Below are 56,126 nucleotides of genomic sequence, written 5' to 3'. Positions count from 1 at the left end.
CGAGTACACCCCGGGCGACTCCTTGTGCACCGACTCCACCCGCATCCGGTGCCGCCGGTTGAGCCGCACCGGGGCGAGCACCCGGAACCACAGCACCAGCGCGGCCGCGCCCAGGTAGAGCGCGTACCAGGCGGCCGTTGCCGCGGTTCGGCCGTGGAACTCGTTGCCCAGCGTGAGCTGGTGGAAGAAGGCGAGGAAGACGGCGGCGTAGGTGAGCAGGTGCGTGTAGTACCAGAACTCGTGGCTGGTGCGGCGGCGCACCGCGCGTGCCGAGGTGATGCCGACCGCGAACAGGATCACCGTGCCCGCGGTCGCCTTCAGCATGTCCGGGTAGTCCAGGACCACCGTGACCGCCTCGTGGACGACCGAGGCGTGGTCCTGGGCGGCGTACCCCGCCAGGATCAGCACGATGTGAGCCAGGAGCAGGCACACCGTGTACCGGCCGGCCATGGCGTGCCAGCGGGCCACCCGGTCCGAGCCGATCCGCCGTTCCAGCAGCGGCACCCGGGCCATCAGCGCGACGAGCACCGCGCAGGCGTAGCCGCACAGCAGTCCCGCGATCCGCCCGGCGCCGGTCAGCCAGCCCGCCGTCCCGACGACCGTGGCCGTGCCCTGCCACCACAGGCCGACCACCGCGGCGGCCCCCGCCCACAGCAGCGCCAGCACGGCGCCCGCCGGGGAGCGCCGGGGCGCCGGCGCGACGGGCGGTGCCGCCCGCCGCTCGTACACCGTGGTCATCCGTTCCACGTCCTTTCGCCGGTCCAGGACGCCACTGTGCGGGCCGAACCTCTGAGAGCCCTCTGAAACCGGGGTCCGCGAGGAGCACTCACAGGGAACTCAGAGCACCCCCCGGCGCCGCGCCCGCGGGCGAGGGGCGATGCTGGGATGGCCATGAACACATCCCGCCCGGGCCCGCCCGGCCCGCCCGCGCTGACCCGTCCCGACGGCACGCCCGTCCGCGTCCTCGTCGTCGACGACGACCCCGACCTCGCCGAGGTCCTCTCCGGCGCCCTGCGTTACCAGGGCTGGGAGGTCCGCACCGCGGGCGACGGCGCCGCCGCGGTCGCCGAGGCCCGCGCGCTGCGGCCCGACGCCGTGGTGCTCGACGTGATGCTCCCCGACACCGACGGCTTCTCGGTGCTGCGGCGGCTGCACGCCGTGCGGCCGGACGTCTGTGTGCTCTTCCTCACCGCCCGGGACGCGGTGGAGGACCGCATCGCGGGCATCACCGCCGGCGGCGACGACTACGTGACCAAGCCGTTCAGCCTGGAGGAGGTGGTCGCCCGGCTGCGCGGGCTGCTGCGCCGCGCCGGCATGGCCCGGCAGCCGGCGGACGGCCCGCGGCTGACCGTGGGCGACCTGGTCATGGACGAGGACGCCCGTGAGGTCACCCGGGCCGGGAAGCTGGTCGAACTCTCCCCGACCGAGTACGAGCTGCTGCGCTTCCTGATGCACAACCCGCGCCGGGTGCTCAGCAAGGCGCAGATCCTGGACCGCGTGTGGTCCTACGACTTCGGCGGCCAGGCCCACGTCGTGGAGCTGTACATCTCCTACCTGCGCAAGAAGGTCGACGCGGGCCGCGAACCCATGATCCACACGGTGCGCGGGGCGGGCTACGTACTGAAGCCGGCCCCGTGATGAGCGCGCCGGCGCGGACCCGGGCCCGGTGGCGCGGGCGGCTGCCGTGGCCGCGCACGCTGCGGGCCAGGCTGACCGCGGGCCTGGTCGTGCTGCTCGCCGTGAGCTGCGCGGCCGTCGGCGTGGCCGCGGTCGTCGAGCTGAACGGCTTCCTCACCGGCCGGCTCGACCAGCAGCTCCAGCAGGCCGGGACGGGCTTCCCGCAGAGCCTGGAACACGGCACGGCCGAGGACGCCGGGGCCGCCGGGAGCGCCCGGACCCCGAGGAACACGAAGCCGTCCGACCACGACGGCGACGAACACGGCGACACCCGCCGCCAGGCCGCCGCGACCTTCGGCGCCCGGCTGGTGGCCGGCCGGATCACCAACGCGGCGGTGGTGCCGTGCCCCTCCCACCCCGGCTTCGACGTCGCCCTCACCGCCGCCGACCGCGCCGCGCTCGCCGCGCTCCCGGACGACGGCGAGGGACACACCGTCCACCTGTCGGAACTGGGCGGCTACCGGCTGGCCGCGTGGCCGGGCCGGGACGGCGACGTCCTGGTCACCGGCCTGCCGATGGAACCGGTACGCGCCACGGTCCACCGGCTCGAACTGGTCGCCGGATGCGTCTTCGGTCTCGCCCTGGCCGCCGCCGGGGTCGTCGGGGCCCTCTGGGTGCGCTGGTCGCTGCGGCCGCTGAGCCGGGTCGCCGCGACCGCCGCCCGGGTCAGCGAGCTGCCGCTGGCCAGCGGCGAGGTGGTGCTGCCGCCCCGGGCCGGCGAGGCCGATCCGCGCAGCGAGGTGGGCCGGGTCGCCGCCGCCTTCGACCGGATGCTCCACCATGTGCAGGACGCGCTGACCAAACGGCACGCCAGCGAGGAGCGGCTGCGCAGCTTCGCCGCCGACGCCAGCCACGAGCTGCGCACCCCGGTCGCCTCGGTCCGCGGCCACGCGGAACTGGCGCTGCTGCACCCGGGGCCGGTGCCGCCCGAGGTGGCACGCGCCCTGGAACGCATCGCCGCCGAGTCCGCCCGGATGGGCGAGATGGTCGACGAGATGCTGCTCCTGGCCCGCCTGGACGCCGGCCGCCCCCTGGAGCGCCGCCCCGTCGACCTCACCCGCCTGGTCCTGGACGCGGTGACGGACGCGCGGGCCGCCGGGCCCGGGCACCGCTGGACGATGGAGCTGCCGGAGGAACCGGTGACGGTGACCGGCGACGCCCACCGCCTGCAACAGGTGCTGGCCAACCTGCTGGCCAACGCGCGTCTGCACACACCGGAGGGGACCAGGGTGACGGTGTCCCTGGAGACGGTCCCGCCGGCCGACGGCGGCAACCCGGCCGACGGCGGCACGCCTCCTGACGGCCGTACGCCCGCCGACGGCGGCACGGCCGTCCTCCTCCGGGTCGGCGACGACGGACCCGGCGTCCCGGAGGACATCCAGCCGGGCGTCTTCGAGCGCTTCACCCGCGCCGACCGGCGCCGCGCCGGCCCTTCCGGCGGCGCCGGAGCGGGCCTCGGCCTGTCGATCGTGGCCGCGGTGGCACAGGCACACGGCGGGAGCGTGGCCCTCAGGAGCCGCCCGGGCGCGACGGCGTTCACGGTACGGCTCCCGTCCGGCGGGGCGGACGCCGCCGGGGAGTAGCGGCCGGGGCCGCCGGCGGCGGGGCGGGCGCTCAGACCGGGGTCGGCGGCAGCGGCAGCGGGAGCCCGGGCAGTCCGTCCAGGCTGGTGGCCACGTGGTCCTTCTTCGTGAAGTAGGCGCTCAGCGAGGTGTCGTCCTCGCGCGCGAAGCGCTTGCCGTGCAGGTCGCGGTCCTCCTCGTACGCCATGAAGGGCACCGCGTAGCCGCAGGTGTCCCGGATCAGCTCGGCGTGGACGACGATGACCGCGCGCAGGCCGTGCGCGGCCGGGTCGATGTCCGGGAAACGGGTGAGGAGTTCCGTGAAGCGCGGGTCGTCGCGGAAGACCGGCTCGCCCCGGCCGTGGACGCGCACGATGTTGGGCGGGCCCTGGAAGGCGCACCACATGAGGGTGATCCGTCCGTTCTCCCGCAGGTGCGCGATGGTCTCCGCGTTCGACCCGGCGAAGTCCAGGTAGGCCACGGTGAGCTCGTCGAGCACCGCCAGAGAGCCCTTGAGGCCCTTGGGGGACAGGTTGACCGTGCCGTCGCCGGACAGGGGAGCGGTCGCGGTGAAGAAGAGGGGCTGCTCCTCGATGAACGTGCGCAGCCTGCCGTCTATGCGCTCATAGGTCTTTCCCATGTCCAGTGATTATCGGCCGGTTTCGTTCGGCTGTCTAAGGAATTGCGGTTTCCTTCCCCCCGCCCGCCGGTGCCCGCGGGCGTGTCCGCCGGGCGTCCGTGCCCGCGTTCGCCGCGTTCGTCCCGCCCGCGCCGGGCGGTTCGGAGATTGACGAATCATGCAGGCTTCTGCATACTCATGCATGCCAGTGCGCGCTGTCATCGAAGATCGCGGCACCGCGTGATCCGCGGGCGCGGCCCGGCGCGGACCTTCCCCGACCCGGACGGGTCACCCCGCACGCATCAGCCTGACGGCCGCCTCCCCGCCTGCGAGGGTGGGGAGGCGGCCGCACAGGGACAACTCTTCCGAGGAGCAACGCAAGTGAGCAGCAACAGCGGTGACGTCCGGCTCTGGGGCGGCCGTTTCGCCGACGGTCCCGCCGAGGCCCTGGCGAAGCTGTCCGCGTCCGTCCACTTCGACTGGCGGCTCGCGCCCTACGACATCGCCGGTTCGCGCGCCCACGCCCGCGTGCTGCACAAGGCCGGGCTGCTCACCGAGGACGAACTGACCCGGATGATCGCCGGACTCGACCGGCTCGAGGCGGACGTGGCGTCCGGCGACTTCACGGGCACCATCGCCGACGAGGACGTGCACACCGCCCTGGAGCGCGGACTGCTGGAACGCCTCGGCGCCGACCTCGGCGGCAAGCTGCGCGCCGGCCGCTCCCGCAACGACCAGGTCGCCACGCTCTTCCGCATGTACCTGCGCGACCACGCCCGGATCATCGGCGGCCTGATCGCCGACCTCCAGGACGCGCTGACCGGTCTCGCCGAGGCCCACCCGGACGTGGCCATGCCCGGCCGCACCCACCTCCAGCACGCCCAGCCGGTCCTCTTCGCCCACCACGTCCTCGCGCACGTGCAGTCGCTGTCCCGGGACGCCGAGCGGCTGCGCCAGTGGGACGAGCGGACGGCCGTCTCGCCGTACGGCTCGGGCGCGCTGGCCGGCTCCTCCCTCGGCCTCGACCCCGAGGCGGTGGCGCGGGACCTCGGCTTCGAGCGCGGCAGCGTCGGCAACTCCATCGACGGCACCGCCTCGCGGGACTTCGTCGCCGAGTTCGCCTTCATCACCGCGATGATCGGTGTGAACCTCTCCCGGATCGCCGAGGAGGTCATCATCTGGAACACGAAGGAGTTCTCCTTCGTGACCCTGCACGACGCCTTCTCCACCGGTTCGTCGATCATGCCGCAGAAGAAGAACCCGGACATCGCGGAGCTGGCGCGCGGCAAGTCGGGCCGGCTGATCGGCAACCTGACCGGTCTGCTCGCGACCCTGAAGGCCCTGCCCCTCGCCTACAACCGCGACCTTCAGGAGGACAAGGAGCCCGTCTTCGACTCCTGCGACCAGCTGGAGGTCCTGCTCCCCGCCTTCACCGGCATGATCGCGACCCTCACCGTGCACCGCGAGCGGATGGAGGAGCTGGCCCCGGCCGGCTTCTCACTGGCCACCGACATCGCCGAGTGGCTGGTCAAGCAGGGCGTGCCGTTCCGGGTCGCGCACGAGGTCGCCGGCGAGTGCGTGAAGGCCGCCGAGGCCGAGGGCAAGGAACTGGACGAGCTGACCGACGAGCAGTTCGCGAAGATCTCCGCCCACCTCACCCCGGAGGTGCGCACGGTCCTCAACGTCCCCGGCGCCCTCGCCTCCCGCAACGGTCGCGGCGGCACCGCGCCGAGCGCGGTCGCCGTCCAGCTCGCCGAGGTGAAGGCGGACGTCGCGGCGCAGCACGAGTGGGCGAACGCCCGGAAGTAGGCCGGCGGCCCCAGGCGGTACGTCGCAGGTCATCGCGGGTTACGTTGGTCGGCAGCCGCAAGGAACCGACCGGACGGAGCCCGCGATGCCGTTTTCCCTGCCCCAAGCTCTCGGCCTCGCTCGAGCAGGGGGGACCCCCATGGCCGCAGCCACCACTCCCACCTGTCACCTCGGCCTCGGCCTGGCCGCCGTCGGGCGCCCCGGATACATCAACCTCGGCCGGGACCGCGACCTCCCGGCCGACCGCACCGTCGACGCCCTGCGCGCCCGTACCCACGAACTGCTGGACGCGGCGTACGCGCAGGGCGTCCGCTACATCGACGCCGCCCGTTCCTACGGCCGCTCCGAGGAGTTCCTCGCGGACTGGCTGCGGGCGAGGCCCGACGCCGCCGACGTGGTCGTCGGCAGCAAGTGGGGCTACACCTACACCGCGAACTGGACGACCGACGCCGAGCGGCACGAGGTCAAGGACCACGGCCTCGGCACCTACCGGCGGCAGCGCGCGGAGAGCGCCGCGCTGCTCGGCGACCGGCTCGACCTCTACCAGATCCACTCGGTGACCCCGGACAGTCCGGCCCTCACCGACAAGGCCCTGCACGCCGAACTCGCCGAGGCCGCCGCGCAGGGCCTCACCATCGGGTTCTCCACCAGCGGTCCCGCCCAGGCCGACGCCGTCCGGGCCGCGCTGGCCGTGACGGTCGACGGCGAGCCCCTGTTCCGCACCGTCCAGTCGACGTACAACGTCCTGGAGACCTCCGCCGGTCCCGCCCTCGCCGAGGCGCACGACGCGGGGCTCGCCGTGATCGTCAAGGAGGGCATGGCGAACGGGCGGCTGGCCGGTCCGGACGCTCCCGAGGCCCTGCGGGCCGTGGCCCGGGAGACCGGCCTCGGCTGCGACGCGGTCGCCCTGGCCCTGATCCTGCGCCGGCCGTGGGCCGGCGTCGTCCTGTCCGGCGCCGCCACCCTCGGCCAGCTCGCCTCCAATCTGCACGCGGCCGCGGTCGACCTGGGCGAGGAGCAGCTCGCCCGCCTGGACGCGCTGGCCGAGCAGCCGCAGGCCTACTGGGAGCGGCGCGGACAGCTTCCCTGGCACTGATGCACCGGAGCTGAAAAAACGTTCCGGCTCACCCGATCTGAGACGTTCGCGTTCACGATGAGACATCTATGTCTCATATGGTTTATGCTTGTCTCATGGCCGTTGACCGTGAGCACGTACTGCGCAGCGCCGCGGCCCTGCTGAGCCGCAAATCCACCGCCACGATGGACGAGGTCGCCAGGGCGGCCGGGATCAGCCGGGCCACGCTGCACCGCCAGTTCGCCGGGCGCGACGCGCTCGTGCGGGCACTGGAGTCGCTCGGCATCGCCGAGTGCGAGGCGGCGCTGGCCGCGGCCCGCCTGGACGAGGGGCCCGCGAGCGAGGCGGTACGGCGCCTGGTGCGGGAGATCGAGCCCTCCGCCGGACTCCTGTCCTTCCTCTACACCGAGAACCAGCTCTTCGAGGGCGAGGGGCAGAACGAGGGCTGGGCCCGGATCGACGACCGCATCTCCGCCGTGTTCCAGCGCGGCCGGCTCGGCGGCGAGTTCCGGGTCGATCTCACCCCGGCCTGGCTCACGGAGGCGCTGTTCGGGCTGATCGCCTCCGCGGCGTACGTCGTGCTGTGCGGCAAGGCCGCCCCCAGGGACTTCCACCACATGATCACCGAGCTGCTGCTCGGCGGCGCCCTGCGCACGGACCCGCCACCCGCGAACGCCGCACGCGAACCCGGACCACGCTCCACGGCGACGAGCCGACACCGATCACCGAGAGAGGAACCATGACCAGCACCCTGCGGCCGGCCCACGTGGCGGAGACGGTGAAGGGCCCGGGCCGCTGGCTCGCGCTCGGCGTCCTCGTCCTGGCCGTGCTGCTGGTGGCCGTCGACGCGACCGTACTCGGTCTCGCGACCCCCTACATCAGCGAGGACCTCAAGCCCTCCGGCACCCAGCTGCTCTGGATCGGCGACGTCTACTCGTTCGTCATCGCCGGTCTGCTCGTCTCCATGGGCAGCCTCGGCGACCGCGTCGGCCGCAAGCGCGTCCTGCTCGGCGGCGCCACCGCGTTCGGCGCGATCTCCGTCCTCAACGCCTACGCGACCACGCCGGAGACGATGATCCTGGCCCGGGCGCTGCTCGGCGTGGCCGGCGCGACCCTGATGCCGGCCACGCTCGCCCTGATCCGCAACCTCTTCCACGACCCGCGCGAGCGCAGCCTCGCCGTCGGTATCTGGGGCGCGACCGCCTCCGCCGGCACGGCGGTCGGCCCGATCGCCGGCGGGTTCCTGCTGGAGCACTTCTGGTGGGGCTCGGTCTTCCTCATCAACCTGCCCGTGATGGCGGTGCTCGTCCTGGTCGGGAGCCGGCTGCTGCCGGAGTCCCGCAACCCGGACCCGGGCCCGTGGGACCTCGCCGGCGTGCTGCTGTCGCTGGTCGGCATGATCGGGGTCGTGTACGCGGTCAAGGAGGCCGCCGCGCACGGCTTCGGCTGGACCGTGCTCGGCACGGGGCTGCTGGGCGCCGCCGCGCTGTACTGGTTCGTCCGCCGCCAGCTCACCCTGCCCGCGCCGCTGCTGGACGTCCGGCTCTTCAGCAGCCGGGGCTTCAGCGGCGCGGTCCTCGCCGACCTGCTGACCGTGCTCGGCATGTCCGGGCTGGTGTTCTTCCTGTCCCAGTACCTCCAACTGGTGCAGGGCAGGCGGCCGTTCGAGGCGGGCCTGGCGGAACTGCCCGCGGCCGTCGGCGCGGTCGCGGCCGGTCTGGTGGCCGGCCGGGCGGCCCGGCGGTTCTCGGTGCGGGCCGTGGTCTGCGGTGGTCTCGCCGCCGTCGGCCTGGCCCTGGCCGTGCTGACCACGCTCAGCGCCTCGACCGGCTACCCGCTGCTGGGCGCCGCCCTGCTGGTGGTCGGCGTGGGCGCCGGCTTCTCCTTCACGGTGACCGCCGACGTCATCCTCGCCGGTGTGCCCAAGGAGCAGGCGGGCGCCGCCTCCGCGGTCTCCGAGACGGCGTACGAACTCGGCGCGGCCCTCGGCATCGCCCTGCTGGGCTCCATCGTGACGGCGGCCTACCGCGACTTCACCGGCCCGAGCGGCACTCCCGCCCAGGCGCACGAGTCACTGGGCGGCGCGGTGCAGGCGGCGGCCGGCCTGCCCGCCGACACGGCGGACGCCCTGCTGGCCGCGGCCCGCGACTCCTTCGTCCACGGCCTGCACCTGGCCTCGGGCGCGGGCGCGGTGGTCCTGCTGACGGCGGCGGGCGCGGCGTGGTTCCTCCTGAAGGGACAGCGGCTGTGAGCCGCCGTCAGGGGCGCGGGGCCGTGCCGTCCCGCGGCCCCGCGGCGTGGGCGCGGCCGCCCGCACCCGGAAGCGGTCGGACACCTCGCGGCGTCCGACCGCCGGAGGTCGGCGACGGGCCCTACGCCGCCTTCGCCTTCGTGGCGTACATGTCGACGTACTCCTGACCCGACAGGTGCATGACCTCGGTCATCACCGAGTCGGTCACCGCCCGCAGGACGTACCGGTCGCGGTCCATGCCCTCGTACCGGGAGAACTCCATCGGCTCGCCGAAGCGCACGGTCACCTTGCCCGGGCGGGGCAGTCCCTTGCCGCCCGGCTGGAGCTTGTCGGTGCCGATCATGGCGAACGGCACGACGGGGGCGCCGGTCATCAGGGTGAGCCGGGCGATGCCGGTGCGGCCGCGGTAGAGGCGGCCGTCGGGGGAGCGAGTGCCCTCCGGGTAGATCCCGAAGATCCGGTTCTCCTCCAGCACCCGGCGGCCGGTCATCAGCGCCGCGACTCCGCCCCGGCCGCCGTCGCGGTCGACCGGGATCATGCCGACGCCGGTGAAGAACCAGGCCATCAGCCGGCCCTTGAAGCCCTTGCCGGTGACGTACTCGTCCTTGCCGATGAAGACCACCTGACGGTCGCAGACCAGCGGAAGGATCATCGAGTCGATGAAGGTGAGGTGGTTGCCGGCCAGGATGACCGGACCGTCGCCCGGAATACGCTCCGCGCCCTCCACCTGTGGGCGGAACATCAGGCGCATGATCGGACCGAGCACTGCCTTGATGAGCGCGAAGCGGGACAACGGGCCCTCCGGTGTCAAGGGATTGTCAAGCGGAACGGTATGGGTCTGTGCAGGTGAGGACGATACTCGCGGCCCGGGCCCCAATGCACATCGGGCTCACCACCTCTTACGCACCGTTGACCTACGTTTACCTGGGCGGAGGAGCCGGCGCACCCCGGTGACCGGCTCGCCCGGCTGTGACGGAGGTCGCCCGCCGCCGCGGCACGACCGGACGCCGAGCCGGACCCGGGAGCGCGACCGCCCGCCCGGACACCGGCCCCGTGGCGGCCGCCACCGCCCACTCACCCGGCTTCCCCCGACCGCGGCAGGCCATGCCGACGACCCGTCAAAGCGCCCCTCGCGTACGACATCCAGCGTCACCCCGGTGTTCGGCACGACGTCTCCCCGACGTCATCCGAACGCACCTACGATCAGCGCGCACGGACGACACCGAGAGCAGGAGGCGGGCATGGGGACGCAGCAGCCGGACGAGCGGACCGGGACGCGGGAGTCCGACGGACGGGCACGCGGGACCGGGCGCCGGGCGCTGCTCGGAGCCGCGGTGCTCGGGGCGGGCGGAGCGGTCCTCGGGCTGCCCGGCACGGCCGGCGCGGCGCAGAGCGGGGCCGCCGGCCACCGGGGCGGCGGCCTGAGGAGCCTGCCGGTGCCGACGATCATCGGTCACCGGGGCGCCAGCGGCTATCGGCCCGAACACACCTTCGGCTCCTATGAGCTGGCCCTCGACCTCGGCGCGCACGTCGTCGAGGCCGGCGACCTGGTGCCCACCAGGGACGGCCACCTGGTGTGCCGGCACGAGCCGGAGATCGGCGGCACCACGGACGTCGCCGACCACCCCGAGTTCGCCGACCGGAGGACCACCAAGACCCTCGACGGGGTGCCGACCACCGGCTGGTTCACCGAGGACTTCACCCTCGCCGAACTGAAGACGCTGCGCGCGACCGAGCGCATCCCGGCCAACCGCCCGCACAACACCCTCTACGACGGCCGCTGGGAGATCCCCACCTTCGAAGAGGTCCTGAAGTGGCAGGACGAGCAGACCCGCAAGCGCGGAAGGCAGGTCTGGATCTACCCCGAGACCAAGCACCCGACCTACTTCCGCGGGCTCGGCCTCGGCCTGGAGGAGCGGGTCGCCAAGCTGCTGCGCCGGCACGGCAAGGACGGCAAGGACTCGCCGGTCATCCTCCAGTCCTTCGAGCCGACCAGCATCCAGCGCCTGAACAAGCTGGTGGACAACCCGCTGGTGGTGCTGCTGTCGAGTGCCGACTCCCGCCCCTACGACTTCGTCGCCACGGGCGATGCGCGCACCGTCGCCGACCTCGTCACGCCCAGGGGCCTGCGGGAGATCGCCTCCTACGCGCAGGGCATCGGCCCGACCGTCGACCTGGTCATCCCCAAGGACGCGGACGGCAACCTCGCCGCGCCGAGCACCCTGGTCCGCGACGCCCACGCCGCGGGCCTGATCCTGCACCCCTACACCGTCCGCAACGAGAACCCCTTCCTGCCGCCGAAGTTCCGCAAGGGCACGGCCAAGGACGCCTACGGCGACGTCTTCGGGGTGTTCCAGGCGTACTTCGCCACCGGCATCGACGGCGTCTTCACGGACAACGCCGACACGGGTCTGCTCGCCCGCGAGGACTTCCTGGCCAACCGGCCCGTCAACCACTGATCCCGCCCCGCCCTCGTCGGGGTGAACCCGCGGCCGTCCCGGAAACTCCCGCCGGGGCGGCCGCGTCGTGTCGCACATGACGCACGACATGCTCACCGCCCTGCGCCCGCTGCTCCTGGCCGAGGCGTCGGCGGAGGCACTCGCCGCCGGGACCGAGCCGGGCGACCTGGAGCAGGCCGTCTGGCTGCGGCTGCTGGAGCGGCTGGCGGCGGACGGTCCCCCGCACGACCCGCAGGGCTGGCTGCGCAAGGCCGTCCGCTCCGAGGCCCGCCGCACCCGACGCACCATCAGCATCGAACGGCCGTACGGTCTCGAACCGGCCGACGACAGCGAACGCGGACCCGAACAGCTCGCCCTGACCGCCGCCCGGGAGCACGCCCTGCGCTCGGCGGTGCGCCGGCTGCCCGGCCGCTGCCCCCGGCTGCTGGAGGCACTGCTGTCCCCCAGGGACCTCACCTACCGCGAGATCGCGGGGGAGTTGGGTATCTCACAGGGCAGTCTCGGCCCGGAACGCTCCAGATGTCTTGGATGTCTGCGGCGTTTGCTCGCGCCGGAGGTTGCGGCCCGCGAAGCGCGGGGATAGGAGTGGGGGACGACAGACGATCAGGTGAGCGGGAGGCGTGCGCACATGGGCATGAGCGTGACCATCTCTGCGGCGACCGAGCAGGACGCGGAGCAGATCTTCAAGCTGCAGTACCTCTGCTTCCAGAGTGAGGCCGCGCTGTACGGCAACTACCGCATCGGCCCGCTCGTCCAGAGCCTCGACTCGGTCCGCCAGGAGGTCGCCGGGGACTGCGTCTTCGTGGCGCGGCTCGGCGAGGAGGTGGTCGGCTCGGTGCGCGGCCGGGTGGCCGAGGACGGCTCCGCCGCCATCGGCAAGCTCTGTGTGCACCCCCGTCTCCAGGGCCACGGCATCGGCGCCCGGCTGCTGCGCGCGGTCGAGACGGCGCTGGCCGACGAGCTCGGCGTGACCCGGTTCCGCCTGTTCACCGGTCACCGCAGCGAGGGCAACCTGCGTCTGTACCGGCGTGTCGGCTATCAGACGGTGGGCACCTCCCAGGGCGCCGACGGCGTACCGATGATCATTCTGGAGAAGCCGGCCGGGACGTACGTCGCGACCGCCTGACGCCGACGCCCGCGCGGCGACCGCCGCACACCCGCGCCCGCGCGGCGCCGGCCCGGTGCCACCGGGGCGCCGACGGCGGCTCAGCCGGCCGCCGTCGCCCGCTCCGGTGCCCTGCGCAGCCAGTACAGGGCCGACAGCGGCAGCAGCACCGGGATGAAGAGGTACTCCATGCCGTAGTCCGACCACACGGTGGAGTCCGCGAACGCGGACGGCTCGACGAGCGTCCAGGTACCGACCGTCAGCACCCCCACGAGTTCGGCGGCACAGCAGGCCAGGGCCGCCCTGCGGGCGGTCTCCCCGCCGCGCACCAGCGAGTACGTGATGAAGCCGTAGACCACGCCCGCCACCGCGGAGAGCGAGTACGCCAGCGGCGCCCGGCCGAAGTCGGTGGCGATCTGGTAGACGGAGCGGGACACCGCGCCGACGACCATCACGCCGTACAGCCAGACGAGCAGCGTGCCCGGACCGCTGATGAGCCGGTTACGGGCCGGCTTCTCCTCGACGGTGGTCACCTCAGCCTCCCCAGATGTCATAGAGCCGCACCTCCAGCACGGCCAGGACGACACCGCCGGCCGCCACCGTCACCGAGCCCCAGCGCGTCCGCTCCGCCAGCGACATGAAACCGGCCGCCGGGACGCAGGCGAAGGCGCCCAGCAGATACGCCACGAAGATCGTCGTCCCCTGGTCCGGCTTCCCGCCCCGCGCCAGCGCCACGATCCCGATCACCAACTGGACGAGGGCCAGCAGCGAGACCACGGCCATGGCGATGAAGTGCCAGTCCTTCGTCGGCTGGTCACGATGGGCCGCCCAGCCGCACCAGGCGGCGAGCAGCAGCGCGGCGACACCGGTCACCAGCGTCAGGGCAGCAAGCATGCTGAGACCCTATTACGGGCCAAAGTCCCCACCGCGCCCGGCCCGGCCGCAAGGCCGGCCGTACGCGTTCCGGCCGCCGGCCGGCCCGCCCGGCGGCCGTGGCGTTGGCCACAGCACGCCCGGGCCCCGCCGCGCGGTCCCGAGCCGCCAGGCCCCTGCCGGGCCCCGTCCGCCCTGGTCACCGGCGCGGACGCGGCGGCCGGTGCGCGCGGGCAGTGGTGTCCATGAGCGTCCACCATGCGGACGGGGGTGCCGTGTCAGCAGCGTAGGTCTGGTTTACTGATCGCATGACCACGACGAGCTGCCGCATCCCTGCGACCGAGGCGACGATGACGCCCGGTGCTCGTTGTATGTGTCCTACGCGTCGAATGTGCGCCTTCTAGAGGGCCCCCGCACCACCTGAGCCTCGCGCCCCGAAGCGAGAGCCCGCTCATGTCCGCGTCAGCGTCCGGCCCGTCCGGCGAACGCGGCCGAGCCCTTCCCCCGCCGCCCGACCGGCGTGGGGGCGCCCCCAGCGCGCGCACGTTTCCCCTCCGCCCCGGCGTCCTTCCGGGAACCGTGCCGCGTTCCGGCTGCACCCGACCATGAACGCCGTGCCCGGCGCCCACGACGCGCCGCGCACTCGACAGTGACGGAAACCCACGTGATCACCACATCGGGCCTCACCAAGGTCTACCGCTCGCGCGGCCGCGAGGTCACCGCCCTCGACGGCGTCGACCTGCACGTCCGCGAAGGCGAGGTGTACGGCGTCATCGGCCAGTCCGGCGCCGGCAAGTCCTCGCTCATCCGCTGCGTCAACCTGCTGGAGCGGCCGACCTCGGGAACGGTCACCGTCGCCGGGCAGGACCTGACCGCGCTGGCCGGCCGCGGGCCGCGCGCCGGCCGGGAGCTGCGGCAGGCGCGCAGCCGGATCGGCATGGTCTTCCAGCACTTCAACCTGCTGTCCACGCGCACCGTGCGGGACAACGTCGAGCTGCCCCTGGAGATCCTCGGGAAGTCAGGGAAGGAGCGTTCCCGCAAGGCGCTGGAACTCCTCGACCTCGTCGGCCTGGCCGACAAGGCCGGGGCCTACCCCGCCCAGCTCTCCGGCGGCCAGAAGCAGCGGGTCGGCATCGCCCGAGCCCTGGCCGGCGACCCCAAGGTGCTGCTCTCCGACGAGGCCACCAGCGCCCTCGACCCGGAGACCACCCGCTCCATCCTCCAGCTGCTGCGCGACCTCAACCGGCAGCTCGGACTGACCGTCCTGCTCATCACGCACGAGATGGACGTGGTGAAGTCGATCTGCGACTCGGCGGCGCTCATGGAGAAGGGCCGGATCGTCGAGTCCGGCACGGTGAGCGAGCTGCTCGCGACTCCGGGCTCCCAGCTCGCCGCCGCGCTCTTCCCGGTCGGCGGCGGCGCGACCGGCGCGGACCGGACGGTCGTCGACGTCACCTTCCACGGCGACGCCGCCACCCGGCCCGTCATCTCCCAGCTCGCCCGCACCTACAACATCGACATATCGATCCTCGGCGCGGCCATCGACACCGTCGGCGGCCACCAGGTCGGCCGGATGCGCATCGAACTGCCCGGCCGCTACGAGGAGAACGTCGTGCCCGTCGGCTTCCTGCGCGAGCAGGGCCTGCAGATCGACGTCGTGGACGACGCGGCGGACAGCACGGCGCGTCAGACCCCGCTGGTGAAGGAAGGTGCCAAGTGACCTGGTCCGAGATGCAGCCGCTGCTGTCCCAGGCGTGTTGGGACACCCTCTACATGGTCGGCTGGTCCACGCTCATCGCCGTCGTCGGCGGACTTCCGCTCGGCGTCCTGCTGGTCCTCACCGACCGCGGCGGCCTGCTCCAGAACGTCCTCGCCAACAAGGTCCTCGGGCAGCTGGTGAACGTCGCCCGCTCGATGCCGTTCATCATCCTGATGGTCGCCCTGATGAGCTTCACCCGCTGGGTGACGGGCACCACGATCGGCCGGGACGCCGCCATCGTGCCGCTGGCCATCGGCGCCATCCCGTTCTTCGCGCGCCTGGTCGAGACGGCCGTCCGCGAGGTCGACGGCGGCCTCGTCGAGGCCGTGCAGGCGATGGGCGGCAACACCTGGACCGTCGTGCGCAAGGTCCTCGTCCCCGAGTCCCTGCCCTCGCTGATCTCCGGCGCCACCACCACGATCGTCGCCCTCATCGGCTACTCCGCCATGGCCGGCACGGTCGGCGCCGGCGGCCTGGGCGACATCGCCATCCGCTACGGCTACCAGCGTTTCGAGACCCAGCTGATGTGGATCACCGTGGCGATCCTCGCCGTGGTCATCTCCGCCATCCAGTTCGCCGGCGACCTCGCGGCCCGCTCCCTGCACCGGCGCGGCGGCCACTCCGGCCCGGCCCCCAGGCTGCGGCTGCTGAAGGGCGGCAAGCCCGCCTCGGCCACGGCCGACGTGAGCAAGGCCGCCTGAGCCCCCGCCCCCGTCCGCCCGACCGCCACCGGACCACCACCCCCCGACGACGGCGCACCGCGCCGGCACCCCTTGACCCAAGGGCCGCACCACCCCAAGGAAAGGCACTTTTCGTGCGTAACACCGCCAAGATCACCACCGCCGTACTGGCCGCCGGAACCCTCGCGCTCGGGCTCTCCGCCTGCGGCTCGGACTCCGGCTCCGGCAAGGCCGACGCCGACGCCACGCTGACGGTCGCCGCCACCCCCACCCCGCAGGGCGAGATCCTCACCTATGTGAAGGACCACCTGGCGCAGAAGGCCGGCCTCAAGCTGGAGGTCAAGGAGTTCACCGACTACGTGACCCCGAACACGGCCGTCCAGCAGGGCCAGGTGGACGCCAACTACTTCCAGCACAAGCCGTACCTCGACGACTTCAACAAGAAGAACGGCACGGACATCGTGCCGGTGCCCGGCGGCACCGTGCACCTGGAACCGCTCGGCGTCTACTCCAAGAGCGTCAAGAAGCTGGCGGACCTGAAGAAGGGCGCCACCGTCGCCCTGCCCAACGACACCACCAACGAGGCCCGCGCGCTGAAGCTGCTGGAGGCCAACGGCGTCGTCGGGCTGAAGTCGGGCGCCGGGTACGACGCGACCCCCAAGGACGTCACCGACAACCCCAAGGGCCTGAAGTTCAAGGAGCTGGAGGCGGCCCAGCTGCCGCGCTCCCTCGGTGACGTCGACGCCGCGGTGATCAACGGCAACTACGCGCTCGAGGCGAAGCTCAGCCCGGCCAAGGACGCGCTCGCCGCCGAGTCCGCCAAGGACAACCCGTACGCCAACTTCCTCGCCGTGAAGAAGGGCAACGAGAACGACCCGCGCGTCAAGAAGCTCGCCAAGCTGCTGACCTCGCCCGAGGTGAAGAAGTTCATCGAGGACAAGTACAACGGCGCGGTCGTACCGGCGTTCTAATATCGCCCGGGGTCGCCGCACCCGGGGTCCGCTCCCGCACCGGGCGGGGGCACTTCCCCGCCGCCGAGGCGGCGGGGGCGGACCCCGTGGTGCGGTTGGGTGCTTCCATGCTGCATGCTGGGCAGTTCAGCAGGCCCTGACGGTATTTCCGAAGGTTACGGAGCGGCGCATGACTAGCACCTTCCCCAACATCTCCATCAGCACGGAGCGGTTGGTGCTGCGTCGCCTCGACGAGGACGACGTCGCCGCCCTGACCGAGATGATGAACGACGAGCAGGTCGTGGCCTGGACCGACGTCCCGCAGCCCTTCACCGAGGAGCACGCCCGCTCCTGGATCACCGAGTACGCCCCGGCCGAGCGCACCGCGGGCCGCGGCTTCGGCCTCGCCGTCACCGAGTTCCTCACCCAGCGGCTGGTCGGCGTCGTCCAGCTGACCGGAACCGACTGGAGCGTACGCTCCACCGAACTGTCCTACGTCATCGCCCCCTGGGCCCGGGGCGAGGGCTACGCCTCCGAGGCGGCCCTGGCCATCGCCCAATGGCTCTTCGGCGACCAGCGGTTCGAGCGCATCGAACTGCGCACCGCCGCCGACAACACCGCCTCCCAGCAGGTCGCGCAGAGGATCGGCTGCATCAGCGAGGGCGTGCTGCGCAACGCCTGCATAGCCCGCGCGCGCACCGAGGACGGCGCCTGGACGGAGGTGCGCACCGACTACATAGTCTGGAGCCTGCTGCCGGAGGACCTGGACGGGGCGGACGAGGAACTCGCCGACACCGGCGGTTTCACGTCGTTCCTGGACTGGAGCTGACGGGCCTGGGCCGACCGCCGGCACCGCCCGGTCGCGCACCCGGCGGCCGCACCGGATAACCTCACGGAGCCCGCCTGCGGGCGTTCGCACCCTGACGACCTGCGACATCCCCTGGAGAATGACAACGATGGCCGACCGGGTCACGGTGATCGGCTGGGACGGCTCGCCGCTGACCGACGCGGCGCGCGGCGCGCTCGGCGCCGCCACTCTGGTGGCGGGCGCGGCCCACCATCTGGCCCTCCCCGAGGTGCCCCGCACGGCCGAGCGCATCCGCCTCGGCAGCGTCGCCCTCGCCGCCCGCCGGATCGCCGGCCACCGCGGTACCGCCGTGGTGCTCGCCGACGGCGACCCGGCCTTCTTCGGGGTCGTACGGACCCTGCGCGCACCCGAGTTCGGCCTGGAGGTCGAGGTCGTCCCCGCGGTCTCCTCGGTGGCCACCGCCTTCGCCCGTGCCGGAATGCCCTGGGACGACGCCCAGGTGGTCGTGGCCCACAAGCGCACCCTGCGACGCGCGGTCAACGTGTGCCGGGCCCACACCAAGGTCGCCGTGCTGACCGCCCCCGGCGCCGGGCCGGCCGAGCTGGGCCTGCTCATGGAAGGGGTGCACCGCACCTTCGTCATCTGCGAGGAACTGGGCACCGAACACGAGCGGGTCACGGTCGTCACCTCGGACAAGGCCGCCGACCACACCTGGCGCGACCCGAACGTCGTCATCGTCGTCGGCGGCCGGGCCGGCGCCGGTGAGGACGGCGGCTGGATCGCCGGGCGCGACCCGGCCGCGGGCCCGCGCGGCTGGACCCAGCCCGCCGAGGCGTACGGCGGGGGACTCGGCGAGGGAGAAACGGATCTGCTTCGCGCCGCCCAACTCGCCCGCCTCGGGCCGCGCGTCGGCGACCTCGTCTGGGACATCGGCTGCGGCAGCGGCGCGTTCGCCACCGAGGCCGCCCGTGGCGGCGCCGCCGTCATCGCCGTCGACCGGGACCCGGAGGCCTGCGCCCGCACCGAGGCCGCCGCACGCCGCTTCGGCGTCCAACTGCACGTGGTGCCCGGCATCGCCCCGCACATCCTGGAGAACCTGCCCGAACCGGACGTCGTCCGCGTCGGCGGCGGGGGAGCGGCCGTGGTCAACGCGGTCGCCGACCGGCGCCCGCAGCGCATCGTCACGCACGCCGCCACCCGGGACGCCGCCGAGCGCGTCGGCCGCGAACTCACCGAGCACGGCTACCGCGTCGAGTGCGCCCTGCTCCAGTCCGTCGAACTCGACACCCGCGCCTGGACGGAGACCGAGCGGAGTGTCGCGTTCCTGCTCAGCGGGGAACTGGGGCGGAGCGAGACCCCTCACTGAGGGCCGCCGGACGGGGCTCGCGGACCGCGCCCCGTGATCGGGTTGTCGTACCGCGCGGGGTAGGCTGGCCGATCGTTGTACCGCACTGGGTGGTCCGGAGCTTCGTTCGGCAATGTCCGGAAAACCCGCCCGTTTCACGGGGGTGCGGTACGGCGGAACCGGAGGACGCGCAACGTGGCGCAGTCCACAGCGGGCCGTGGCGGATCACGCTGTCGCGACGGCCGGACGACCGCGACAATGCCACTCAATGGCTTTGTCGCCTTTTACGGGCGGGTCGTTCGTGCCGCTGGGCGCGGACGCTCGTTCTTCACTGCGGGGCGGTCGGTGCGCCGCTCCCGGTGAGCTGGTCGTAGGAGCACTAACCGATTGGGCGAGGGGTACGCATGACGGACACCGGCCAGGTCCCGGGCGAGGGGCTGCCGGAGAGCGCAGGCATGGTGGAGCAGCCGGGCGTCGCCGCGCACGGTGTCTACACCTACCTCTCCGAGTCACCCGCCGAGGACGAAGACCTGCTGCTGCCCGGCTCCCAGGGCGCCTGGGGCAACGAAGTGCCGCCGCCCGTCCCGGAACCCGTCGTCGAGGCCGTCCACCAGCCCGGCCCGCACGAGACGGCCGGCCGCGACACCGGCTCCGTCGACCTGAGCGGCGTTCTGCACCCCGACCCGATGATGCCGCCCGCCGCCGCGCAGGTGCCCCCGCGCAGGCCGCTGCACCTCGGCCCGCCGATCCCCGACGCCTCCGCCAGCCCCGTCCGCTCCCTGGCCGACCGCGGCCCCGCGGACGCGCCGGTCCGGCCGTCGGCGCAGCCCACCGCCGTGCCCGAGTACCTCGACGCCCGGCAGCCGCGCGAGACGGCTCCGCAGGGCGCCGCCCCGTGGGGCGCGCCGGCCGCGCAGGGCGGCGCGGCGGCTCCGGTGGCGCCCCCGGCGGGCGTCCGGGTGGCGGACACGGAAACGGCCGGCCCGGCGGCGGAGCCCGTCGACGCGGCCCAGGCCACCGTGGCCCGCCTCACCGCCCAGGCCGGCGTCGCCGGTTACGCCCCGGCACCGCAGGAGCAGCCCGGCGTACCGGCCGGGCACGAGCACGAGGGCGCCCGGCACCCTGTGACCGGGGAGACGCCCGAGCAGCCCGGCCGGGCGGCGCAGGAGACCCCCGCCGCCCCGGGCGGCTCCACCCCCGAGGCCGAGCCCGCGCTCGCTCCCGAGGCCGCGCTCGCTCCCGAGGCCGAGGCCGCCCCTGAGGCCGAGGCCGCCCCTGAGGCCGCGCTCGCCCCTGAGGCCGAGGCCGCCCCCGAGGCCGCGCCCGCGCCTGGGGTGCCGCACGCCGGTGCCGAGTCCGTCGCCGAGACGGGCCCGGCCCCGGTGGCGGAGCCGGCGACCGAGGCCGGTGAGCCGGACTCCGGCACGGACGGGGCCGTACCCGCCGCCGAGGCGGTCGCCGCCCCGGCCGCCGGCCAGGTGCCGCAGACGGCCGTTCCGGAAGCCCCCGGGGCCGCCGAGGCGGCGGAAGGCCTCCAGGCCGTGGAGGAGACCCCGGTTCCCGAGGCCGTTCCGGTTTCCGAGGCCGTAGCGGTCCCGGAGGCCGTTCCGGTTCCGCAGGGCGCGGAGGCTGCTCAGCACACGGAGGCTGCTCAGGACGCCGAGGTTGCCCAGGGCGCGGAGGCCGCGCAGGGCGCTGCGGTCTCCCAGGCCGTGCGGGACTCCCAGGACTCCCAGGCTCCCGAGGTGGCCCAGGCTCCCGAGGTGGCCCAGGCTCCCGAGGTGGCCCAGGCTCCCGAGGTGGCCCGGGCTCCCGAGGTGGCCGAGGCCCCTGAGGTATCCCAGGCTCCCGAGGCCGCTCAGGCCCCCGAAGTCGCTCAGGCCCCCGAGGGCGCCCCGGCGTCCGGGACCGCACAGGAACCGGCCGCCGGCCCGGCCGCCGGGACGGACGAGGCCGGGCCGGTCGCGCCGACCGACACAGCAGCCGAGGCCGTCGCGCCGGAGCAGGTCGCGCCCCCGGAGCAGGTCGCCGCTTCGGCACAGGCCCAGGAGCGGGCTGCCGCCTCCGAGCAGGCCGCCGCGGTCCAGCAGGCCGCCGACGCTCCGCAGCCGGCCGAGGCGCAGCCCGCGGCCGAGCCCACGCCCGACGCCGCCGAGGCGCGGGCAGCCGCTTTGGAGGAGCCCGCGGCCCCCGCGCCGCAGCCGGAGTCCGAGACCGTGCCGCAGTCCGAGGCCGGGCCCGCGCCGGAAGCGGCGGACCCCGCCGGGCCCGCGGCTCCCGCCCAGGCAGCGGTGCCGCCCGCCGAGGGCGTTCCCGCCGTCGCGGAGGACGTCGCCGTACCCGCCGGGGCCGCCGCCGCGCCCGGCCACCCGGAGGCGGCCGAGGACGCACAGCCGGTGGCGCCCCTGCCGACCCCGGTCGCGCAGGCCGGCCAGCAGGTCGCCGTCCCGGCCGCCGCCGCGGCCCCCGTGGACCCCGCCGTCGGGCACGTGACCGAGCCGGAGGCGGTGACCGAGCCGGAGGCCGCGCCCCAGGCGACGGCCGTGCCCGAGCCCGCCGACGCGCCCGTGGCGGCCGTACCGGAGACCGCCCGGGCCACCGCGCCCGCCGAGCCCGCGCCCACCGGGACGGCCCCCGCGGACCACGGGGCGGCGCGGCCCGCCGACGACCGGCCCCCGCTCGCCGGACCGGCCGGCCCGGCGGCGGCCGACGCCGAGGCCGAGCCTGCGTCGGCGCCCGAGGGCCAGGAACCCCGGGCGGCCGCCACGGACGCCGCCCCCGCCGAGCGGATCGACGGCGCGAGCGTTCCCGCCGTGCCGCCGCAGTCCGGGCCCGAGACGCCGGTGGGTCTGTTCGTCCCGGTCGAGGGCTCGGTGCCGACCACCCCGCACCTGGCCCCCATCCCTCCGCAGCCGCACGCCGAGCCCGCGGAGCAGCCGGCCCCGCGGGCGCACGGGCAGCAGCCGGACGCCGAGCACGTCGAGTCCATCGCCACCGTCCCCGCCCCCCGTGACGGCGACGCCGTCCCCGCCGCGGCCGGCGAGGCGGACGGACCCCACGCGGTCCAGCACACGGACGACCCGGGCACCGCGGTCGCCGATCAGGAAGAGCACCAGGAAGAGAGCACGGCCGCAGTGGCGGAAGCACGACAGTCCACCGGTCCGGCCGCGCCCGGCTACGACGAGGCCGAGCGCGAGGCCGTGCTCAAGGTGATGCGCGAGCGCCGCGACATCCGCAACGGCTTCCGCGGCGACCCGATCCCGCACGAGGTGCTGCTGCGCGTCCTGGAGGCGGCCCACACGGCGCCGTCCGTGGGCCACTCCCAGCCCTGGGACTTCGTCGTCATCCGCTCCGCCGAGACCCGCCGCGCGATGCACGAACTGGCCGAGCGGCAGCGCGACGCGTACGCCAGATCGCTGCCGAAGGGCCGGGCCAAGCAGTTCAAGGCCCTGAAGATCGAGGCCATCCTCGAGACCCCGGTGAACATCGTCGTCACCGCCGACCCGACCCGCGGCGGCCGGCACACCCTCGGCCGGCACACCCAGCCCCAGATGGCGCCGTACTCCGCCGCTCTGGCGGTCGAGAACCTCTGGCTCGCCGCCCGCGCCGAAGGACTCGGCGTCGGCTGGGTCAGCTTCTTCGACGAGCGCGAGATGGTCCGGACCCTCGGCCTGCCCGAGCACCTCGAGGTCATCGCCTACCTGTGCGTCGGATACGTCGACGAGTTCCCGGACGAGCCCGAGCTGATGCAGGCCGGCTGGTCCAAGCGCCGCCCGCTGTCCTGGGTCGTGCACGAGGAGACCTACGGCCGGCGCGCGCTGCCCGGGGAGGACCCGCACGACCTGCTCGCCGAGACCGTCGCCGGTATCCGGCCGCTGGACGCCAAGGCGCTCGGCGAGGCATGGGAGCGGCAGAAGCGGATGACCAAGCCGGCCGGCGCGCTCGGCATGCTGGAGATCATCTCCGCGCAGCTGTCCGGGCTGTCCCGGCAGTGCCCCCCGCCGATCCCGGAGCCCGCAGCCGTCGCGATCTTCGCCGGCGACCACGGCGTGCACGCCCAGGGCGTCACCCCGTGGCCGCAGGAGGTCACCGCCCAGATGGTGGCCAACTTCCTCGGCGGGGGAGCGGTCTGCAACGCCTTCGCGGCCCAGGTGGGCGCCGAGGTCTGCGTCGTCGACGTCGGTGTCGCCGCCGACCTCCCGGCCACCCCCGGTCTGCTGCCCCGCAAGATCCGCGGCGGTACGTCCGACATGACCGCCGGTCCCGCGATGACCCGCGAGGAGGCCAAGCAGGCCATCGAGGTCGGCATCGAGACCGCCCGCGACCTGGTGGCGGCGGGCAACAAGGCGCTGCTCACCGGCGAGATGGGCATCGCGAACACCACCGCGTCCGCGGCCCTCATCTCGGTCTACACCGGCGTCGACCCCGCCGAGGTCACCGGCCGGGGCACCGGCATCAACGACGAGACGCTGGCCCGCAAGACCGAGGTGGTGCGCCGCGCCCTGGAACTGCACCAGCCGGACCCGGCCGACCCCATCGGAGTCCTCGCGGCGATCGGCGGCTTCGAGCACGCGGCCATGGTCGGCCTGCTCCTCGGCGGCGCCTCGCTGCGTACGCCGGTGATCCTGGACGGCGTCAGCGCCGGCGCGGCCGCGCTGGTCGCCCGCGCGATCGCCCCGGAGGTCCTGGCCGCCTGCATCGCCGGCCACCGCAGCGCCGAACCCGGGCACGTCGCCGCCCTCAACAAGCTCGGCCTGCGCCCCCTGGTCGACCTCGACCTGCGCCTCGGCGAGGGCACCGGCGCGCTGCTCGCCCTGCCGCTGGTGCAGAGCACGGCGCGGGCGATGCACGAGGTGGCGACCTTCGACTCGGCGGGCGTCACCGAGAAGTGACGCCGCGGCGACCGGGGCCGGCGGGTTCGCGCTTCCGCGTGCCCCCCGGCCCCGCCGTACGCTGAACGCACGTCTAAAATCCGCACGTCAGGGCTGCTCCGAAGCCGTAGCGCCCCTTCGTACCGCTTCGACTGCTGCACGATGTCGCACCACCGCGACCGCCCGGACGAGGAGCCGCACTCCATGGCCGAACACCCCGCCTACCCCGTAGGCCTCCGCCTGACCGGCCGCCGTGTGGTCGTCCTCGGCGGCGGCCAGGTCGCCCAGCGCCGCCTGCCCGCGCTGATCGCGGCCGGCGCGGACATCGTGCTCGTCTCGCCCGAGGCGACCCCGTCCGTCGAGGCCATGGCGGACGCCGGCGAGATCGCCTGGCAGCGGCGCCCGTACCAGGACGGCGACCTCGCCGACGCCTGGTACGCCCTGATCGCCACCAGCGACCGCGACGCGAACACCCGCGCGTCCGCCGAGGCGGAGCGCCACCGCGTGTGGTGCGTCCGCTCCGACGACGCCGACGCGGCGACCGCCTGGACCCCGGCCACCGGCCACAGCGAAGGCGTCACGGTCGCCGTGCTCACCACGGACGCGCGCGGCCGGGACCCCCGGCACACCGCCGCCGTCCGGGACGCGGTCGTCGAGGGGCTGCGCGACGGCACCCTCGTCGCCCCGCACCACCGCACCCGCACCCCCGGCGTCGCCCTGGTCGGCGGCGGCCCCGGCGACCCCGACCTGATCACCGTGCGCGGCCGGCGCCTGCTGGCCGAGGCCGACGTCGTCATCGCCGACCGGCTCGGTCCGCGCGACCTGCTCGCCGAACTCCCTCCGCACGTCGAGGTGATCGACGCGGCGAAGATCCCCTACGGCCGGTACATGGCCCAGGAGGCCATCAACGACGCGCTCGTCGAGCACGCCAAGCAGGGCAAGTCGGTGGTCCGGCTCAAGGGCGGCGACCCCTACGTCTTCGGCCGCGGCATGGAGGAGCTCCAGGCGCTCGCCGAGGCCGGCATCCCGTGCACGGTGGTCCCCGGCATCTCCAGTTCCATCTCCGTCCCGGGCGCGGCCGGCATACCGGTCACCCACCGCGGAGTGGCCCACGAGTTCACCGTGGTCAGCGGGCACGTGGCCCCGGACGACGAACGTTCCCTGGTCGACTGGCCGAGCCTGGCCAAGCTCACCGGCACCCTGGTGGTGCTCATGGGCGTCGACAAGATCGGGAAGATCGCCGAGACGCTCGTGGCCCACGGCAGGTCGCCCGACACCCCGGTCGCCCTGGTCCAGGAGGGCACGACGGCCGCCCAGCGCCGCGTCGACGCCACTCTCGCGACCGTCGCCGAGACCGTACGCGCGCAGGACGTGAAGCCGCCGGCCGTCATCGTCATCGGCGCGGTCGTCACGGTGGGCCCGCGCTCCGCCGGGTGACCCGGGCCGCTCCCCCGGCGCCGCGCGCACCGGGCCGTCCCGCACGGTTGCGCGCCGTCCGCACCGCATCCAGGACAAGTCCGCCCCCGTACCGAGGACAAGGCAGTAACACCCCGTGGCCGATCTCATCACCGTCGACGACCCCGCAGACCCGCGTCTTCGCGACTACACGGGCCTGACCGACGTCGAGCTGCGCCGCAGGCGCGAGCCGGCCGAGGGCCTGTTCATCGCCGAGGGGGAGAAGGTCATCCGCCGGGCCGGGGACGCCGGCTACCGGATGCGTTCGATGCTGCTGTCCGCCAAGTGGGTCGACGCCATGCGCGACGTCATCGACGAAGCCACGGCCCCGGTCTACGTGGCCGCTCCGGAGCTCGCCGAACAGGTCACCGGCTACCACGTGCACCGCGGCGCCCTCGCCTCCATGCAGCGCAAGCCGCTGCCCACGGCGGCCGACCTGCTCGGCTCCGCCCGCCGGGTCGCGGTCATGGAGTCCGTCAACGACCACACCAACATCGGCGCCATCTTCCGGTCCGCGGCGGCCCTCGGCATGGACGCCGTCCTGCTCTCCCCGGACTGCGCCGACCCGCTCTACCGCCGCAGCGTCAAGGTCTCCATGGGCGCGGTCTTCTCCGTGCCGTACGCCCGCCTCGACACCTGGCCCAAGGACCTGGCCCCGGTCCGCGAGGCGGGCTTCGCCCTCCTCGCCCTCACCCCCGACGAGAAGGCCAGAGCGCTGGACGAGGTCGCCCCGCACCGGATGGACCGGGTCGCCCTGATGCTCGGCGCCGAGGGGTCCGGACTGTCCGCCCGGGCGCTGGCCGCCGCCGACGAGTGGGTCCGCATCCCCATGTCCCACGGGGTCGACTCGCTCAACGTCGGCGCGGCGGCTGCGGTCGCCTTCTACGCGGTGGCCACCGGCCGTCCCGGGGCGTAGGCGCGTTCCCCGCCTTCCCGGGCGCTCCGCGACGACGATCCGGCCGCCGGGCCGCTCGTCCCCGCCGCCCGCGGTCCCGCGGACGGCGCGTCCGGCAGACGCGCCCCGCCCCCGGGTACCGTTCGCCGACCCGGGCCGTCCCGCTCCGGCCTGTCGCGGACGGAGGAACCTATCCGCCGGTCCGGGCCCGCTCGCCGGCGCCGGGGAGCGAGACGTACGGCTGCGCGGCCGCCGCCGTACGGTCCTGACCCGCCGTCGAGCCGCCGCGGTCGCCGCCGAGCCCGCGCGAGGGCCCCTGGCAGCCCTGCGCCGCCGCGATGCCCAGCGCGACCAGCAGTGTCACCACCACGAACACGAACAGCCGCTGCCGCAGCAGCCGCGGGTTGGCGGGCCGCCGGCCGGTCGAGGTGTTGCGCGGCCGCGGCCGCCCGGCGCCGCTGCGCGGAGCGGGACGGCCGCCGCCCGGACGGGAACCGCCGCGGGACGCCGGGACCGTCCGTCCACCGCCGGTCCGGGATGGCCCGCCGCCGCGCCGGGCGCCGGCGCTCCGGGGCGAGCCGCCGGTACGCGGTGACGCGCCGTTTCGCGAGGCCGGAACCGCACCCCGCGGGGCGTCGGCGGCGGGGGAGGAGCCCTGCGGGCGCCGCCGGCCCCGCCGCTGATCGGCGTAGCCGGGCCGCGGCTGTTCGGGACGGCCGGCGCGCTGCTGTTCCGGGTAGTTGGCGCGCAGCTGGTCGGGATAGGTGTCGGCGAGGCGGCCGGTCGGCCGGTCGGCCTCGGCGGCGCGCGGCGCGGGCGGCCGCAGATCGCCCAGGCCCTGCGCCTCGCGCGCGGCGATCTCCTTGAGCCGCAGTGACAGTTGCAGGGTGCTCGGCCGTTCCTCGGGGTCCTTGGCAAGACAGGCCCGCACGAGCGGGGCCAGCGCGTCGGGCACGCCGTGCAGCTGGGGCTCCTCGTGCACCACGCGGTACAGCATCACCTCCGAACTGCCGTGCCCGAACGGGGAGTCGCCGGTCGACGCGTAGGCCAGCGTGGCCCCGAGCGAGAACACGTCGGTGGCCGGGGTGACGGCGGCGCCGCGCACCTGCTCGGGAGCGAGGAAGCCGGGCGAGCCGACCGCGGTGCCCACGTGGGTGAGCGTCGAGGCGCCGGTCGCCCAGGCGATGCCGAAGTCGATGATCCGGGGCCCCTTGGGGGACAGCAGGATGTTGGAGGGCTTCAGGTCCCGGTGCACCACCCCGGCCTCGTGCACCGCGACCAGCCCCTCGGACAGCGCGGCCCCGATCGCCGCCGCCTCCGCGGCGCCCAGCGCCCCCTCGTCGGCCACCTTGTCGTGCAGGGAGGGGCCCGGTACGTACTGCGTGGCGAACCACGGCCGGTCCGCGTCCAGGTCGGCGGCGACCAGCCGGGCCGTGCAGCCGCCCCTGATCCGGCGGGCCGCCGAGACCTCGCGCGCGAACCGCGAGCGGAACTCCTGGTCCTCCGCCAGGTCCGGCCGGATGACCTTCAGCGCGACCCGCTGGCCCTTGCGGTCGGAGCCGAGGTAGACCACGCCCATCCCGCCCGCGCCGAGCCGTCGGTGAAGCCTGAACGAGCCGACGACGCGCGGGTCCTCGCGCCTCAGGCGCATCATCGCCATGTTCATCCCCGCTGCCCGGTCCCTGTGACGAGCCACAGCTTACGTACCCGGGGCCGTTCCCGCGCAGAGGCCGCGCCCTCTCTACCCGATCGATTGTCATTGCCGCGCGGGCGAATTGAGGGGCGGTCAGGGGGCCGGTGGACGCCTCGGCCCCGGACCGGGCGTGATGCCAACCGGCCGCCCGCCCAGGGCGGTTGGCCGACTCGGCGGGCGGCGGGAGGGGAACGCGCCGGGCACGGGGGAGACGAGGCGCAGGTGGGGGGCGGTGGCGGACACGCCCGACCCAAGGGGGAGGGCGCCGGCCCGCCGCCGCGGGGCGGAAGTGAGCGAAGTCACGACTCGGAGCGGAGGAGGGCGGGACACGCCGCGTCCCCTCCGGGAAGACCCCGAGACCCGGAGCCGGGTCTCCACCCAGGGGAGTACACCCCGGGCCGCGGCTCATCCTCCGGGAGGCCCGGCAATCGGTACGAGGGCATGACGCCCGGCAGCCGTCCCGCGCCTAGATTTGAGGTCAAGCGGCGGGTGCAGCACTCGTCCCCCGAGGTCACGACACCCGCCGCTGCCAAGGACAACTGAGACGGTCGGGAGAGGGACCATGGCCCAGACGGCTCCGCGGACGCTGGTCCGCCCCCAGGGGCGGCGCACCCGCCCCCGCCGTACGGGCCGTCGCCACCCCCTGGTGGCGACGCTGATGGCCCTTCCCCTGGCGGCCCTGCTCCTGCTGGTCTTCGACGGCTGGGACACAGTGGCCACACAGGCGTCGTCCGTGGGCGTGATGCTGGGGCGCTGAGCGGCGTCCCCAGGCCCGGAAGAGCGGTCCGGGCGGGGACATCAACCCATGAAACCCCGTGGGGACGGGGGTGCGGCGGACGGCAGAATGCCGGCGCAGCTGGGGAGCTGCGCCGGCATTGTCCTTTTCCCGTACGGCGCGGGACCACCGGAAGCGGTCCCCAGAGTGGACGGGCCTCACCGCCCCGTACCCGAGGGCGCGGTACGGCGGTGCCGGGGGAGGGCGGCCCGGTCCTCCGCCACCAACCCGCGGGGCGGGGTGCGGCCGTGCCAGTGGGGCGGCCCGGTTCTCCGCCCGGCCCGTCCGCGTAAGCTCACGGTCGCCGCCGTATCCGAGGGAGCCCCGTGACAGCCGACGCCCTGCTGCCCGAGCTGACCGCGCAGGCCGCGACGGCGGCCCATCGTGCCGCGGACCACCGCCACGGCGGGGCGACCGCGCGGGCCGCGAATGCGGCCCGCCTCGACGAGGGCGGCCGCTCCCGCGAGGCGGACGCGCGGGCCGAGGGGGCCACGGGCGGCTGCTCCTGCGCGGCGGACGTCCTGGCCGCCCGCCCCGACGCCACCGTCGTCCGTCACGCCGGCGCCGTCGCCAAGGCCCACGCCCCCGGCACCGACCCGGCGGAACTCGCCCTCCGTCTCGCGGCGGCCGCCCGGCTCCCCGGCGTCCTGCTGCCCCCGCTCGCCCCCGAACCCCTCCGGCTGCGCGACCGTCTCGTCACCTTCTGGCCCCACGGCTCTCCCGTCGACCCCGACGTTCCCGACGCGGCCCCCTGGGAAGCCGCCGCCACCCTGCTGGCCCGGCTCCACCGGGCCCCCGTCGCACCGGGCCTGCCCGCCATGCGCGGCCCCGCCAAGGCGGCGGATGCCGTCGCCCGGCTCCGCGCCGCCGCCCCCGGGCACCCGGCGGCGCGGCCCGTCCTGCGGGCCTGGACCACCCTGCCGGCCTGGGCCCGCGCCGAGGCGCCCATGCCGGGCCCCGGCACCCTCTGCCACGGCGACCTGCACCTCGGCCAGCTCGTGCGGCACCCGGCCGGAGACGGCCCCTGGCTGCTGATCGACGTCGACGACCTCGGCACGGGAGCGCCGGTCTGGGACCTGGGCCGCCCTGCGGCCTGGTTCGCCTGCGGGCTGCTGCCGCCCGAGACCTGGACGCGTTTCCTCACCGCGTACCGCGCGGCGGGCGGACCGGCCGTCGCGGCGGCCGGTGACCCCTGGGCGGCCCTGGACACCGCGGCCCGCGCGCTGACCGTGCAGACCGCCGCGCTGGCCGTCGCCAAGGCGGCCGGGGCGGGCCGCCCGGTGGACGAGGTCGAACAGGCCGTCGTGGACGCCTGCGACCGAATGAGCCGTCTCCCGCCGGAGTTGGCCGACGGGCCGCCCAAGTAGGGTGCAACCGACCGCGGGCGGACGGAGTCCGTCCTGACGGTGCCCGAAGCAGAACCCACCGGCGAGGAGTTGAGCCGAGCATGCAGTGTCCGAAGTGCCATGCGCCGATGCACACCTACAACCGCAACGGCGTCCAGATCGAGCAGTGCAGCGGCTGCCGCGGCATCTTCCTCGACTACGGCGAGCTGGAGGCGCTGACCCGCCTCGAGGCCCAGTGGTCCCAGCCGGTGCCGCCCCCGCCCGCCCCGCAGGCCTACCCGGCGCCGCCCGCCCCCGCCTGGGGCGCGCCGTACGGCGGCCACCACGGGCACCACGGGCACCACCACAAGAGCTTCGGCCGCATGCTGTTCTCCAGCTGACCCGGCCGGGCCACGAGAGAAGCCCCCGGCCGTACGAGACGGCCGGGGGCTTCCTGGTGTGTGGACGATACTGGGATTGAACCAGTGACCTCTTCCGTGTCAGGGAAGCGCTCTCCCGCTGAGCTAATCGTCCTCGGGACCGTGATCGTACACCGACGATCACGGGCACTGCGTGCGCGATACTGGGATTGAACCAGTGACCTCTTCCGTGTCAGGGAAGCGCTCTCCCGCTGAGCTAATCGCGCGGGTGGAAGCCTCTCGGCTTCAGTGGACGATACTGGGATTGAACCAGTGACCTCTTCCGTGTCAGGGAAGCGCTCTCCCGCTGAGCTAATCGTCCTTGGAGGTGGAGACGGGATTTGAACCCGTGTAGACGGCTTTGCAGGCCGTTGCCTCGCCTCTCGGCCACTCCACCAGGAGTGCAGAGGACCCGGGAGGCCCTCTCTTCCTTCGAGCGGACGACGAGGCTCGAACTCGCGACCTCAACCTTGGCAAGGTTGCGCTCTACCAACTGAGCTACGTCCGCCTGTCGTTTCGGTCCGCTTCCGCGTCCCGGCGACGTGTTGAACTCTAGCGGATTCCCGGGCCAGTACAAAAACGCGTTTGCGCAGCGTGCTGCGGTGCGTCCCGGTGAGGACCCGGTCGGCCCCCCGGTCGGGCCCCCGGCAGGTCACGCGCGGGCCACCCGTGCGACACCCGCCCTAGACTCGACCATGTGCTCGACCTCCCTCCCCTCGCCCGCTTCGGCGACCGCGCGGCCATCGGACTGACCGACGTCACCAGCGATCCCGCGGCCCTCGACTCCAGTGGCTTCTGGGCCGTCGCCGCCGACTACGAGGGCCGGCTGACCTGCGCCCGCTTCCGGGACGTACGGGAGGAACCGGTGCCCGCCCCCGCGCCCGGCCGGTGGCGGGGCCCGGCCGCCGGCGATTGGACGTCGTCCCTGGACCGCGCCGCCTACACGGCCGGCGTCCGGCGTGTCCGCGAGCACATCGCGGCCGGCGAGGTCTACCAGGTGAACCTCTGCCGCGTCCTGTCCGCGCCCGTCGAGCCCGAGGCCGACGTGGACGCGCTGACCGCCGTGCTGGCCCGCGGCAACCCGGCGCCGTACGCCGGGACGATTCGGCTTCCGGAGCACGGCGTGGAGATCGCCACCGCCTCCCCGGAGCTCTTCCTGCGCCGGGCCGGCCGGAGCGTCGAGTCCGGGCCGATCAAGGGCACCGCCCGCACCGAGGCGGAGCTACTGGAGAAGGACCACGCCGAGAACGTGATGATCGTGGACCTGGTCCGCAACGACATCGGGCGGGTCTGCACCACCGGCAGCGTCACCGTCCCCGACCTGTGCGCCGTCGAGAAGCACCCCGGCCTGGTCCACCTGGTCTCCTCCGTCCGCGGCGAACTGCGGCCCGGCGCCGGCTGGCCGGAACTGCTGGCCGCCGCCTTCCCGGCCGGCTCGATCACCGGTGCCCCCAAGTCGAGCGCCCTGCGGATCATCGACGCACTGGAGACCGCGCCCCGCGGCCCCTACTGCGGTGGCATCGGCTGGGTCGACGCCGACCGGGGCGTGGGCGAGCTGGCCGTCGGCATCCGCACCTTCTGGATCGACCGGACGCCCGGCGGCGCGGCCGTGCTGAGGTTCGGCGCCGGCGCCGGCATCACCTGGGGCTCCGACCCCGAGGGGGAGTGGCGGGAGACCGAACTGAAGGCCGCCCGGCTGCTCGCGGTAGCGTCGGGGACGTACGCGGAGCCCGGGGAGTGATCCCCCCGGCGCCCTGCCCGCCCGGCGGGCACGGCGTCCGGCAGCGGCTCCGCCGCCGGCCGGCCCCTGGCCGGCGCGACGCACCACTCGGCGCGTCAGGTACGCAACAGGTACGGATCAGTGAGGCAGGCAACCAGTGAGGATCTGGCTCGACGGCGGGCTGCGGGACATCGAGTCCGCGCGCGTGTCCGTCCTCGACCACGGACTGACCGTGGGCGACGGCATCTTCGAGACGGTGAGGGCGACCGACGGCAAGCCGTTCGCGCTCACCCGCCATCTGGACCGGCTGACCCGGTCCGCGCGCGGGCTCGGGCTGCCCGACCCCGACCACGACGAGGTCCGCCGCGCCTGCGCCGCCGTCCTCGAGGCCAACCCGATGCCGCTGGGCCGGCTGCGCATCACCTACACCGGGGGCCACGGCCCGCTCGGCTCCGACCGGGGCGATCTCGGGCCGACGCTGGTGGTCGCCCTGGGCGAGGTCACCCGCCGTCCCGACTCCACCGCCGTCGTCACCGTCCCCTGGACCCGCAACGAGCGCGGCGCGCTCACCGGCCTGAAGACCACCTCGTACGCCGAGAACGTCGTCGCCCTCGCCCGGGCCCACCGGCAGGGCGCCTCCGAGGCCCTGTTCGCCAACACGGTCGGACAGCTCTGCGAGGGCACCGGGTCGAATGTGTTCGTCGTCCTGGACGGTGAGATCCACACCCCGCCGCTCGCCTCCGGCTGCCTCGCCGGCGTCACGCGGGCGCTCGCCGTCGAGTGGACCGGCGCCAAGGAGACCGACCTGCCGCTGGACGTGCTCGAGCGGGCCGAGGAGGTCTTCCTCACCTCCACCCTGCGCGACGTCCAGGCCGTTCACCGCGTCGACGACCGGGAACTGCCCGGCGCGGCGGGCCCGGTGACCGCCAAGGCCATGCGGATCTTCGGCGAACGCTCGGGCGACGACCTCGATCCGTGAGGAGGCCGCGCATAATCGGCTGCCTCCGTGCCCGGCAACGGGTAGAACACCTCTGATGACCACGACCCTGCGGCCCACCGAGCCGCTTCAGCACCACGCCGACGGGACCCGTTCACGCCGCTACCAGGTGTGCGTGAACAGCCGTCCCGTCGGGGTGATCCACCTCGGCACCTCGCCCGCCTTCGGCGACTCGGTCGCCCGCATCGTCCACCTGCGGATCGAGGAGCCCGACCGCCGGCGCGGCCGGGGCACCGTGGCCGCGCTCGCCGCCGAGGAGGTGGCCCGCGGCTGGGGCTGCGGGCAGATCGAGGCGGTCGTCCCGGCGGACGCGCCGGCGGCCCTGCGGCTGACCGAGACGCTCGGCTACGTCCACCGCAACCGCGGCATGGTGAAGCGGCTCGGCGCCCGCCCGCCCGGCCTGCCCGCGGGCAGCCGGGCACGCCCCATGACCCGGGCGGAGTTCGCGGCCTGGCAGGAGTACGAGAGCGAGCACTACGCGCGCACCTGGATCGAACGGGGCATGCCGGAGGCCGAGGCGTACGCCAAGGCCCGCCGCGACCACGAGCAACTCCTGCCCCAGGGCCTCGACACCGAGAACATGCTGTTCAGCGTCCTGGAGCACGAGGGCACGCGGGTGGGCACCCTGTGGGTGGCGCTGCGCGAGGACGACGCCTACGTGTTCGACGTCGAGACGGACGCCCCCCACCGCGGACGAGGGCACGGCCGCACGCTCATGCTGCTGGCCGAGTGCCAGGCGATCGCCGCCGGCCGGCGTGTCCTGGGACTCAACGTCTTCGCGGGCAACACCGTGGCCGAGCGGCTCTACGAGTCACTCGGCTACGAGAACCAGCGGTACGCCCTGTGCAAGTCCCTGCTGTAGGACGGCGGTGCCGCGGGCCGGTCAGGCGCCCTGGCCGGCCAGCAGCCGGTCCACGATCTCCTCGATGCGCTCGCGCAGCCCCTCCTGGCTCTTGCCGCCGTCCAGCCGTTCGCCGCCGACGACGTAGGTGGGCGTGCCGGTGACGCCGATCGCCTTGCCCTCGGCCTGGTCCGCGTCGACGACCAGGATGTGCCGGCCGTCGATGAGCGCGGTGTCGAACTCCTCCGCGTCCAGGCCCAGTTCACGGGCCACCTCGACGAGGAGGGGCTCGCCCCGGCGGTTCAGCTCCCCGACCCGGCCGAGCACCGCCTCGACGTAGGGCCACAGCCTGCCCTGCTCGGCGGCCTCCTCGGCGGCCTGCGCGGCGGCGAAGGAGTGCTTGTGCTTCTCCAGCGGGAAGTGCCGCAGGCGCAGCTCCAGCCGGTCGCCGTAACGGGCGCGCAGGACGCGCAGGTCGTCCAGCGCGGTACGGCAGTCGGGGCACTGGAGTTCGCACCAGACCTCGAGAACCGGGACGGCGGGTGCGGAGGAGGAGTCGCTCATGGGGCCAGTCTCCCAGGCCCGCCGTACAGGACCCAATCCACGTCACGGGACCCGGCACGCACCGACCGACGTGCTCCCGGGCGGGACGTGATGTGGGGCGGACGCCATCCCGGGCGGACGTGGTCCTGACAGGACGTGGGCGTGGGCGGGAGGCGTGGTCCCGACCGGACGTGGGCCCGGGCGGGAGGCGTGGTCCCGACCGGACGTGATCCCGGGCGGGACGTGACGCGGGCGGGGCGCGGCCCGGACCGGACGTCGACCGGGCCGTGAGGGTCGGGCCCGGCCGGGCGGGACGAGCGATGCGGGTCAGCCGGTGCGGGACCGGCACCTGCGGAGGAGGTGACCCGGAGATCTCCCTGATGTCGGCCGGGAGCGTGGCCTCCGGGGCGGCGGCCGGTGCAGGATGGATGGGACGAACTGTTCGACCGGCGAGTCCCGCCTGGAGGACCGGATGATTGCCGAGACCGTCTGTTCCGCCGTCTCCGCGGCCGGCCTGGGCATCGCCGCGGTCACGGCCTACCGGAAGCGCTTCCTCGCGGCGACCCGGATCGCCGCCTACTCCCTCGTTCCGGTCGGCCTGGTGATGACCGGAGTCGTCGGCTGGCTGGCCGACACCGCCTTCAGCCCCACGGCCTGGGCGGGCTTCGCCCTGCTCGGCTGCGCCTGGCTGCTCTTCGCGACGACCCGCGCGGTGGAGCGCCGCCGCGGCGGCACGCGCAAGGAGCGCAGGACGGCGGCCCGCGCCGCGGCACAGGACGCGACGACGGCTCCGACGGCGTCGGCGCCGTCCCTGGACCCCGCCGCCCGGCCCGCCGGGCGCCCCACCGCCCGCCCGGCGGCGAAGCCCCGCGGCGAGGACGACTTCGGCGACATCGAGGCGATCCTCAAGAAGCACGGCATCTGACGCACGGCCCGGACCGACGACCGACACGGGGGTGTCCGTCACGCCCCGGACCGACACGGGGTGTCCATCACGGCCCCGGAAGTGATCAACACCCGGGCCGAATCGAAACGAAGATCACGACAATTGGCGAACTCCCGGGCATTTCGTGCATGTTGATCGCGTCGACGGTGTCCGCTGCGTCATCATCACCGCGAAATGGTGGACACGACACAGAGCGAGGCCGCGCCGCCGAAGGACAAGCCGCGCGGATGCCTCTTCGCCCTCTCCCAGCCGCCCCTGATGATCTTCCTGGCGGTGATCGGGTGTCTGCTGCTCATGGCCGCGTTGCACGACCTGCTGTTGCTGTGAGCCGTACCCGTGGGTCCTCGGCGTCACCCGCCGGGGACCACGACACCTCTGGCCCGCGCCGGCCCGTCAGCCCGCCGCCTCCTTGCGCCGTGCCCGGTAGGCGGCCACGTGCAGCCGGTTGCCGCAGGTCCGGCTGTCGCAGTACCGGCGCGAGCGGTTGCGGGAGAGGTCGACGAAGGCCCGTCGGCAGTCGGGCGCCTCGCAGCGCCGCAGCCGCTCCTGCTCGCCGGCGACCACGAAGAAGGCGAGCGCCATGCCGCAGTCCGCCGCCAGGTGATCGGCCACGGAGGCGCCGGGGGCGAAGTAGTGCACGTGCCAGTCGTAGCCGTCGTGGTCCGTCAGTCTCGGCGTGGTGCCCGCGGCGGCGACCAGCTCGTTGATCATTCCGGCCGCCGTGCGGGGGTCCGGGGCCGCGAAGATCCCGGCGAACCGGCCGCGGATCCTGCGCACCGCCGACAGATCGAACTCCGAGAGCACCCCGACATCGCTCATCTTGTGGCTTCGCACGAAATCCGCGAGCGCGGGGACGTCCGCCAGGCCGTCCGGCGCCGCGTCGTCCTCCGGTGCGGTGTTCACCAGATCCACCACGGTGTCCAGCGCGCACCGGGTGTCGTGGGTGATCAGCACGTTTCGCTCCCTGGCCTGGGGATCGGGCACACGCCCGCCGATGCAGGCCGATGGTAGTGGTTCCGCCATCGCCCGGGCAGCGCGGAAGCACGCGCGTCGGCCACGGTGGACGCACCGGTGCTCCGGCCGCCCCCGAGGCGGCCGGCGGTCACCATGCGTCACCGTGGCCGACGGCGTGCGGGCACAGCGGCACCGGCCCCCCGCGGGGAACCGGCGCCGGTGCTTCCCTATGCGGTTGTCCTGGCCCGAGCCGTCTCCCCGAGTGGACGGCAACGGGCAGCTCGAAGGGCCTCGACGGCCTACCGCTAACTTTCCGCGAGGATGTGCGAGAGCTCCTGATCGAGATCGAAGTGCCGGTGTTCCGTGCCCGGGGGCACGGCGGCGTCCGTTCGCTTCAGGAAGGACTCCAGGGCCCGCGCCGGGGCCTCGAGGAGGGCCTCGCCCTCCGGGGAGCTCAGGGCGATGCACACGACGCCCTGACCATGGCTGCGCGACGGCCAGACACGGACGTCGCCGGTTCCAGTGGGACGGTGAAGCCCCTCGGCGAGGAGGTCGCGGGCGAACACCCACTCGACGGTTTCCTCGGCTCCGGTGTGGAAGGTGGCGTGCACGGCGTAGGGGTCGGCCGTGTCGTACCGCAGGCCTGCGGGGACAGGCAGGGAGGACTCGCTCGACACAACGAGGCGCAGGTGCAGCTCGCAGCTGACCGTGGTGTTCATAAGCGCCAGGGCCTTTCGCTCAGTGTGCGCTCGGGGATTCGCACGTCGGCGAAATCGACATGCCACCTACGGTGCCGTTGTAAACCCCTCTGAGTGTTTTGCCTGGCTTTACGTAACTCTTCCGGCCGAGAACCGGTTCGCGCGGTACGGCCATTCCGGTGACTGGTTTCTCTCCGGTAGGTTTGTCCGTATGAATACGGGGAGTGACGAGCCGCACGAGGTTGCCGTGGCGTCGGACGGAGCGAAGATGGAGGGGAACGCGGGAAATCCGGACGAGGAACGGGACCGGCGAGGACTGGGCTCGCGGGCGCCGGAATTCGTCCGGTCGCGGCGAGCGCTGCACCTGAGCTGGCAGGTCGGTGTCTTCGTCGTCGGACTCGCGGTCGTGGCCGCCGGCATCGTCATGCTGCCGCTGCCCGGTCCGGGCTGGGTGGTGATCTTCGGCGGCATGGCGATCTGGGCGACCGAATTCGTGTGGGCCCAGCTCGTGCTCCGCTGGACCAAGCGCAAGGTCACCGAGGCGGCCCAGCGGGCCCTCGACCCCAAGGTGCGCCGCCGCAACATCGTCCTCACGGTGACCGGCCTCGTGATCGTCGCGGCGCTGGTCGGAACCTACGTCTGGAAGTTCGGGCTCGTCCCGCCCTGGAACGTCAGGAACCAGTGATCAGGGCCCCGGGGGGCGGCTCCGGGCCGTCCAGCGGGACCCTGGTCCCGGGCACTGCCTGACATGCGGTAATGTTCTTCCTGCGCCCGGGCGATTAGCTCAGTGGGAGAGCGCTTCGTTCACACCGAAGAGGTCACTGGTTCGAACCCAGTATCGCCCACCCGGGACGGCGGCCCGTCTGCGATCACGCAGGCGGGCCGCCGTCGTATGCGCGCCCGGCCGCCCCGCCCTCCCGGGCGGCAGTCCGGCGACCGTCCGGCGGGAGAGCCCCGGCGCGCCCGGGCGCCCCGGCCCGCACGGGCCGGCGGCCCCGGGACGTGAGGGATCGCCGGGCACCTGGCGGGCGGCAGGGGGGCCGGTGAGCGGCCGCCCGCCCGCAGGCCCGCCAAGCGCCCTGCCCGTACGGGCCCCGGCGAGCGATCGGCCGGTCCACGCAGCGCGTATCCACCCCGTGCGTCTCCCCCCTGGAGCGTCTCCACACCGCACCGGCCCCGTGCGGCGCCCCGGCCGCCCCCGGCGGTCCACGCGGACCGGACCGGGCCGCCCCCGTCGAACCGCACGGCGGCCTCGCCCGGGAACCGGTCCGGACGCCGGACCGAGAGGGGTCCGCCCGGCCGTCGCCGGACACCCCCGTCGAGGATTCCCATCGAGAATTCCCGTCCGTGTCGTCCGGCGCCCCGACCCCTCCGGACCACGCGGGCGAATGCGCGAAACGATTCACGACAATGGGCGACGCCGAGCGGAGGAAGCGACTGCGGCGCGGCGGGGACTCCGAGAGGCGGACGGTCCCGACGCCGGCCGGTGCTCCGGCGGCCCCGCCCGGGCCGGGCGCGACGACCCGCCGCGGCGGCGAAAGGGACCGCACGGAATGGATGGTGACGCCCCGTTACTCCAGCGGTGCGCGCAACGCGCCCAGAGGGTCGGTCGGGCCGTCGTGCTCTTCGGGAAGAAATATCCGAAGACCAAGGTACGGACGGGCTCTCAGGTGTACCGGTCTTTCCGTGAGGAGTTTCCGGAAGCGGGCCTTCGGCGGAAATCCCTTCTCCGCTTTCCAAAAGGCCGTCACCTTTCCTCGGAAATACGACAAGAGGGGCGAGGCGCACTCGGTCCCGGTCGCGGATCGGCGCGGACGATCCGGGGCCGGGGGCTTCCACGCCGGTTCGCCCGGGCCAGCCGGGCCGACGGCAGGCCTTCCCCGACGCCTGGAAAGGCTTCACGGGTCCGCCGCCCCTGGGCAGACTGGACGGTCATGGACTGGACCCACTACCGCTTCCGCAGTCTGTGGAGGCTGACGGCGCCGCCCGCCGCCGTCCACGCCGCGCTGGAACGGATCGAGGACTACCCCAGGTGGTGGCGGCAGGTACGCGAGGTCCGGCGGGCCGACCAGGCCGCCGGGACCCTCCGGATCCGCTCCCTGCTGCCGTACGATCTGGTCCTCGCCGTGCGGGAGACGCGCCGGGACCGGGCGGCCGGGATCCTGGAGGTCGCGGTGTCCGGCGACATGGACGGCTGGGCCCGTTGGACGCTCACCCCGCACGGCGCGGGCACGCTCGCCCGTTACGACCAGGCCGTCGACGTGAGCAAACCGCTGCTCAGGCACTTCGCCGTGCCGGGGCGGCCGGTCTTCCGGCTGAACCACCGGCTGATGATGCGCTCCGGGCGCCGCGGTCTGGCGGCCCACCTGGAAGCGGTTTGAAGGAAGCCCGTCGGGACCTGTATTGTTCACTGCGTTCCCGGGCGATTAGCTCAGCGGGAGAGCGCTTCGTTCACACCGAAGAGGTCACTGGTTCGAACCCAGTATCGCCCACGATCGCGAGAGCGACGCGGATCCGCCGACTGTGCGGAGCCGCGTCGCTCTCTGCGTGTCCCACGCGGCATCGGCGCGCGAAGCCGGGGCGCCGCCACCCGCACCCCGTCCCCCGCACCCCGGCTCCCGGGCCGTCGTCGGCCGCGGCGGACCTCACGCCGCTGCCGGGAACTCCGGGCGCAGGGGCCAGGACGGGTCCACGGTCTCCTCCGTGCCGCTGCGCGCGAACCACGCCTGCAGGCCGCGGGCCTGGGCCGCGTGCCATCCCGTCTGGAGGCTGTGCAGTTCGGCGGGGGACAGCCGGTCCAGACGGGTCGCGAAGCGGCGGCCGACGGCACGGACGACCTCCAGCGCGGCCAGCGCGTCCGCCGCCGCGTCGTGCGCGTCCGCGAGGACCACCTCGTAGTGGGCGCACAGGTCGGTCAGGGTGCGGCGGCCCTTGCGGTAGCGGTCCAGGTGCTTGTCCAGGACCCGCGGATCCAGCACCCGCAGCGGCGTCGCCTCGAACCAGCGCTCCAGCGAGGAGGCCCGGTGCCGGCGCAACTCCCGGTCCAGGAGCGTCAGGTCGAACGGTGCGTTCATCACCACGAGCGGGCGGCCCATCGCGGCCTGCTCCGCCAGTTCCTCGGCTATCTCGTACATCACGGGGGCCGGCCAGCGCCCGGTGCGCTGCAACTGGTCCTCCGTCAGCCCGTGCACCGCCGTCGCCGCCTCCGGCACCGGAACACCGGGGTTCACCAGCCAGCGGGCCACCCGCGGCCGCGAACCCGGGGCGTCCTGCACGACGACGGCGGCCGACACGATGCGGTCGGTCTCGACGTCGACGCCCGTGGTCTCGGTGTCGAAGGCGGCCAGCGGCCCCTCGTACCAGCAGCTCGTCATGTCGACCACAACTCCTCGTTCGCCCAGGGCACCTGACGCGCCGTCCCTGCCCGATTCGGTGATACCCGGGCTGTTTGCGCCGTACGCCGGAAGGAGACAACAGGAGTACGGGTCTTTGCAGTTCACCGGCCCGCGGCGGGAATCTCCCGGCAAGTCACTCGGTGTGGGGAGCTGTTGGCCATGGCGGTTGCGCAGCCCGAGCGGGGCGGGCTGCTGCCCGAGCGTGCGGGCCCCCCGCGCGGCACCCTCGCCGTCACCGCCTGCATGGAGACACTGCAGGTGGGCTATCTGCACGCGGTCGCGGCGGCGGCGGGCTGCTCGCTGTCCCAGCCCTTTCCGGACAACGGCATCGACTGGCACGTCAGCCACAGCGCGCCCGGGCACACGGTCGACGACGAGGTGACCATCAAGGTGCAGCTGAAGTGCACCTACCAGATACCGCCCGACCCGCCGGGCCGGTTCTTCTCCTTCACCCTCGACAACGCCCACCTGGCGAAGCTCGCCCGCACCCCGGTCTCGGTGCACAGGATCCTCGTCGTGATGATCGTGCCCCGCTCCCAGGAGCAGTGGCTGCGGGCCGGACACGACCGGCTCGACCTCAGGCACTGCTGCTACTGGATCAACCTCGCCGGCCACCCGATCACCGGCCGGCACCGCACCACCGTGCGGATACCGACCTCGCGCATCTTCGACGACCGGGCCCTGTGCGAGATCATGACGCGGGTCGGGACGGGAGGCAGACCATGACGCACCGCCCCCTCGGCGAACCGGCCCACCGCCCCCTCGGCGAACCGCTCCGGCAGGTCCGGCCGCACCCCGTCGACGTCCCCTGGAGCCGCCCGCCGCTCCCCGCCGACGTCGACCCGGCCGTGCTCGGCGCCCTGCTGCGCCGGCACGGCTGGCAGCGCCGAGGCGGCGCGGCGGGGCGCTACGGCCGCTGGACCCCGCCCGGCCCCGCAGGCCCCGCGACCAGCCTGCTGGTACCCGAGAGCCGCGCCTTCCCCGACAGCGACGACCTGCTCGGCGAGGCGCTCGACGCCCTCGCCCGCAGTGGCACGTCCGCCGCCCGCGAAGTGCTGGTCGCGCTCGCCGTGCCCAGCGACGAGATCCACTGGTGGCGGGACGTGCCGGGCGGGCCGGCCGGCACCGGGTCCTGGACGGCCGAGGAGCGGCTGCGCTCCGCCGCCCGGCAGACGCTGCTCGCCGCCGCGCTCGCCACCCGCGCGCGGGCCGGCTACCACGGCGCCCGGCACCGGCGCTCGGCCGCCGCCTTTCTGGAGCACGTCCTGGTCGGCTCCGCCGCCGGCGGGTGCGGCCTGAGCGCCCTCGTGCCGGTCGCCTCCGGCCGGCCGCTCGCCGTACGCCTCCACCAGTCCCTGTACGCCGTGCGCGAGGCCGTCGACTACCGGCGGGCCACCGGCGCCATGGACGCCTTCGACGGCGCCGTCCGGGCCGGCGCCAGCCGGGAGCTCACCGAGGCCCTGGTGGCACTCGTGCGCGGCACCGAGGGCGCCCGGATCGCGGTCGACTGGGCGCCCGCCGCCGGTGTCCCCGCCGACTGCGCCGCCGGGGCCGTCGAGTTCTCGCCCGGCGACCTGCCGGTGCTGCGCGAGGCGGGCGCCCGCTACCTGCGCGCCGAGCCGTCCGTGCCCGCGCGGATCACCGGCGCCGTGGTCCGTATGCGCAGGGCGCAGCCGCACGGCGAGGGCACGGTGCGGCTGCGGGTGATCTCGGGCGCCGAGGTGCCGTACGTCCGCGTGGCCCTGGACGAGGAGGACTACCGGACCGCGGGGCACGCCCACCTCGTCGGCCTGCCGGTGCGGGTGCTCGGCCGGCTGGAGAGCCGCGGCGGTTTCCGCCGGCTGACGGGAGCCTGCGAGGTCGCACCCGTGCGGGTGGACGACGAGGAACGGGACCGTCTGATGAAGTGGCTGCGGGAGGAGCCGGGAGACCCGGACTTCTTCGGCCGGGAGTGTCCGGGGGAGGACCGACGGTAACCGTTTCGCGGTCGGCGGGCCGAGGTCGGTACGATCCCGTCATGCGCGCGCTCCCGGTATGGCGCCGCAGCCCACCTGCAGTCAGGAGAGACCGGTGTCAGACGTCCGTGTGATCATCCAACGCGATTCCGAGCGGGAAGAGCGCACGGTGACGACGGGCACTACGGCCGCCGACCTCTTCGCCGGCGAGCGCTCGATCGTCGCCGCGCGCGTCGGCGGCGAGCTCAAGGACCTCGCCCACGAGGTCCGGGACGGCGAGATCGTCGAAGGTGTCGAGATCACCTCCGAGGACGGCCTGAACATCCTGCGCCACTCCACCGCGCACGTGATGGCGCAGGCCGTGCAGGAGCTGTTCCCCGAGGCCAAGCTGGGCATCGGCCCGCCGGTCAGGGACGGCTTCTACTACGACTTCGACGTCGACAGGCCCTTCCACCCCGATGACCTCAAGGCCATCGAGAAGAAGATGCAGGAGATCCAGAAGCGGGGGCAGAAGTTCTCCCGCCGGGTGGTCACCGACGAGCAGGCCCGCGAGGAACTGGCCGACGAGCCCTACAAGCTGGAACTGATCGGCCTCAAGGGCTCCGCGTCGCACGACGACGGCGCGGACGTCGAGGTCGGCGCCGGCGAGCTGACGATCTACGACAACCTGGACGCCAAGACCGGCGAGCTGTGCTGGAAGGACCTCTGCCGCGGTCCCCACCTGCCCTCGACCCGCCTCATCCCGGCGTTCAAGCTGATGCGCAACGCGGCCGCCTACTGGCGCGGCAGCGAGAAGAACCCGATGCTCCAGCGCATCTACGGCACCGCCTGGCCCTCCAAGGACGAGCTGAAGCAGTACCTCGACTTCCTCGCCGAGGCGGAGAAGCGCGACCACCGCAAGCTGGGCAACGAGCTGGACCTGTTCTCCATCTCCGACCAGATCGGCTCCGGCCTCGCCGTCTTCCACCCCAAGGGCGGCATCGTCCGCCGGGTCATGGAGGACTACTCGCGCCGCCGCCACGAGGAGGAGGGCTACGAGTTCGTCTACACCCCGCACGCCACCAAGGGGAAGCTCTTCGAGACCTCGGGCCACCTGGACTGGTACGCCGACGGCATGTACCCGCCCATGCAGCTCGACGAGGGCGTGGACTACTACCTCAAGCCCATGAACTGCCCGATGCACAACCTGATCTTCGACGCGCGCGGCCGGTCCTACCGCGAACTGCCGCTGCGCCTGTTCGAGTTCGGGACCGTGTACCGGTACGAGAAGTCGGGCGTCGTGCACGGCCTGACCCGCTCGCGCGGCTTCACGCAGGACGACGCGCACATCTACTGCACCCGCGAGCAGATGGCCGAGGAGCTCGACAAGACGCTCACCTTCGTCCTGAACCTGCTGCGCGACTACGGCCTGACCGACTTCTACCTGGAGCTGTCCACCAAGGACCCGGAGAAGTTCGTCGGCTCCGACGAGGTCTGGGAGGAGGCCACCGAGACCCTGCGCCAGGTCGGCGAGAAGCAGGGCCTGGAGCTCGTCCCGGACCCGGGCGGCGCGGCCTTCTACGGCCCGAAGATCTCCGTGCAGGTCAAGGACGCGATCGGCCGCACCTGGCAGATGTCGACGGTCCAGCTCGACTTCAACCTGCCGGAGCGCTTCAACCTGGAGTACACCGCCGCCGACGGCTCCAAGCAGCGGCCGGTCATGATCCACCGTGCGCTGTTCGGCTCCATCGAGCGGTTCTTCGCCGTGCTGCTGGAGCACTACGCGGGCGCGTTCCCGGCGTGGCTGGCCCCGGTCCAGGCGATCGGCATCCCGATCGGCGACGCGCACGTGGAGTACCTCCAGAAGTTCGCCGCCGAGGCGAAGAAGCAGCGCCTGCGGGTGGAGGTCGACTCCTCCTCCGACCGGATGCAGAAGAAGATCCGCAACGCGCAGAAGCAGAAGGTGCCCTTCATGGTCATCGCCGGCGACGAGGACATGGCGAACAACGCCGTCTCCTTCCGCTACCGCGACGGCTCCCAGGAGAACGGCATCCCGTTCGACGAGGCCATCGCGAAGATCGCGAAGGTCGTCGAGGAGCGCACGCAGGTCTGAGCTCCCACGGCGGCCGTACGGCAGCGGGCAGGGCCCCCGGTGATCTTCGGGCACCGGGGGCCCTGCCCTGTGCCCGGGCCCGAAGCCATATGCTGACTGGCATGACGAGTGAGCCGGAGCAGCAGATCGGAGTGGGGACGCAGGACGCGTTCCAGCGCCTGTGGACGCCCCATCGGATGGCCTACATCCAGGGCGAGAACAAGCCGACCGGCCCAGGGGCCGGCGACGGCTGCCCCTTCTGCGCGATCCCGGCCAAGTCGGACGAGGACGGCCTGATCGTCAAGCGGGGCGAGCAGGTGTACGCGGTGCTCAACCTCTACCCGTACAACGGCGGCCACCTGATGACCGTGCCGTACCGGCACGTCGCCGACTACACCGACCTCACCGCCGCGGAGACCGCCGAGCTGGGGGAGCTGACCAAGCAGGCCATGCGGGCGCTGCGCGCGGCCTCCGGCGCGCAGGGCTTCAACATCGGCATGAACCAGGGCTCGGTCGCGGGCGCGGGCATCGCCGCCCACCTGCACCAGCACATCGTGCCCCGCTGGGGCGGCGACACGAACTTCATGCCGGTGGTCGGCCACACCCGGGTGCTGCCCCAGCTGCTGGCCGACACCCGGAAGATGCTCGCGGAGGCCTGGCCGGCGTGACGGCACGGCCGGGCGCGCCGCTTCACGCGTCGTAGACGTCGGCCTTCTTCGGCGTCACTTCCTGCACCCCGCCGCTCAGGCCCGCCGAGCGGGCGCCGAACTTCTCCACGTTCACGCCGTTCTCCTTGAGCGTCTTCAGCGCCGCCGCGTGCACCACCCGCAGCACCGGCGTGGCGGCGCGCAGCGCGTCGTCGGCCATGAAGCGGTGCCGCCAGGGCTGGTCGGCCCAGGAGTGCCTGAGGCCGAACGGCTCGGGCAGGCCGAGGCTGCCGCCGAGCCAGTTCAGCAGCGGCGGATACCAGGTCAGGGGTGCGCGAGCGGCCAGCCGCACCACCTCGTCGGGGTCGATCAGGGGCAGCTTCACCTTGCGGGTCTCCCAGAACCTGAACGCCTTCTGCACCTCCTTCTCCTTGGCCGCGGGCTTCTCGTTGAACAGGGGGTTGACCGGGCCCAGGGCGTGACCGGTGACCTCGATGCGCAGTGTGTCGTGCAGCACCGTCACCGTGATGAGCATGGTGATCACCAGGTGGCCGTCCCACAGGGTCCACTGCACGCCGAGGTAGTGCCGGTCGCCGCTGCCGAACTGCTGCTTGTTGCAGATGTCCTGTATGGCGTGCGTCTTGACCGTGTACGCGTCCACGTCGGTGCCGGAGGGCCGGGAGACCTCCTTGGCGTTCTCCCCGATCGGCGTGACGATCCAGTGCGTGATCGACGGCTTGGGGAAGCCCCCGGTGTTGATGGGCGTGCGCTCCAGCATCGCCAGCCCGCCCTGGATCGCGGTGATCACGTCCCAGCTGCGGAACGGATGGAAGTCCTTGCCCGGTGTGTCCGAGACCAGATCCTCGGCCAGTTGCCAGCTGCCCCACCGGGTGCCCATGCCGAGTATGCCCTTGGGCCCGGCGTAGAAGACCGAGTTGGATCGCTGCTCGGCGCCGAGCCGGGCGAGTTCCTTGCGGACCTGCTCGGCCGCGTCACCGGGGTTGCCGGGCACCGCCTCGGGGATCTTCGCCCCGACGCCGCCGCCGGACAGCAGGCCCTCCCAGCGTTCCCTGAGGTCCCGCGCGGTGCGCTCGCAGATCTGCTTGGCCCAGAACCAGCCGATCACCGGCATGACGATCGCGGCCCGCGAGTACCACGCCCAGAAGCCGTGGAACGGCATCTTGACCAGGAAGAGCACGGCGAGCGCGGCCATGGCGACCAGCAGGGCCGTGCCCATGGCGCCGGCCCGCTTGTCCTCACGCTTGCTCACGGTGGTGCGCAGCGTGAACACCAGCAGCCACACCAGCAGGCCGGGCAGGAAGAGCACCCCGCACAGCACCGTGACGGCGCTGAGCCAGTTGTCGCGTTCCCGGCGGATGCGGTGGGCCGCCAGGCAGTGCTCCACGACGACCTGGGGCTCCAGTCCGAAGGACTGGATGAGCGGCTTGCGTCCGGCGCCCAGCATGCGGTCGATCACCGCGCGGGCGTACGCCTCACCGAACTTGGGGCGGAAGATCTTCGCCCACGGGCGCGGTGACGTGACGGTGGACTGGTGCCACTCGTTGTCGGCGTCCTTGATCTTGGTCACTTCATCGTCCCGGTAGGCGGCCGCGGCCAGCGCGTTCGTCGCCGCCGTCTGTCCCGCCGAGCCCGACAGGGGCACCTGCGCCCCTGGACTGAAATCGAATCCGTCCGTCACTGCCGCCCCCACTGCCGCCGCCTCTGCTCCTGCGGCCTTCCCGACTTCCCTGCCCCGCACACCTGTTGATCAGGTCATCAGCGTATCCGCCGCCGCCGACGTGCGGAGGTGGACGGCCGAAGCCGCCCACCTTTTCGGAGCGAGGTGTTCCGCGCCCTTGCGTGACCGCCCTGTTGTGCGCCGGGCGCGTCAACTACGACGCCTCGCGCTCCTGTTGCCGGACCCGGTCGGCGACCTGCGGCGGCATCGGCTCGTGCCGGACGTAGCGGCGGTCGAAGCGGGCGGTGCCGTGCGACAGGGACCGCAGGTCCACCGCGTACCGGCCGATCTCGATCTCGGGCACCTCGGCCCGGACCAGCGTGCGGCCGCCGGCCACCTGCTCGGTGCCCACCACCCGGCCGCGCCGCCCGGACAGATCGCTCATCACGGCGCCCACGTAGTCGTCGCCGACCAGCACGGTCACCTCGGCCACCGGTTCCAGCAGGTGGATCCTCGCGTCGGCCGCGGCCTCCCGCAGCGCCAGCGCGCCCGCCGTCTGGAACGCGGCGTCGGAGGAGTCCACCGAGTGCGCCTTGCCGTCCAGGAGCGTGATCCGCACGTCGATCAGCGGGTGGCCGGCGGCGACTCCCCTGGCGGCCTGGGCCCGTACGCCCTTCTCCACCGAGGGGATGAACTGCCGGGGCACCGCTCCGCCGACCACCTTGTCGACGAACTCGATGCCCGAGCCGCCCGGCAGCGGCTCCACCTCGATCTCGCAGATGGCGTACTGCCCGTGCCCGCCGGACTGCTTGACGTGCCGGCCGCGCCCCGCCGATTTGTCGGCGAACGTCTCCCGCAGGGGGACCAGGTGCGGCACCACGTCGACCTGGACGCCGTACCGGCTGCGCAGCCGCTCCAGTGCGACGTCGGCGTGGGCCTCGCCCAGGCACCACAGCACCACCTGGTGGGTGTCCTGGTTCTGCTCCAGCCGCATCGTCGGGTCCTCCGCGACCAGCCGGGACAGGCCCTGGGACAGCTTGTCCTCGTCCGCCTTGCTGTGCGCCTGGATGGCCAGCGGCAGCAGCGGGTCGGGCATCTCCCACGGGGCCATCAGCAGCGGGTCGTCCTTGGCGGAGAGCGTGTCGCCGGTCTCGGCACGGGTGAGCTTGGCCACGGAGACCAGATCGCCGGCGACGGCGTGCGTCACCGGGCGCTGCTGCTTGCCGAACGGGGTGGACAGCGCGCCGACGCGCTCGTCGACGTCGTGGTCCTCGTGGCCGCGGTCGGTCAGTCCGTGCCCGGAGACGTGCACCGTCTCGTCGGGGCGCAGGGCGCCGGAGAACACCCGGACCAGGGAGACCCGGCCGACGTAGGGGTCGGAGGAGGTCTTGACGACCTCGGCGACCAGCGGCCCGTCCGGGTCGCACGCCGTGAGCCCGCGCGGCTTGCCGTCGACCGTGGTGACGCCGGGCGTCTCCCGCTCCAGGGGGGTCGGGAAGCCGCGGACGACCAGGTCGAGCAACTCGACCGTGCCGATGCCCTGCCTCGCGCCGTCGGCCGCCGGGGCGGCGGCCAGCACCGGGAAGAAGGAGCCGCGCGCGACGGCCCGCTCCAGGTCGCCGACGAGCGTGTCGAGGTCCACCTGCTCACCGCCGAGATAGTGGTCCATGAGCGTCTCGTCCTCGCTCTCGGCGATGATCCCCTCGATCAGCCGGTTGCGCGCCTCCTCCATCTCCGGCAGCTCGTCCTCGCCCGGCTCGGACTCCTTGCGCTCGCCGGTCGAGTAGTCGAACAGCTTCCGTGTCAGCAGTCCGACCAGACCGGTCACGGGCGCGTGCCCGTCGGGGCCCTCGGGGCCGTGCAGGGGCAGGTAGAGCGGCAGCACCGCGTCGGGGTCGTCCGCGCCGAACGCCTCGGCGCACACCCGTGTCATCTCCTCGTAGTCCGCGCGCGCGGACTCCAGGTGGGTGATCACGATGGCCCGCGGCATGCCGACGGCGGCGCACTCCTCCCACACCATGCGGGTCGAGCCGTCCACGCCGTCGGAGGCCGAGACGACGAAGAGGGCCGCGTCCGCCGCCCGCAGACCGGCCCTGAGCTCCCCGACGAAGTCCGCGTAGCCGGGGGTGTCCAGCAAGTTGATCTTGATGCCCTCCCACTCGACGGGCACCAGGGAGAGCTGCACCGAGCGCTGCTGTCGGTGCTCGATCTCGTCGTAGTCGGAGACGCAGCCGCCGTCCTCCACGCGGCCCGCCCGGTTCACCGCTCCCGCGGTCAGCGCGAGAGCCTCCACCAAGGTCGTCTTGCCCGATCCGGAGTGGCCGACCAGCACCACATTCCGTATGGACGCGGGATGGTCGGCCGCCACTGCCCTGCCGGCGGCTCCGGGGTGTGTGTGCGCCTTGTCGCCCATGGTCCTGCCTCCCGTTGACGGTGAGGTCGCTGTGGGCGCGGACACGCGGCACCGCGTGCACTGGCGGCTCCTGCGACGCCCGCGGTCCTTCGAGCTTTCCACTCCCGTCACGATGCGTCCATACGAAGGACCCCGGGGCGTCCGGCCCCGTTCACCGACCGCGTCCGCGCACCGTCGCCCGACGCCGCCCGCGGCGCCGGCCGGCGGCCGGCGCCGACCCTCCCGGCGGGCGCCGCGGCCCGGCGGGAACGAGTGCCGAGGACGCCCGGAGCCGCTGCCGCCGGCCCGGGCCGCGGGTGCCCGGACGTCGCGCACGCGCACGCGTGGCTACGATGGGCCAGCCGGGGACCACCAGGGGCCGCCCGGCGACACCGACCGTCGGGAAGGCCATGCTGAACAAGTACGCGCGTGCATTCTTCACGCGTGTCCTCACACCGTTCGCCGCGTTTCTCATCCGCCGGGGCGTGAGTCCCGACACGGTCACGCTCATCGGCACCGCCGGAGTGGTCGCGGGCGCACTGGTCTTCTACCCCCGGGGAGAGTTCTTCTGGGGCACGGTCGTGATCACGCTGTTCGTGTTCTCCGACCTCGTCGACGGCAACATGGCCCGCCAGCTCGGCCGCTCCAGCCGCTGGGGCGCCTTCCTGGACTCCACCCTCGACCGGGTGGCCGACGGCGCCATCTTCGGCGGCTTCGCCCTGTGGTACGCGGGCAACGGCGACGACAACCTGCTGTGCGCCGTGTCGATCTTCTGTCTGGCCAGCGGCCAGGTGGTGTCGTACACCAAGGCGCGCGGCGAGTCGATCGGGCTGCCGGTCGCCGTCAACGGGCTGGTCGAACGCGCCGAGCGACTGGTGATCTCGCTGGTCGCGGCCGGGTTCGCGGGCCTGCACAAGTTCGGTGTGCCAGGTATCCAGTACCTGCTGCCGGTCGCCCTGTGGATCGTCGCCGTCGGCAGCCTGGTCACGCTCGTCCAGCGCGTCGTCACCGTGCGCCGCGAATCGGCGGAGGCGGAGGCGGAGGCCGCCCGGCAGGAGAACCAGGGGAGCGGGGCGGCGACGTGAGCGCCCAGGAGCGTCTCACCGACGCCCTCTACGGGCTGGCCTGGAGCACGGTCAGGAAACTCCCCGAGCCCGCCGCCGTGCGCCTCGGCCGCACCATCGCCGACCTCGCCTGGCAGCGGCGCGGCAAGGGCGTGCGGCGGCTGGAGCGCAACTACGCGCGCGTGGTGCCCGACGCGTCCCCCGAGCGGCTGGCCGAGCTGTCCCGCGCGGGCATGCGGTCCTACCTGCGCTACTGGATGGAGTCCTTCCGGCTCCCCGCCTGGAGCCCCGAGCGGGTCCGCGCCGGCTTCACCCCCAAGGACGTGCACCACCTGACCGACGGCCTCGCCTCCGACCGGGGCGTCGTCCTCGCCCTGCCCCACCTCGCCAACTGGGACCTGGCCGGCGCCTGGGTCACCACCGAGCTCCGGACGCCGTTCACCACGGTCGCCGAGCGCTTGAAGCCGGAGACGCTCTACGACCGGTTCGTCGCCTACCGCCAGGGCCTGGGCATGGAGGTCCTGCCGCACAGCGGCGGCTCCGCCTTCGGCACGCTGGCCCGGCGGCTGCGCGAGGGCGGCCTGGTCTGCCTGGTCGCCGACCGCGACCTGTCCGCCTCCGGCGTCGAGGTGGAGTTCTTCGGCGCGACGGCGCGCATGCCGGCCGGCCCCGCCCTGCTCGCCCAGCAGACCGGCGCCCTGCTGCTCCCCGTCACCCTCTGGTACGACGACTCGCCCGTCATGCAGGGCCGCGTCCACGCCCCGGTCGAGGTGCCCGAGACCGGTACGAAGGTGGAGCGGACCTCCGTGATGACACAGGCGCTGGCCGACGCCTTCGCCACGGGGATCGCCGACCACCCGGAGGACTGGCACATGCTCCAGCGGCTGTGGCTGGAGGACCTGGAGCCCCGGCCCGGGGACGAGGAGCCCGCGTGAGGATCGGCATCGTCTGCCCCTACTCCTGGGACGTCCCCGGGGGCGTCCAGTTCCACATCCGAGACCTGGCGGAGTACTTCACCGGCCTGGGCCACGAGGTGTCCGTCCTCGCCCCCGCCGACGACGACACCCCGCTGCCGCCGTACGTCGTCTCGGCCGGCCGCGCGGTCCCGGTCCCGTACAACGGCTCGGTGGCCCGGCTGAACTTCGGCTTCCTGTCGGCGGCCCGGGTGCGGCGCTGGCTGCACGAGGGCGGGTTCGACGTGATCCACATCCACGAGCCGACCTCGCCGTCGCTGGGCCTGCTCGCCTGCTGGGCGGCACAGGGCCCGATCGTCGCCACCTTCCACACCTCCAACCCGCGCTCCCGGGCGATGGTCGCCGCGTACGCCATCCTCCAGGCGGCCCTGGAGAAGATCAGCGCCCGGATCGCGGTCAGCGAGTACGCCCGGCGCACCCTCGTCGAACACCTGGGCGGCGACGCGGTGGTCATCCCCAACGGCGTGGACGTCGACTTCTTCGCCCGGGCCGAGCCCCGGCCCGAGTGGCAGGGCGAGACGATCGGCTTCATGGGACGCATCGACGAGCCCCGCAAGGGCCTGCCGGTGCTCATGGGAGCCCTGCCGAAGATCCTCGCCGCCCGCCCGCGGGCCCGGCTGCTGGTCGCCGGCCGCGGCGACGAGGAGGAGGCCGTGGCGAGCCTGCCGAAGGAGCTGCGCTCGCGGGTGGAGTTCCTCGGCATGATCAGCGACGAGGACAAGGCGCGCTTCCTGCGCAGCGTGGACCTCTACGTGGCGCCGAACACCGGCGGCGAGAGCTTCGGCATCATCCTGGTCGAGGCCATGTCCGCCGGCGCTCCGGTGCTCGCCTCCGACCTGGACGCCTTCGCGCAGGTGCTCGACCAGGGCAAGGCGGGCGAACTGTTCGCCAACGAGGACGCGGACGCGCTCGCCGACGCGGCCGTGCGCCTGCTCGCCGACCCCGCCCGCCGCACCGAACTGCGTCGGCGCGGCAGCGCCCACGTGCGCCGCTTCGACTGGTCGACCGTCGGCGCGGACATCCTGTCCGTGTACGAGACCGTGACGGCCGGAGCGGCGGCCGTCGCCGCCGACGACCGTGCCACCGGCCTGCGGGCGCGCCTGGGACTGGCCCGCGACTGACCCCGGCGGGCCGCCTGGGGGCCGGCGCCCCGAGCCGCCCCGGTAGCCTTGCCGCCCGTGATCGCAACGCTCATCTGGATCCTCGTCGCGCTCGTCGCCGTCGGCCTGTACCTGAGCTGGACGGCGGGACGGCTGGACCGGCTGCACGCCCGGATCGACGCCGCCCGCGCCGCGCTCGACGCCCAGCTGCTGCGCCGCGCCTCCGTGGCCCAGGAACTGGCCACCTCCGGGGTGCTCGACCCGGCCGCCTCGATCGTGCTGTACGAGGCCGCGCACGCCGCCCGGCAGTCCGAGGAGGACCAGCGCGAGGTCGCCGAGAGCGAGCTGAGCCAGGCGTTGCGGGCGGTGTTCGCCGAGGCGCAGCAGGTGGAGGCGGTCCGCGAGGCGCCCGGGGGAGAGGCGGCGGCGCGCGAGCTGACCGAGGCCGTGCGGCGGGTGCCGATGGCCCGACGCTTCCACAACGACGCCGTGGGCGCGGTCCGCAGACTGCGCGAGCACCGCAAGGTGCGCTGGTTCCGGCTGGCCGGCCATGCCCCGTTCCCCATGGCCTTCGAGATGGACGACGAGCCGCCGACGGCCCTGGTGGACCGGGGCTAGGGTCCCGCGTCCGAATCCGGCCGGATCTCGGGTGCGCCCTCGCGGGCAGTGCGCCCCCGGGGGAGCACGGCCGGGGCCCCGCCCGCGGGCCGCCGCGAACGTGCGCCGCTCGGCGCCGTCGACTCGGTGCGCGGGCAGCCGGCCCCCGCCACCGGACGCGGCTCGCGGCTCGCGGCCCGTGCCCGGCCGCGCGGGCGACGTGGTCCGCACCGTCGCCGGGGCAGCGGACATCGCCGTGGTGCCGCGGGAGCCGTGGAAACGCGGCTGCGCGGCCACACCACGCCGACCGCGCGCCGGCTGTTCCTCGCCGCGGACGCCTCGCACGCCGCGCACCGCGGCCCGGTCCGCGCCGCACGGGGGTCCCGGAACCCGTGACGCCGGGCCCGTCCGGCGCCGGTCGGCGGCGCACCGGTGCCGGACCGGTTCCGGCGCGCGGGCGAGGGCACGGGCGAGGACGGCGGACGGCGGACGGCGGACGGAGGCGGGGGAGGAGAGCCGGGAGGAGAGGGAGGGGCGACGGAAAAGGATCCACCGGGTGGCCATTGGCCCTTGCCGTGGACTGGTCCATTCGCGTTTCCTCGTCCTGCATCAACCGCCTCTTTTCCATCGAGTGAGGTCACCCGTGTCCACCACGCTTTCCGAGTCCGCCCAGACCCCCGAGACCGGCACCGCCCGGGTGAAGCGCGGCATGGCCGAGCAGCTCAAGGGCGGCGTGATCATGGACGTCGTCACGCCGGAGCAGGCGAAGATCGCCGAGGACGCGGGCGCCGTCGCCGTCATGGCCCTGGAGAGGGTCCCCGCCGACATCCGCAAGGACGGCGGCGTGGCCCGCATGTCCGACCCGGACATGATCGAGGGCATCATCGACGCCGTCTCCATCCCGGTCATGGCCAAGTCCCGCATCGGTCACTTCGTCGAGGCCCAGGTCCTGCAGTCGCTCGGCGTCGACTACATCGACGAGTCCGAGGTGCTCACCCCGGCCGACGAGGTCAACCACTCCGACAAGTGGGCCTTCACCACCCCCTTCGTCTGCGGCGCCACCAACCTCGGCGAGGCCCTGCGCCGCATCGCCGAGGGCGCCGCGATGATCCGCTCCAAGGGCGAGGCCGGCACCGGCAACGTCGTCGAGGCCGTGCGCCACCTGCGCCAGATCAAGAACGAGATCGCCAAGCTGCGCGGCTTCGACAACCACGAGCTGTACGCCGCCGCCAAGGAGCTGCGCGCCCCGTACGAGCTGGTGAAGGAGGTCGCCGAGCTCGGCAAGCTCCCGGTGGTCCTGTTCTCGGCCGGCGGTGTGGCCACCCCGGCCGACGCCGCGCTGATGCGCCAGCTCGGCGCCGAGGGCGTCTTCGTCGGCTCCGGCATCTTCAAGTCCGGCGACCCGGCCAAGCGCGCCGCCGCCATCGTCAAGGCGACCACCTTCTACGACGACCCGAAGATCATCGCGGAAGCGTCCCGCAACCTCGGCGAGGCCATGGTCGGCATCAACTGCGACACCCTCCCCGAGACCGAGCGCTACGCCAACCGCGGCTGGTAATCGCCCTCATGAGCAACGAAGCCCCTGTCATCGGCGTCCTGGCCCTCCAGGGCGACGTACGGGAGCACCTCATCGCCCTGGCCGCGGCCGACGCCGTGGCCAGGCCGGTGCGGCGCCCCGAGGAACTCGCCGAGGTCGACGGCATCGTCCTGCCCGGCGGCGAGTCCACCACCATCTCCAAGCTCGCCGTCCTCTTCGGCGTGATGGACCCCCTGCGCGCCCGTGTGCGGGACGGCATGCCCGTCTACGGCACCTGCGCGGGCATGATCATGCTCGCCGACAAGATCCTCGACCCGCGCTCGGGCCAGGAGACCATCGGCGGCATCGACATGATCGTGCGCCGCAACGCCTTCGGCCGGCAGAACGAGTCCTTCGAGGCCGCCGTGGACGTGGCGGGCGTTCCGGGCCATCCTGTGGAGGGCGTCTTCATCCGCGCCCCCTGGGTGGAGTCCGTCGGCGCCGGGGTCGAGGTGCTCGCCGAGCACGACGGCCACATCGTCGCGGTCCGCCAGGGCAACGCGCTGGCCACGTCGTTCCACCCGGAACTGACCGGGGACCACCGTGTTCACTCCCTGTTCGTCGACATGGTGCGCGCGAACCGGGCGGCGGAGTCCTTGTAGGATCTCCGGGGGTACCTCCCGGCTGCTTTCGGCCCGGGGGCGTTCGTACAGGATGGGTTTACGCGAAGGAGACAGGCAGATGTCCGGCCACTCTAAATGGGCCACGACGAAGCACAAGAAGGCCGTCATCGATGCCAAGCGCGGCAAGCTCTTCGCGAAGCTGATCAAGAACATCGAGGTCGCGGCTCGCATGGGCGGCGTCGACCTGGACGGCAACCCGACGCTCTACGACGCGGTGCAGAAGGCCAAGAAGCAGTCGGTGCCCAACAAGAACATCGACTCGGCCATCAAGCGCGGCGGCGGCCTGGAGGCCGGCGGCGCCGACTACGAGACCATCATGTACGAGGGTTACGGGCCGAACGGCGTCGCGGTGCTCATCGAGTGCCTCACCGACAACCGCAACCGCGCCGCCTCCGACGTCCGCGTCGCCATGACCCGCAACGGCGGCTCCATGGCCGACCCGGGCTCGGTGTCGTACCTCTTCAACCGCAAGGGCGTCGTGATCGTCCCCAAGGGCGAGCTGGCCGAGGACGACGTCCTGGCCGCCGTCCTGGACGCCGGCGCCGAGGAGGTCAACGACCTCGGCGAGAACTTCGAGGTGCTCAGCGAGGCCACCGACCTGGTCGCGGTCCGCACCGCCCTCCAGGACGCCGGCATCGACTACGACTCCGCCGACGCCAACTTCGTCCCGACCATGCAGGTCGAGCTGGACGAGGAAGGCGCCAGGAAGATCTTCAAGCTGATCGACGCGCTCGAGGACAGCGACGACGTGCAGAACGTCTTCGCGAACTTCGACGTCAGCGACGACGTCATGGAGAAGGTCGAGGCGTAAGCGCTGCGCGCGCACGGCGATCGGCGGGGGGGGGGGGGGGCCCCCCCCCCCCCCCCCCCCCCCGGGGGGGGGGGCCCCCCCCCCCCCCCCGAAAACCCCGCGACGGGGGGCGGCGGGGGCGGGGGGGGGGGGGGGGGCG

The 56,126-nt window shown here is 73.7% G+C and carries 50 protein-coding genes and 7 tRNA genes (1 of these 57 running past the window's edge); 40 read left to right on the top strand and 17 right to left on the bottom strand.

Annotated features, from left to right (window positions below; translation table 11 throughout):
- On the bottom strand, positions 1-738 hold the 5' portion of the coding sequence (locus ACF061_RS33120) for a ferric reductase-like transmembrane domain-containing protein (RefSeq protein WP_392270699.1). 615 nt of this gene lie to the left of the window's left edge; only the first 738 of its 1,353 coding nucleotides appear in the window; its start codon is at positions 736-738; the stop codon falls past the left edge of the window.
- Between the two features lie 153 nt (positions 739-891).
- Here ACF061_RS33120 and ACF061_RS33115 point away from each other — a divergent pair, with 153 nt between their 5' ends.
- Positions 892-1,638 carry a response regulator transcription factor gene (locus tag ACF061_RS33115; protein WP_392270698.1) on the top strand — a complete coding sequence of 249 codons (747 nt, stop codon included), beginning with the start codon at positions 892-894 and terminating at the stop codon, positions 1,636-1,638.
- On the top strand, positions 1,638-3,260 hold the full coding sequence (locus ACF061_RS33110) for an ATP-binding protein (protein WP_392270697.1): 1,623 nt from the start codon (positions 1,638-1,640) through the stop codon (positions 3,258-3,260). The genes ACF061_RS33115 and ACF061_RS33110 overlap by 1 nt, the downstream gene beginning before the upstream one ends.
- 31 nt (positions 3,261-3,291) lie before the next feature.
- Here the strand turns inward: ACF061_RS33110 and ACF061_RS33105 are convergent, their stop codons facing one another.
- Positions 3,292-3,879 carry a pyridoxamine 5'-phosphate oxidase family protein gene (locus tag ACF061_RS33105; protein ID WP_392270696.1) on the bottom strand — a complete coding sequence of 196 codons (588 nt, stop codon included), beginning with the start codon at positions 3,877-3,879 and terminating at the stop codon, positions 3,292-3,294.
- Between the two features lie 360 nt (positions 3,880-4,239).
- On the opposite strand from ACF061_RS33105, the gene argH reads away from it, so the two are divergent.
- The 4 genes from argH to ACF061_RS33085 all read left to right on the top strand — a co-directional run bounded on the left by argH (position 4,240) and on the right by ACF061_RS33085 (position 8,993).
- On the top strand, positions 4,240-5,667 hold the full coding sequence (gene argH, locus ACF061_RS33100) for an argininosuccinate lyase (protein WP_392270695.1): 1,428 nt from the start codon (positions 4,240-4,242) through the stop codon (positions 5,665-5,667).
- Between the two features lie 139 nt (positions 5,668-5,806).
- A complete protein-coding gene (locus ACF061_RS33095; RefSeq protein WP_392270694.1) occupies positions 5,807-6,763 on the top strand; it encodes an aldo/keto reductase in 957 nt (318 codons plus the stop codon).
- A gap of 95 nt (positions 6,764-6,858) precedes the next feature.
- Complete coding sequence (locus tag ACF061_RS33090) at positions 6,859-7,485, top strand: TetR/AcrR family transcriptional regulator (RefSeq protein WP_392270693.1); 627 nt, start codon at positions 6,859-6,861, stop codon at positions 7,483-7,485.
- Positions 7,482-8,993 (top strand): MFS transporter, encoded by a 1,512-nt coding sequence (locus ACF061_RS33085; protein WP_392270692.1) that lies wholly within the window; start codon positions 7,482-7,484, stop codon positions 8,991-8,993. The genes ACF061_RS33090 and ACF061_RS33085 overlap by 4 nt, the downstream gene beginning before the upstream one ends.
- 121 nt (positions 8,994-9,114) lie before the next feature.
- Here ACF061_RS33085 and ACF061_RS33080 read toward each other — a convergent pair whose 3' ends face one another.
- The gene (locus ACF061_RS33080; protein WP_392270691.1) at positions 9,115-9,786 is read right to left on the bottom strand and encodes a lysophospholipid acyltransferase family protein; all 672 of its coding nucleotides are present in this window, start codon (positions 9,784-9,786) and stop codon (positions 9,115-9,117) included.
- 448 nt (positions 9,787-10,234) lie between these two features.
- Here ACF061_RS33080 and ACF061_RS33075 point away from each other — a divergent pair, with 448 nt between their 5' ends.
- The 3 genes from ACF061_RS33075 to ACF061_RS33065 all read left to right on the top strand — a co-directional run bounded on the left by ACF061_RS33075 (position 10,235) and on the right by ACF061_RS33065 (position 12,578).
- Positions 10,235-11,452: a glycerophosphodiester phosphodiesterase gene (locus ACF061_RS33075; protein WP_392270690.1), complete on the top strand. Its 1,218-nt coding sequence runs from the start codon at positions 10,235-10,237 to the stop codon at positions 11,450-11,452.
- 76 nt (positions 11,453-11,528) lie between these two features.
- The gene (locus ACF061_RS33070; protein WP_392270689.1) at positions 11,529-12,035 is read left to right on the top strand and encodes an RNA polymerase sigma factor; all 507 of its coding nucleotides are present in this window, start codon (positions 11,529-11,531) and stop codon (positions 12,033-12,035) included.
- Positions 12,036-12,080: 45 nt separating this feature from the next.
- Positions 12,081-12,578 carry a GNAT family N-acetyltransferase gene (locus tag ACF061_RS33065; RefSeq protein ID WP_392270734.1) on the top strand — a complete coding sequence of 166 codons (498 nt, stop codon included), beginning with the start codon at positions 12,081-12,083 and terminating at the stop codon, positions 12,576-12,578.
- Positions 12,579-12,658: 80 nt separating this feature from the next.
- On the opposite strand, the gene ACF061_RS33060 is transcribed toward ACF061_RS33065, so the two are convergent.
- Both ACF061_RS33060 and ACF061_RS33055 read right to left on the bottom strand, forming a co-directional pair.
- A complete protein-coding gene (locus ACF061_RS33060) occupies positions 12,659-13,111 on the bottom strand; it encodes a hypothetical protein (RefSeq protein ID WP_392270688.1) in 453 nt (150 codons plus the stop codon).
- On the bottom strand, positions 13,092-13,451 hold the full coding sequence (locus tag ACF061_RS33055) for a hypothetical protein (RefSeq protein WP_392270687.1): 360 nt from the start codon (positions 13,449-13,451) through the stop codon (positions 13,092-13,094). Before ACF061_RS33055 ends, ACF061_RS33060 begins: the two co-directional genes overlap by 20 nt.
- A gap of 643 nt (positions 13,452-14,094) precedes the next feature.
- On the opposite strand from ACF061_RS33055, the gene ACF061_RS33050 reads away from it, so the two are divergent.
- The 8 genes from ACF061_RS33050 (at position 14,095) to ACF061_RS33015 (ending at position 26,214) form a co-directional block, all read left to right on the top strand.
- Complete coding sequence (locus ACF061_RS33050) at positions 14,095-15,150, top strand: methionine ABC transporter ATP-binding protein (RefSeq protein WP_392270686.1); 1,056 nt, start codon at positions 14,095-14,097, stop codon at positions 15,148-15,150.
- Positions 15,147-15,890 (top strand): methionine ABC transporter permease, encoded by a 744-nt coding sequence (locus tag ACF061_RS33045; RefSeq protein ID WP_392270685.1) that lies wholly within the window; start codon positions 15,147-15,149, stop codon positions 15,888-15,890. Before ACF061_RS33050 ends, ACF061_RS33045 begins: the two co-directional genes overlap by 4 nt.
- 113 nt (positions 15,891-16,003) lie before the next feature.
- The gene (locus ACF061_RS33040; protein ID WP_392270684.1) at positions 16,004-16,840 is read left to right on the top strand and encodes a MetQ/NlpA family ABC transporter substrate-binding protein; all 837 of its coding nucleotides are present in this window, start codon (positions 16,004-16,006) and stop codon (positions 16,838-16,840) included.
- 169 nt (positions 16,841-17,009) lie between these two features.
- Positions 17,010-17,648 carry a GNAT family N-acetyltransferase gene (locus tag ACF061_RS33035; protein WP_392270683.1) on the top strand — a complete coding sequence of 213 codons (639 nt, stop codon included), beginning with the start codon at positions 17,010-17,012 and terminating at the stop codon, positions 17,646-17,648.
- A 127-nt stretch (positions 17,649-17,775) separates the two neighbouring features.
- A complete protein-coding gene (cbiE, locus tag ACF061_RS33030) occupies positions 17,776-18,993 on the top strand; it encodes a precorrin-6y C5,15-methyltransferase (decarboxylating) subunit CbiE (protein WP_392270682.1) in 1,218 nt (405 codons plus the stop codon).
- Positions 18,994-19,376: 383 nt separating this feature from the next.
- Entirely contained in the window at positions 19,377-23,864 is a 4,488-nt protein-coding gene (gene cobT, locus ACF061_RS33025; RefSeq protein WP_392270681.1) for a nicotinate-nucleotide--dimethylbenzimidazole phosphoribosyltransferase, read from the top strand.
- A gap of 183 nt (positions 23,865-24,047) precedes the next feature.
- Positions 24,048-25,280, top strand: a complete 1,233-nt coding sequence (gene cobA / locus ACF061_RS33020; protein ID WP_392270733.1) for a uroporphyrinogen-III C-methyltransferase — start codon at positions 24,048-24,050, stop codon at positions 25,278-25,280.
- A gap of 115 nt (positions 25,281-25,395) precedes the next feature.
- Complete coding sequence (locus tag ACF061_RS33015) at positions 25,396-26,214, top strand: TrmH family RNA methyltransferase (protein WP_392270680.1); 819 nt, start codon at positions 25,396-25,398, stop codon at positions 26,212-26,214.
- 169 nt (positions 26,215-26,383) lie between these two features.
- Here the strand turns inward: ACF061_RS33015 and ACF061_RS33010 are convergent, their stop codons facing one another.
- The gene (locus ACF061_RS33010; RefSeq protein WP_392270679.1) at positions 26,384-27,859 is read right to left on the bottom strand and encodes a serine/threonine-protein kinase; all 1,476 of its coding nucleotides are present in this window, start codon (positions 27,857-27,859) and stop codon (positions 26,384-26,386) included.
- A gap of 589 nt (positions 27,860-28,448) precedes the next feature.
- Between ACF061_RS33010 and ACF061_RS33005 the strand changes: the two genes are divergently transcribed.
- From ACF061_RS33005 to ACF061_RS32995, 3 genes are all read left to right on the top strand, one after another.
- Positions 28,449-28,643 (top strand): hypothetical protein, encoded by a 195-nt coding sequence (locus ACF061_RS33005; protein WP_392270678.1) that lies wholly within the window; start codon positions 28,449-28,451, stop codon positions 28,641-28,643.
- A 344-nt stretch (positions 28,644-28,987) separates the two neighbouring features.
- On the top strand, positions 28,988-30,028 hold the full coding sequence (locus ACF061_RS33000; RefSeq protein WP_392270677.1) for a phosphotransferase: 1,041 nt from the start codon (positions 28,988-28,990) through the stop codon (positions 30,026-30,028).
- 80 nt (positions 30,029-30,108) lie between these two features.
- Positions 30,109-30,387, top strand: coding sequence for a zf-TFIIB domain-containing protein (locus ACF061_RS32995; protein ID WP_392270676.1), 279 nt, complete (start codon positions 30,109-30,111; stop codon positions 30,385-30,387).
- Positions 30,388-30,448: 61 nt separating this feature from the next.
- Here the strand turns inward: ACF061_RS32995 and ACF061_RS32990 are convergent.
- The 5 genes from ACF061_RS32990 to ACF061_RS32970 form a co-directional block, all read right to left on the bottom strand.
- A tRNA-Val gene (locus tag ACF061_RS32990) sits at positions 30,449-30,520 on the bottom strand.
- Between the two features lie 40 nt (positions 30,521-30,560).
- Positions 30,561-30,632 (bottom strand) — tRNA-Val (locus tag ACF061_RS32985).
- A gap of 23 nt (positions 30,633-30,655) precedes the next feature.
- Positions 30,656-30,727, bottom strand: a tRNA-Val gene (locus ACF061_RS32980).
- A 1-nt stretch (position 30,728) separates the two neighbouring features.
- Positions 30,729-30,802 (bottom strand) — tRNA-Cys (locus ACF061_RS32975).
- A gap of 38 nt (positions 30,803-30,840) precedes the next feature.
- Positions 30,841-30,913 (bottom strand) — tRNA-Gly (locus tag ACF061_RS32970).
- A gap of 189 nt (positions 30,914-31,102) precedes the next feature.
- Here ACF061_RS32970 and ACF061_RS32965 point away from each other — a divergent pair.
- The 3 genes from ACF061_RS32965 to ACF061_RS32955 all read left to right on the top strand — a co-directional run bounded on the left by ACF061_RS32965 (position 31,103) and on the right by ACF061_RS32955 (position 33,984).
- Positions 31,103-32,146 (top strand): chorismate-binding protein, encoded by a 1,044-nt coding sequence (locus ACF061_RS32965; RefSeq protein ID WP_392270675.1) that lies wholly within the window; start codon positions 31,103-31,105, stop codon positions 32,144-32,146.
- Between the two features lie 136 nt (positions 32,147-32,282).
- Positions 32,283-33,104, top strand: coding sequence for an aminotransferase class IV (locus ACF061_RS32960; protein WP_392270674.1), 822 nt, complete (start codon positions 32,283-32,285; stop codon positions 33,102-33,104).
- Positions 33,105-33,159: 55 nt separating this feature from the next.
- On the top strand, positions 33,160-33,984 hold the full coding sequence (locus ACF061_RS32955) for a GNAT family N-acetyltransferase (protein ID WP_392270673.1): 825 nt from the start codon (positions 33,160-33,162) through the stop codon (positions 33,982-33,984).
- A gap of 21 nt (positions 33,985-34,005) precedes the next feature.
- On the opposite strand, the gene ACF061_RS32950 is transcribed toward ACF061_RS32955, so the two are convergent.
- On the bottom strand, positions 34,006-34,527 hold the full coding sequence (locus ACF061_RS32950; protein ID WP_392270672.1) for a DsbA family protein: 522 nt from the start codon (positions 34,525-34,527) through the stop codon (positions 34,006-34,008).
- Between the two features lie 451 nt (positions 34,528-34,978).
- On the opposite strand from ACF061_RS32950, the gene ACF061_RS32945 reads away from it, so the two are divergent.
- Both ACF061_RS32945 and ACF061_RS32940 read left to right on the top strand, forming a co-directional pair.
- Entirely contained in the window at positions 34,979-35,431 is a 453-nt protein-coding gene (locus ACF061_RS32945) for a hypothetical protein (protein WP_392270671.1), read from the top strand.
- A gap of 195 nt (positions 35,432-35,626) precedes the next feature.
- Positions 35,627-35,779, top strand: coding sequence for a hypothetical protein (locus ACF061_RS32940; RefSeq protein ID WP_392270670.1), 153 nt, complete (start codon positions 35,627-35,629; stop codon positions 35,777-35,779).
- A gap of 66 nt (positions 35,780-35,845) precedes the next feature.
- Here the strand turns inward: ACF061_RS32940 and ACF061_RS32935 are convergent, their stop codons facing one another.
- On the bottom strand, positions 35,846-36,406 hold the full coding sequence (locus tag ACF061_RS32935) for a CGNR zinc finger domain-containing protein (protein WP_392270669.1): 561 nt from the start codon (positions 36,404-36,406) through the stop codon (positions 35,846-35,848).
- A gap of 305 nt (positions 36,407-36,711) precedes the next feature.
- Positions 36,712-37,125 (bottom strand): SsgA family sporulation/cell division regulator, encoded by a 414-nt coding sequence (locus ACF061_RS32930; protein WP_004002642.1) that lies wholly within the window; start codon positions 37,123-37,125, stop codon positions 36,712-36,714.
- A gap of 190 nt (positions 37,126-37,315) precedes the next feature.
- On the opposite strand from ACF061_RS32930, the gene ACF061_RS32925 reads away from it, so the two are divergent.
- The 4 genes from ACF061_RS32925 (at position 37,316) to ACF061_RS32910 (ending at position 39,596) form a co-directional block, all read left to right on the top strand.
- Positions 37,316-37,789 (top strand): TIGR02611 family protein, encoded by a 474-nt coding sequence (locus ACF061_RS32925; protein WP_392270668.1) that lies wholly within the window; start codon positions 37,316-37,318, stop codon positions 37,787-37,789.
- Between the two features lie 88 nt (positions 37,790-37,877).
- Positions 37,878-37,949 (top strand) — tRNA-Val (locus tag ACF061_RS32920).
- A 1,089-nt stretch (positions 37,950-39,038) separates the two neighbouring features.
- Entirely contained in the window at positions 39,039-39,485 is a 447-nt protein-coding gene (locus ACF061_RS32915) for an SRPBCC family protein (RefSeq protein WP_392270667.1), read from the top strand.
- 39 nt (positions 39,486-39,524) lie between these two features.
- Positions 39,525-39,596: transfer RNA gene (locus tag ACF061_RS32910), tRNA-Val, on the top strand.
- 153 nt (positions 39,597-39,749) lie between these two features.
- On the opposite strand, the gene ACF061_RS32905 is transcribed toward ACF061_RS32910, so the two are convergent.
- The gene (locus ACF061_RS32905; RefSeq protein WP_392270666.1) at positions 39,750-40,478 is read right to left on the bottom strand and encodes a 3'-5' exonuclease; all 729 of its coding nucleotides are present in this window, start codon (positions 40,476-40,478) and stop codon (positions 39,750-39,752) included.
- Positions 40,479-40,658: 180 nt separating this feature from the next.
- Here ACF061_RS32905 and ACF061_RS32900 point away from each other — a divergent pair, with 180 nt between their 5' ends.
- The 4 genes from ACF061_RS32900 (at position 40,659) to ACF061_RS32885 (ending at position 45,193) form a co-directional block, all read left to right on the top strand.
- A complete protein-coding gene (locus ACF061_RS32900; RefSeq protein WP_392270665.1) occupies positions 40,659-41,225 on the top strand; it encodes a DUF4365 domain-containing protein in 567 nt (188 codons plus the stop codon).
- Positions 41,222-42,475, top strand: coding sequence for a hypothetical protein (locus tag ACF061_RS32895; protein WP_392270664.1), 1,254 nt, complete (start codon positions 41,222-41,224; stop codon positions 42,473-42,475). Before ACF061_RS32900 ends, ACF061_RS32895 begins: the two co-directional genes overlap by 4 nt.
- Before the next feature lie 94 nt (positions 42,476-42,569).
- A complete protein-coding gene (gene thrS, locus ACF061_RS32890) occupies positions 42,570-44,546 on the top strand; it encodes a threonine--tRNA ligase (RefSeq protein ID WP_392270663.1) in 1,977 nt (658 codons plus the stop codon).
- Positions 44,547-44,635: 89 nt separating this feature from the next.
- Positions 44,636-45,193 (top strand): HIT family protein, encoded by a 558-nt coding sequence (locus ACF061_RS32885; RefSeq protein ID WP_392270662.1) that lies wholly within the window; start codon positions 44,636-44,638, stop codon positions 45,191-45,193.
- Between the two features lie 22 nt (positions 45,194-45,215).
- Here the strand turns inward: ACF061_RS32885 and ACF061_RS32880 are convergent, their stop codons facing one another.
- Both ACF061_RS32880 and ACF061_RS32875 read right to left on the bottom strand, forming a co-directional pair.
- Positions 45,216-46,871: a hypothetical protein gene (locus tag ACF061_RS32880; RefSeq protein ID WP_392270661.1), complete on the bottom strand. Its 1,656-nt coding sequence runs from the start codon at positions 46,869-46,871 to the stop codon at positions 45,216-45,218.
- A 193-nt stretch (positions 46,872-47,064) separates the two neighbouring features.
- Positions 47,065-49,263, bottom strand: coding sequence for an elongation factor G-like protein EF-G2 (locus tag ACF061_RS32875; protein ID WP_392270660.1), 2,199 nt, complete (start codon positions 49,261-49,263; stop codon positions 47,065-47,067).
- A 332-nt stretch (positions 49,264-49,595) separates the two neighbouring features.
- On the opposite strand from ACF061_RS32875, the gene pgsA reads away from it, so the two are divergent.
- The 7 genes from pgsA (at position 49,596) to ACF061_RS32840 (ending at position 55,987) form a co-directional block, all read left to right on the top strand.
- Positions 49,596-50,327: a phosphatidylinositol phosphate synthase gene (gene pgsA, locus ACF061_RS32870; RefSeq protein WP_392270659.1), complete on the top strand. Its 732-nt coding sequence runs from the start codon at positions 49,596-49,598 to the stop codon at positions 50,325-50,327.
- Positions 50,324-51,241 carry a phosphatidylinositol mannoside acyltransferase gene (locus ACF061_RS32865; protein WP_392270658.1) on the top strand — a complete coding sequence of 306 codons (918 nt, stop codon included), beginning with the start codon at positions 50,324-50,326 and terminating at the stop codon, positions 51,239-51,241. The genes pgsA and ACF061_RS32865 overlap by 4 nt, the downstream gene beginning before the upstream one ends.
- Positions 51,238-52,401: a glycosyltransferase family 4 protein gene (locus tag ACF061_RS32860; RefSeq protein ID WP_392270657.1), complete on the top strand. Its 1,164-nt coding sequence runs from the start codon at positions 51,238-51,240 to the stop codon at positions 52,399-52,401. The genes ACF061_RS32865 and ACF061_RS32860 overlap by 4 nt, the downstream gene beginning before the upstream one ends.
- A 57-nt stretch (positions 52,402-52,458) precedes the next feature.
- Positions 52,459-52,998, top strand: coding sequence for a hypothetical protein (locus ACF061_RS32855; RefSeq protein WP_392270656.1), 540 nt, complete (start codon positions 52,459-52,461; stop codon positions 52,996-52,998).
- A 622-nt stretch (positions 52,999-53,620) separates the two neighbouring features.
- Positions 53,621-54,535 (top strand): pyridoxal 5'-phosphate synthase lyase subunit PdxS, encoded by a 915-nt coding sequence (pdxS, locus tag ACF061_RS32850; RefSeq protein WP_392270655.1) that lies wholly within the window; start codon positions 53,621-53,623, stop codon positions 54,533-54,535.
- Positions 54,536-54,543: 8 nt separating this feature from the next.
- Entirely contained in the window at positions 54,544-55,155 is a 612-nt protein-coding gene (gene pdxT, locus ACF061_RS32845) for a pyridoxal 5'-phosphate synthase glutaminase subunit PdxT (protein ID WP_392270654.1), read from the top strand.
- A gap of 79 nt (positions 55,156-55,234) precedes the next feature.
- The gene (locus ACF061_RS32840; protein WP_392270653.1) at positions 55,235-55,987 is read left to right on the top strand and encodes a YebC/PmpR family DNA-binding transcriptional regulator; all 753 of its coding nucleotides are present in this window, start codon (positions 55,235-55,237) and stop codon (positions 55,985-55,987) included.
- Positions 55,988-56,126: the final 139 nt, after the last annotated feature.

The sequence above is a fragment of the Streptomyces sp. NPDC015220 genome, assembly GCF_043079345.1.
In the GTDB taxonomy this organism is placed as follows: Bacteria; Actinomycetota; Actinomycetes; order Streptomycetales; family Streptomycetaceae; genus Streptomyces.
The sequence above is the reverse complement of the archived record's forward strand: the minus strand, read 5'-3'. Positions and strand labels throughout refer to the sequence as shown.

What these genes read in the sequence shown, in the direction of transcription:
- ACF061_RS33055 (WP_392270687.1), bottom strand. Translation starts at nt 13,451, where the DNA reads ATGCTTGCTGCCCTGACGCTGGTGACCGGTGTCGCCGCGCTGCTGCTC.
- ACF061_RS33010 (WP_392270679.1), bottom strand. Translation starts at nt 27,859, where the DNA reads ATGAACATGGCGATGATGCGCCTGAGGCGCGAGGACCCGCGCGTCGTC.
- ACF061_RS33110 (WP_392270697.1), top strand. Translation starts at nt 1,638, where the DNA reads ATGAGCGCGCCGGCGCGGACCCGGGCCCGGTGGCGCGGGCGGCTGCCG.
- ACF061_RS33065 (WP_392270734.1), top strand. Translation starts at nt 12,081, where the DNA reads ATGGGCATGAGCGTGACCATCTCTGCGGCGACCGAGCAGGACGCGGAG.
- cobA (WP_392270733.1), top strand. Translation starts at nt 24,048, where the DNA reads ATGGCCGAACACCCCGCCTACCCCGTAGGCCTCCGCCTGACCGGCCGC.
- ACF061_RS32885 (WP_392270662.1), top strand. Translation starts at nt 44,636, where the DNA reads ATGCTGACTGGCATGACGAGTGAGCCGGAGCAGCAGATCGGAGTGGGG.
- ACF061_RS32905 (WP_392270666.1), bottom strand. Translation starts at nt 40,478, where the DNA reads ATGACGAGCTGCTGGTACGAGGGGCCGCTGGCCGCCTTCGACACCGAG.
- cobT (WP_392270681.1), top strand. Translation starts at nt 19,377, where the DNA reads ATGACGGACACCGGCCAGGTCCCGGGCGAGGGGCTGCCGGAGAGCGCA.
- ACF061_RS32995 (WP_392270676.1), top strand. Translation starts at nt 30,109, where the DNA reads ATGCAGTGTCCGAAGTGCCATGCGCCGATGCACACCTACAACCGCAAC.
- pgsA (WP_392270659.1), top strand. Translation starts at nt 49,596, where the DNA reads ATGGGCCAGCCGGGGACCACCAGGGGCCGCCCGGCGACACCGACCGTC.
- ACF061_RS32875 (WP_392270660.1), bottom strand. Translation starts at nt 49,263, where the DNA reads ATGGGCGACAAGGCGCACACACACCCCGGAGCCGCCGGCAGGGCAGTG.
- ACF061_RS33060 (WP_392270688.1), bottom strand. Translation starts at nt 13,111, where the DNA reads ATGACATCTGGGGAGGCTGAGGTGACCACCGTCGAGGAGAAGCCGGCC.
- pdxT (WP_392270654.1), top strand. Translation starts at nt 54,544, where the DNA reads ATGAGCAACGAAGCCCCTGTCATCGGCGTCCTGGCCCTCCAGGGCGAC.
- ACF061_RS33070 (WP_392270689.1), top strand. Translation starts at nt 11,529, where the DNA reads ATGACGCACGACATGCTCACCGCCCTGCGCCCGCTGCTCCTGGCCGAG.
- cbiE (WP_392270682.1), top strand. Translation starts at nt 17,776, where the DNA reads ATGGCCGACCGGGTCACGGTGATCGGCTGGGACGGCTCGCCGCTGACC.
- ACF061_RS32900 (WP_392270665.1), top strand. Translation starts at nt 40,659, where the DNA reads ATGGCGGTTGCGCAGCCCGAGCGGGGCGGGCTGCTGCCCGAGCGTGCG.
- ACF061_RS32955 (WP_392270673.1), top strand. Translation starts at nt 33,160, where the DNA reads ATGACCACGACCCTGCGGCCCACCGAGCCGCTTCAGCACCACGCCGAC.
- ACF061_RS32945 (WP_392270671.1), top strand. Translation starts at nt 34,979, where the DNA reads ATGATTGCCGAGACCGTCTGTTCCGCCGTCTCCGCGGCCGGCCTGGGC.
- ACF061_RS32895 (WP_392270664.1), top strand. Translation starts at nt 41,222, where the DNA reads ATGACGCACCGCCCCCTCGGCGAACCGGCCCACCGCCCCCTCGGCGAA.
- ACF061_RS32940 (WP_392270670.1), top strand. Translation starts at nt 35,627, where the DNA reads ATGGTGGACACGACACAGAGCGAGGCCGCGCCGCCGAAGGACAAGCCG.
- ACF061_RS33090 (WP_392270693.1), top strand. Translation starts at nt 6,859, where the DNA reads ATGGCCGTTGACCGTGAGCACGTACTGCGCAGCGCCGCGGCCCTGCTG.
- ACF061_RS32925 (WP_392270668.1), top strand. Translation starts at nt 37,316, where the DNA reads ATGAATACGGGGAGTGACGAGCCGCACGAGGTTGCCGTGGCGTCGGAC.
- ACF061_RS32840 (WP_392270653.1), top strand. Translation starts at nt 55,235, where the DNA reads ATGTCCGGCCACTCTAAATGGGCCACGACGAAGCACAAGAAGGCCGTC.
- ACF061_RS32950 (WP_392270672.1), bottom strand. Translation starts at nt 34,527, where the DNA reads ATGAGCGACTCCTCCTCCGCACCCGCCGTCCCGGTTCTCGAGGTCTGG.
- ACF061_RS33075 (WP_392270690.1), top strand. Translation starts at nt 10,235, where the DNA reads ATGGGGACGCAGCAGCCGGACGAGCGGACCGGGACGCGGGAGTCCGAC.
- ACF061_RS33005 (WP_392270678.1), top strand. Translation starts at nt 28,449, where the DNA reads ATGGCCCAGACGGCTCCGCGGACGCTGGTCCGCCCCCAGGGGCGGCGC.
- ACF061_RS33085 (WP_392270692.1), top strand. Translation starts at nt 7,482, where the DNA reads ATGACCAGCACCCTGCGGCCGGCCCACGTGGCGGAGACGGTGAAGGGC.
- ACF061_RS33095 (WP_392270694.1), top strand. Translation starts at nt 5,807, where the DNA reads ATGGCCGCAGCCACCACTCCCACCTGTCACCTCGGCCTCGGCCTGGCC.
- ACF061_RS32930 (WP_004002642.1), bottom strand. Translation starts at nt 37,125, where the DNA reads ATGAACACCACGGTCAGCTGCGAGCTGCACCTGCGCCTCGTTGTGTCG.
- ACF061_RS33035 (WP_392270683.1), top strand. Translation starts at nt 17,010, where the DNA reads ATGACTAGCACCTTCCCCAACATCTCCATCAGCACGGAGCGGTTGGTG.
- ACF061_RS32915 (WP_392270667.1), top strand. Translation starts at nt 39,039, where the DNA reads ATGGACTGGACCCACTACCGCTTCCGCAGTCTGTGGAGGCTGACGGCG.
- ACF061_RS33115 (WP_392270698.1), top strand. Translation starts at nt 892, where the DNA reads ATGAACACATCCCGCCCGGGCCCGCCCGGCCCGCCCGCGCTGACCCGT.
- ACF061_RS33105 (WP_392270696.1), bottom strand. Translation starts at nt 3,879, where the DNA reads ATGGGAAAGACCTATGAGCGCATAGACGGCAGGCTGCGCACGTTCATC.